The 57,671-nt window shown below is 55.4% G+C and carries 48 protein-coding genes and 1 pseudogene (1 of these 49 running past the window's edge); 18 read left to right on the top strand and 31 right to left on the bottom strand.

Annotated features, from left to right (window positions below):
- Positions 1-255: the 5' portion of a mycothiol transferase gene (locus tag HF984_RS08515; protein WP_168615250.1), read on the bottom strand. Its footprint begins 249 nt before the window's first position; 255 of the gene's 504 nt are visible here — the first part of the coding sequence; it begins with the start codon at positions 253-255; the stop codon falls past the left edge of the window.
- Between the two features lie 209 nt (positions 256-464).
- Here HF984_RS08515 and HF984_RS08510 point away from each other — a divergent pair, with 209 nt between their 5' ends.
- The gene (locus HF984_RS08510) at positions 465-1,085 is read left to right on the top strand and encodes a TetR/AcrR family transcriptional regulator (RefSeq protein WP_168615249.1); all 621 of its coding nucleotides are present in this window, start codon (positions 465-467) and stop codon (positions 1,083-1,085) included.
- A 50-nt stretch (positions 1,086-1,135) separates the two neighbouring features.
- A complete protein-coding gene (locus tag HF984_RS08505) occupies positions 1,136-4,030 on the top strand; it encodes a YhgE/Pip domain-containing protein (RefSeq protein ID WP_168615248.1) in 2,895 nt (964 codons plus the stop codon).
- 144 nt (positions 4,031-4,174) lie between these two features.
- Here HF984_RS08505 and HF984_RS08500 read toward each other — a convergent pair whose 3' ends face one another.
- The 5 genes from HF984_RS08500 to HF984_RS08480 all read right to left on the bottom strand — a co-directional run bounded on the left by HF984_RS08500 (position 4,175) and on the right by HF984_RS08480 (position 8,681).
- Positions 4,175-5,326 (bottom strand): DUF308 domain-containing protein, encoded by a 1,152-nt coding sequence (locus HF984_RS08500; protein WP_168615247.1) that lies wholly within the window; start codon positions 5,324-5,326, stop codon positions 4,175-4,177.
- Positions 5,327-5,500: 174 nt separating this feature from the next.
- A complete protein-coding gene (locus tag HF984_RS08495; RefSeq protein ID WP_343947398.1) occupies positions 5,501-6,901 on the bottom strand; it encodes an MATE family efflux transporter in 1,401 nt (466 codons plus the stop codon).
- A gap of 169 nt (positions 6,902-7,070) precedes the next feature.
- Positions 7,071-7,547, bottom strand: a complete 477-nt coding sequence (locus HF984_RS08490) for a pyridoxamine 5'-phosphate oxidase family protein (protein WP_168615246.1) — start codon at positions 7,545-7,547, stop codon at positions 7,071-7,073.
- 95 nt (positions 7,548-7,642) lie between these two features.
- Positions 7,643-8,176 (bottom strand): GNAT family N-acetyltransferase, encoded by a 534-nt coding sequence (locus HF984_RS08485; protein ID WP_168615245.1) that lies wholly within the window; start codon positions 8,174-8,176, stop codon positions 7,643-7,645.
- A 103-nt stretch (positions 8,177-8,279) separates the two neighbouring features.
- Positions 8,280-8,681: an RNA-binding S4 domain-containing protein gene (locus HF984_RS08480; RefSeq protein WP_168615244.1), complete on the bottom strand. Its 402-nt coding sequence runs from the start codon at positions 8,679-8,681 to the stop codon at positions 8,280-8,282.
- A 181-nt stretch (positions 8,682-8,862) separates the two neighbouring features.
- Between HF984_RS08480 and HF984_RS08475 the strand changes: the two genes are divergently transcribed.
- Complete coding sequence (locus HF984_RS08475; protein WP_168615243.1) at positions 8,863-9,852, top strand: ferredoxin family protein; 990 nt, start codon at positions 8,863-8,865, stop codon at positions 9,850-9,852.
- A gap of 238 nt (positions 9,853-10,090) precedes the next feature.
- Here the strand turns inward: HF984_RS08475 and HF984_RS08470 are convergent, their stop codons facing one another.
- The 3 genes from HF984_RS08470 to HF984_RS08460 form a co-directional block, all read right to left on the bottom strand.
- The gene (locus HF984_RS08470) at positions 10,091-10,297 is read right to left on the bottom strand and encodes a cold-shock protein (RefSeq protein ID WP_168615242.1); all 207 of its coding nucleotides are present in this window, start codon (positions 10,295-10,297) and stop codon (positions 10,091-10,093) included.
- Positions 10,298-10,594: 297 nt separating this feature from the next.
- Positions 10,595-11,029: a nuclear transport factor 2 family protein gene (locus HF984_RS08465; RefSeq protein ID WP_343947399.1), complete on the bottom strand. Its 435-nt coding sequence runs from the start codon at positions 11,027-11,029 to the stop codon at positions 10,595-10,597.
- Between the two features lie 49 nt (positions 11,030-11,078).
- On the bottom strand, positions 11,079-11,399 hold the full coding sequence (locus HF984_RS08460; protein ID WP_210729665.1) for a saccharopine dehydrogenase NADP-binding domain-containing protein: 321 nt from the start codon (positions 11,397-11,399) through the stop codon (positions 11,079-11,081).
- A 221-nt stretch (positions 11,400-11,620) separates the two neighbouring features.
- Between HF984_RS08460 and HF984_RS08455 the strand changes: the two genes are divergently transcribed.
- Entirely contained in the window at positions 11,621-13,792 is a 2,172-nt protein-coding gene (locus HF984_RS08455) for a 5'-nucleotidase C-terminal domain-containing protein (RefSeq protein ID WP_168615240.1), read from the top strand.
- A gap of 83 nt (positions 13,793-13,875) precedes the next feature.
- On the opposite strand, the gene HF984_RS08450 is transcribed toward HF984_RS08455, so the two are convergent.
- A complete protein-coding gene (locus HF984_RS08450) occupies positions 13,876-14,496 on the bottom strand; it encodes a DJ-1/PfpI family protein (RefSeq protein ID WP_168615239.1) in 621 nt (206 codons plus the stop codon).
- A 750-nt stretch (positions 14,497-15,246) separates the two neighbouring features.
- On the opposite strand from HF984_RS08450, the gene HF984_RS08445 reads away from it, so the two are divergent.
- From HF984_RS08445 to HF984_RS11570, 6 genes and pseudogenes are all read left to right on the top strand, one after another.
- Positions 15,247-15,390 carry a hypothetical protein gene (locus HF984_RS08445; RefSeq protein ID WP_168615238.1) on the top strand — a complete coding sequence of 48 codons (144 nt, stop codon included), beginning with the start codon at positions 15,247-15,249 and terminating at the stop codon, positions 15,388-15,390.
- Between the two features lie 82 nt (positions 15,391-15,472).
- A complete protein-coding gene (locus tag HF984_RS08440; protein WP_247596560.1) occupies positions 15,473-16,099 on the top strand; it encodes an arsenic metallochaperone ArsD family protein in 627 nt (208 codons plus the stop codon).
- Between the two features lie 312 nt (positions 16,100-16,411).
- The gene (locus tag HF984_RS08435; protein WP_228008121.1) at positions 16,412-16,759 is read left to right on the top strand and encodes a MarR family winged helix-turn-helix transcriptional regulator; all 348 of its coding nucleotides are present in this window, start codon (positions 16,412-16,414) and stop codon (positions 16,757-16,759) included.
- 113 nt (positions 16,760-16,872) lie between these two features.
- Positions 16,873-17,811 (top strand): annotated as a pseudogene (locus tag HF984_RS08430) (DUF1295 domain-containing protein).
- A 126-nt stretch (positions 17,812-17,937) separates the two neighbouring features.
- Positions 17,938-18,891: an AMP-binding protein gene (locus HF984_RS11575; protein WP_343947397.1), complete on the top strand. Its 954-nt coding sequence runs from the start codon at positions 17,938-17,940 to the stop codon at positions 18,889-18,891.
- Positions 18,892-18,945: 54 nt separating this feature from the next.
- Positions 18,946-19,494 carry an AMP-binding protein gene (locus HF984_RS11570; protein ID WP_247596559.1) on the top strand — a complete coding sequence of 183 codons (549 nt, stop codon included), beginning with the start codon at positions 18,946-18,948 and terminating at the stop codon, positions 19,492-19,494.
- A gap of 170 nt (positions 19,495-19,664) precedes the next feature.
- Here the strand turns inward: HF984_RS11570 and HF984_RS08420 are convergent, their stop codons facing one another.
- The 4 genes from HF984_RS08420 to HF984_RS08405 all read right to left on the bottom strand — a co-directional run bounded on the left by HF984_RS08420 (position 19,665) and on the right by HF984_RS08405 (position 28,737).
- Entirely contained in the window at positions 19,665-20,132 is a 468-nt protein-coding gene (locus HF984_RS08420) for a GyrI-like domain-containing protein (RefSeq protein ID WP_168615236.1), read from the bottom strand.
- 151 nt (positions 20,133-20,283) lie between these two features.
- Positions 20,284-22,203, bottom strand: coding sequence for a penicillin-binding transpeptidase domain-containing protein (locus tag HF984_RS08415; RefSeq protein ID WP_168615235.1), 1,920 nt, complete (start codon positions 22,201-22,203; stop codon positions 20,284-20,286).
- A 177-nt stretch (positions 22,204-22,380) separates the two neighbouring features.
- On the bottom strand, positions 22,381-23,607 hold the full coding sequence (locus HF984_RS08410; RefSeq protein ID WP_168615234.1) for a Fic family protein: 1,227 nt from the start codon (positions 23,605-23,607) through the stop codon (positions 22,381-22,383).
- 225 nt (positions 23,608-23,832) lie between these two features.
- Positions 23,833-28,737, bottom strand: a complete 4,905-nt coding sequence (locus HF984_RS08405; RefSeq protein ID WP_168615233.1) for an NAD-glutamate dehydrogenase — start codon at positions 28,735-28,737, stop codon at positions 23,833-23,835.
- Positions 28,738-28,978: 241 nt separating this feature from the next.
- Between HF984_RS08405 and HF984_RS08400 the strand changes: the two genes are divergently transcribed.
- Together HF984_RS08400 and HF984_RS08395 are read left to right on the top strand one after the other, a co-directional pair.
- On the top strand, positions 28,979-29,881 hold the full coding sequence (locus HF984_RS08400) for a shikimate dehydrogenase (RefSeq protein ID WP_168615232.1): 903 nt from the start codon (positions 28,979-28,981) through the stop codon (positions 29,879-29,881).
- A 109-nt stretch (positions 29,882-29,990) separates the two neighbouring features.
- Positions 29,991-30,374 (top strand): hypothetical protein, encoded by a 384-nt coding sequence (locus HF984_RS08395; RefSeq protein WP_168615231.1) that lies wholly within the window; start codon positions 29,991-29,993, stop codon positions 30,372-30,374.
- A gap of 69 nt (positions 30,375-30,443) precedes the next feature.
- Here the strand turns inward: HF984_RS08395 and HF984_RS08390 are convergent, their stop codons facing one another.
- Both HF984_RS08390 and HF984_RS08385 read right to left on the bottom strand, forming a co-directional pair.
- Positions 30,444-31,748, bottom strand: coding sequence for an MFS transporter (locus HF984_RS08390; RefSeq protein WP_168615230.1), 1,305 nt, complete (start codon positions 31,746-31,748; stop codon positions 30,444-30,446).
- Positions 31,749-31,924: 176 nt separating this feature from the next.
- Positions 31,925-32,926 carry a glycosyltransferase family 2 protein gene (locus tag HF984_RS08385; RefSeq protein ID WP_168615229.1) on the bottom strand — a complete coding sequence of 334 codons (1,002 nt, stop codon included), beginning with the start codon at positions 32,924-32,926 and terminating at the stop codon, positions 31,925-31,927.
- 61 nt (positions 32,927-32,987) lie between these two features.
- On the opposite strand from HF984_RS08385, the gene HF984_RS08380 reads away from it, so the two are divergent.
- Positions 32,988-33,968: a glycosyltransferase gene (locus HF984_RS08380; RefSeq protein WP_168615228.1), complete on the top strand. Its 981-nt coding sequence runs from the start codon at positions 32,988-32,990 to the stop codon at positions 33,966-33,968.
- Between the two features lie 264 nt (positions 33,969-34,232).
- Here HF984_RS08380 and HF984_RS08375 read toward each other — a convergent pair whose 3' ends face one another.
- From HF984_RS08375 to HF984_RS08345, 7 genes are all read right to left on the bottom strand, one after another.
- On the bottom strand, positions 34,233-35,561 hold the full coding sequence (locus HF984_RS08375) for a polysaccharide biosynthesis protein (RefSeq protein WP_168615227.1): 1,329 nt from the start codon (positions 35,559-35,561) through the stop codon (positions 34,233-34,235).
- Between the two features lie 130 nt (positions 35,562-35,691).
- The gene (locus HF984_RS08370; RefSeq protein WP_168615226.1) at positions 35,692-36,567 is read right to left on the bottom strand and encodes a glycosyltransferase family 2 protein; all 876 of its coding nucleotides are present in this window, start codon (positions 36,565-36,567) and stop codon (positions 35,692-35,694) included.
- Between the two features lie 33 nt (positions 36,568-36,600).
- On the bottom strand, positions 36,601-37,005 hold the full coding sequence (locus HF984_RS08365; protein WP_168615225.1) for a DUF2304 domain-containing protein: 405 nt from the start codon (positions 37,003-37,005) through the stop codon (positions 36,601-36,603).
- Positions 37,005-37,742 (bottom strand): glycosyltransferase family 2 protein, encoded by a 738-nt coding sequence (locus HF984_RS08360; RefSeq protein WP_168615262.1) that lies wholly within the window; start codon positions 37,740-37,742, stop codon positions 37,005-37,007. Before HF984_RS08360 ends, HF984_RS08365 begins: the two co-directional genes overlap by 1 nt.
- A gap of 149 nt (positions 37,743-37,891) precedes the next feature.
- Positions 37,892-39,919 carry a DUF6541 family protein gene (locus tag HF984_RS08355; protein WP_168615224.1) on the bottom strand — a complete coding sequence of 676 codons (2,028 nt, stop codon included), beginning with the start codon at positions 39,917-39,919 and terminating at the stop codon, positions 37,892-37,894.
- Positions 39,920-40,091: 172 nt separating this feature from the next.
- The gene (locus HF984_RS08350) at positions 40,092-41,495 is read right to left on the bottom strand and encodes a GntP family permease (RefSeq protein WP_168615223.1); all 1,404 of its coding nucleotides are present in this window, start codon (positions 41,493-41,495) and stop codon (positions 40,092-40,094) included.
- A 217-nt stretch (positions 41,496-41,712) separates the two neighbouring features.
- A complete protein-coding gene (locus HF984_RS08345) occupies positions 41,713-42,258 on the bottom strand; it encodes a gluconokinase (RefSeq protein ID WP_168615222.1) in 546 nt (181 codons plus the stop codon).
- 422 nt (positions 42,259-42,680) lie between these two features.
- Between HF984_RS08345 and HF984_RS08340 the strand changes: the two genes are divergently transcribed.
- From HF984_RS08340 to HF984_RS08330, 3 genes are all read left to right on the top strand, one after another.
- Positions 42,681-43,214 (top strand): flavin reductase family protein, encoded by a 534-nt coding sequence (locus HF984_RS08340; protein WP_168615221.1) that lies wholly within the window; start codon positions 42,681-42,683, stop codon positions 43,212-43,214.
- Between the two features lie 107 nt (positions 43,215-43,321).
- Positions 43,322-44,533, top strand: coding sequence for an acetylornithine deacetylase (gene argE, locus HF984_RS08335; RefSeq protein ID WP_168615220.1), 1,212 nt, complete (start codon positions 43,322-43,324; stop codon positions 44,531-44,533).
- Positions 44,534-45,150: 617 nt separating this feature from the next.
- The gene (locus HF984_RS08330) at positions 45,151-46,632 is read left to right on the top strand and encodes a glycoside hydrolase family 16 protein (protein WP_168615219.1); all 1,482 of its coding nucleotides are present in this window, start codon (positions 45,151-45,153) and stop codon (positions 46,630-46,632) included.
- 285 nt (positions 46,633-46,917) lie between these two features.
- Here HF984_RS08330 and HF984_RS08325 read toward each other — a convergent pair whose 3' ends face one another.
- Complete coding sequence (locus tag HF984_RS08325) at positions 46,918-48,399, bottom strand: amino acid permease (RefSeq protein ID WP_168615218.1); 1,482 nt, start codon at positions 48,397-48,399, stop codon at positions 46,918-46,920.
- A 360-nt stretch (positions 48,400-48,759) separates the two neighbouring features.
- On the opposite strand from HF984_RS08325, the gene HF984_RS08320 reads away from it, so the two are divergent.
- Positions 48,760-49,719 (top strand): MIP/aquaporin family protein, encoded by a 960-nt coding sequence (locus HF984_RS08320; protein ID WP_168615217.1) that lies wholly within the window; start codon positions 48,760-48,762, stop codon positions 49,717-49,719.
- A gap of 267 nt (positions 49,720-49,986) precedes the next feature.
- Positions 49,987-50,586, top strand: a complete 600-nt coding sequence (locus HF984_RS08315; protein ID WP_168615216.1) for a hypothetical protein — start codon at positions 49,987-49,989, stop codon at positions 50,584-50,586.
- A gap of 32 nt (positions 50,587-50,618) precedes the next feature.
- Here HF984_RS08315 and HF984_RS08310 read toward each other — a convergent pair whose 3' ends face one another.
- The 7 genes from HF984_RS08310 to HF984_RS08280 form a co-directional block, all read right to left on the bottom strand.
- Entirely contained in the window at positions 50,619-51,212 is a 594-nt protein-coding gene (locus tag HF984_RS08310) for a VanZ family protein (protein ID WP_168615215.1), read from the bottom strand.
- A gap of 55 nt (positions 51,213-51,267) precedes the next feature.
- A complete protein-coding gene (locus tag HF984_RS08305) occupies positions 51,268-51,999 on the bottom strand; it encodes a VanZ family protein (protein ID WP_168615214.1) in 732 nt (243 codons plus the stop codon).
- Between the two features lie 153 nt (positions 52,000-52,152).
- Positions 52,153-53,832 (bottom strand): acetolactate synthase AlsS, encoded by a 1,680-nt coding sequence (alsS, locus tag HF984_RS08300; protein ID WP_168615213.1) that lies wholly within the window; start codon positions 53,830-53,832, stop codon positions 52,153-52,155.
- A 101-nt stretch (positions 53,833-53,933) separates the two neighbouring features.
- The gene (locus tag HF984_RS08295) at positions 53,934-54,305 is read right to left on the bottom strand and encodes a fluoride efflux transporter FluC (RefSeq protein ID WP_168615212.1); all 372 of its coding nucleotides are present in this window, start codon (positions 54,303-54,305) and stop codon (positions 53,934-53,936) included.
- Entirely contained in the window at positions 54,305-54,751 is a 447-nt protein-coding gene (locus tag HF984_RS08290) for a fluoride efflux transporter FluC (RefSeq protein ID WP_311242684.1), read from the bottom strand. Before HF984_RS08290 ends, HF984_RS08295 begins: the two co-directional genes overlap by 1 nt.
- A gap of 23 nt (positions 54,752-54,774) precedes the next feature.
- Positions 54,775-56,265 carry a sensor histidine kinase gene (locus tag HF984_RS08285; protein WP_168615210.1) on the bottom strand — a complete coding sequence of 497 codons (1,491 nt, stop codon included), beginning with the start codon at positions 56,263-56,265 and terminating at the stop codon, positions 54,775-54,777.
- A 6-nt stretch (positions 56,266-56,271) separates the two neighbouring features.
- Positions 56,272-57,015: a response regulator transcription factor gene (locus tag HF984_RS08280; protein WP_168615209.1), complete on the bottom strand. Its 744-nt coding sequence runs from the start codon at positions 57,013-57,015 to the stop codon at positions 56,272-56,274.
- Positions 57,016-57,671 lie beyond the last annotated feature (656 nt).

Raw genomic sequence — 57,671 nt, 5'->3', positions numbered from 1 at the left:
GCCCACGCCGTCACCGAGTTCACCCAGGTCAAACTGGGTTTTGAAGTCTTGAGCAGTCCAGACTTCGTCCTCACCCGAGAGCATGGAGAGTTGCACGTCAATTTCACGACCGGTGTGCCACAGTAGCCACGCGATTGAGTTGTCGTGATCGCCGGGGTGCGCGTTGAGTAGTTCGGGGGTCAGGCTGGATGCGAGCGCCCTCAACGCCTGTCCGGGGCGTGATGCGAGGTCGAGCAGGATGTCTGTTGAATTCATGGCGTTTTCTTTCTGTCTGTGGTGGTAGCCCGTAGCAACCCCTGGTGTTTCGCTCATGGCAAGTGGTTAAAGACCCAGCGAATGAGCGAAACGCTAGGGGTTGGCAACCTCTTTCAACTTTACAACTTGCACATTTTTCTTACAGGTGTAAATTAGTGATGTTGACTTAACCAGCAGAACCATGATTGACAACCAGAAAGAGTGACGCGATGACAGCCCAAGACCCCCGCACCGCACGCAGCCGCCAAGCGCTGATCGATGCGATGACGCGCATCCTTGACTCTTCAACCTCTCCGGAACTGAACGTCAGCGACATGGTGAAAGAAGCGGGCATCAGCCGCCCCACCTTCTATCAGCACTTTGGCGACATGAAGGCACTCGTGCAGGCGGCAACGCAAGACCGCCTGAACGCCACATTCGACGCGACACAACCTATTACCATCAACACATCATGGGCACAGTTTGCGCGCACTAACTTTCGCCTGATGCTCGCTGAGATGAACAAGAACAGGACATTCTACATCAACGTGCTGCGCGGGGTAGGTGGCTACACCGCAACCAACGATGTGCTGGAAATGATTGCCAACAAAATTCTCAACCGCTCCCCCATGGGCCCGGTGCTACGCACACGCAAAAGCCCGGTATCAGCCCTCGAACAGGCGCACTTTATGAGCGCAGGGGTGGTCTGGTTGCTGGCGCGACGCATCCTCGATGAATCCACCGAGACCAACCCCGAAGAACTGGCTGATCACATGGGTATTTTGCTGTTGCATTCGGCGGGCGTGAGTCAAGAAGACTTCAACACCGCCTACCCCGAGTACGCCAACTAGTTTTTAGTTTTAACAGAGATAAAATTTACAGAAGTAAGAAAAGAGACGAGATGAGACAGAAAATTTCATCGATTAAATCTCGCGGCTTAGCGCAAAAACTTATTGTTCTTTTCGCTATTGCACTGGTGCCGATGATTTATTCAGCCATGCTGATTTCATCGGTTTTTGATCCAACAAACAATCTAGATACCGTGCCCGCTGCTGTAGTCAACAGTGACCGTGCGGTGACTCCACCTAACGGAGGCGACCAGGTAAACCTCGGCCAGACTGTCACCGATGAACTCGTGAACTCCACTTCGGACAACAACCTCGACTGGCAGCAGATGAGCGAGGACGATGCTGAGAAGGCACTCGAAAACGGTGACGTGTACGCGGTTCTGCGTATTCCCGAAAACTTCTCGCAGAACACGACGTCGATCGGCAACGATGACCCGTCGACGGCAACCCCCGCGCAAATTACGGTGACTTCCAACGACGGCTCAAACGTGGTGATGGGTAACATTAGCGCATCCATTGCTAAGTCCCTTGAAAACAACTTGGATTCCAAGGTCTCTAAGGAGTACCTGGGCAACATTTACACCGGTTTCAACGACGTTCACAGTAGCCTATCTGACGCCTCTGACGGCGCGACCAAACTTGCTGATGGCACTCAAAGCGCAGAAGACGGCGCGGTACAACTGAACTCTGGCTTGGGTGAACTTTCATCCGGCGCTACCCAGGTCAACGGCGGCGCACACGACCTTGCTGACGGCGCCGCATCCGCTAACGACGGTGCGCAGCAGTTGGCAACCGGCGCGAATGACGCCGCAACCGGCTCAGCAACACTCGCGGACGGCGCAACGCAAACCAGCCAGGGTGCATCGGATCTCGCAAGCGGCTTGGGCGAACTCAACACCAAGCTTTCTGAAGTTCCGGCGCAGGCGCAGCAGCTGAACGACGGCGCTCAGGCGCTGGCAGACGGTGCGCACACCGTTGACGACGGCACAAAGCAGCTGGCAACCGGCATCAAGAGTGCCGACGATGGCGCTAAGTCATTGGCAACGGGAGCGCATTCAGCAGACGACGGCGCTAAGGCGCTGGCAACCGGTGCGAATGACGTCAATGACGGCGCGCAGGCACTCGATAAGGGTCTGCAGGATATGGACGCCAAGGTCAACGGCACCGAGGGCGAGACCCTTGCCGCTGGCGCACAGGCACTCAGCGACGGCGGAAACGCTCTGAAAGAAGGCGCACAGGGCGTTGACGATGGTGCGCAGAAACTCGCCGCCGGAACCCAAACCGCCTATGACGGCTCGCAAAAGTTGGCAGCCGGCGCAGGCACTTTGGCAACAGGAACAGACACTCTCTCTAAGGGTGCAACCGGTGTCAACGACGGTGCGCAGGCACTACTTACCAACTGGGACGCGATGACCGAGGAGCAGCGCAAAGCCGCAGTTGCAGCCCTTGCCACCGGAACCCAGACCCTCGCAGACGGCGCGAAAGACGTTAACGACGGTGCGCAAGCACTTAACACTGGCGCAACCGACCTCGCCGGATCCGCAGAGCAGGGCACCGGCCTGGCAACACTCAACGGTGGCGCGCAGCAGCTCGCCGGCGGAACAGGTCAGCTCGTAGAAGGCGCCGACAAACTCGCAACCGGCGCGCAGTCGCTCAACGAAGGCATCGGCACCTTGGGCGACGGCGTAGCCTCTGCCCGCGCGGGTGCCGACCAGCTCGCCGGCGGAACCGGCGACCTCGCCTCCGGCGCAGACCAACTCTCCACCGGCACGGGCGACCTCGCCACCGGCGCTGACAAGCTTTCAGCAGGAACCGGTGATCTTCTTACTGGCGCCAACCAGCTCTCCACCGGCACGGGCGACCTCGCCACCGGCGCTGACAACCTCGCCGACGGAGTCAGCCAGCTCTCCGGCGGAATGGGGCAGGTCAGCGACGCTGTGTCCAGTGCCTCTGACGGTGCAAATAAGCTCAAGGACGCCACCTCACAAGTAGCAGGCGGCGCAATCGAACTGAACTCCGGTCTAGGAACTCTCGCCGGAGGCGCTAACAGCCTGGCAACAGGAACCGGCGACCTCGCATCCGGCGCAAACACCCTTGCCGACGGCACACAAAGCCTGAACGACGGCGCATCAGATGCAGAGCAAGGCTCAGCAGATTTGAGTTCCGGCTTGGGCGATCTCAACGGCGGCTCGCACGAACTCGCGGACGGTCTCGCCGAAGGCAAAGACCAGGTACCCACCTACAGCGCCAGCGAATCCGACCATCTGTCGGGCGTCGCATCCGCCCCGGTCAAGGTTGAGTCCACCCGCCTGCACGAGGTACCCACCTACGGTCACGGCTTGGCGCCCTACTTCATGTCAATGTCACTGTGGGTTGGCGCAATCGCCTTCTTCCTCATGTTCCCGGCGCTCAAATCAAGCCATGTACGCCACGACAAACTCGCGCTGTTTGGCGCGCTGCGCTCCTACATGCGCTCGGTGCTCATGGGTTTGGTGCAGGGCCTCGTGATGGTCGGCATCTTGGTCTCGGTTGTTGACCTGAAGGTGCATGATCTCGGTGGTCTCATGCTGTTCGTGCTTCTCACGTCGATCACCTACTATGCCATCAACCAGGCACTCGTTGCCTTGTTAGGCCCTCCCGGTCGCTTCTTGGCGCTGATTCTCACGGCTTTACAGCTCGCATCCGCCGGTGGTACGTACCCTATTGAAACCGCGCCCGGTTTCTTCCAGGCAATGCACCCGTGGCTACCTCTCACCTACGCGCTTGAGGCCTTCCGCTCCTTCATTGCAGGCGGCGATATTGGCGTGGCTCACGGGGTCACCGTTATGGTGGTGTGGTCGCTCATCGGCCTTGCTCTGCTGTGGCTGGCGGCATTTATTCGCCAGCGTAAAGAACGACGCGCGTGGGCAGGTAACGCCAACGCCACTCGCAAGCTGGTGAAGGCTTAGGGCTCCCGCGGGAGCGCCGCACTTTCCGTGGATTTGCGCTGTAACTTCGGCGTTTTTACAGCGCAAATCCACGGAAAGTTATATCTACACAAAAGTGCCCCTCACGCTCATAACGTGAGGGGCACTTTTATATCGTGAAGTTATTTACTTCTTGTTCGTGAAGATAACGCTCTCACGATCGTAATCAGGACTTACTTCCAAAGTAATGTTCTCGGGATCTGCAACCCCAAATACAGCGTCGTAAGAGACCTTGTCGCCGGGCAAAATCTTGCCTTCAGGGCCGCTTGAAATGTTCTGTTCAGAGTCGAACACCTTAGACATTTCTTTGCCACCGGAGTTACCCGAAAGATAAACCGAGGTGGGGTCGTAAGCTTCTTTGGTGCCGTTTTCAATGGTGATCGTGAACTTGCGGTGGTTTTGCACCGAGTCATCGCCGATGCTTGCTGAGGTGTCGCTAGGCGTAAAATCGGCGGGCTCTGAAATAGTAACTTTCAGGCCGTCGTTGTATTCAGCGGTCTTACCAAAAGCAAGGACGCCCTCGGGAACAGTGGGTTCTTCGGTCGCAGCTACGCTGGGTGAAGAGTACGAGGATTCGGATGCGTAAGGCGTTGACTCAACTTCTTCGTAAGAGGATGAGGTCGCGTCCGCTACTGCTCCTGCAACGACAAAGAAGAAAACGATACCCGCGATAATCGAACCGAGAACTGAGAGCGCAATGCCGATAATCGGGGTGACTTTTTCTTTGAATTTCTGGAAGAGACCCACGATGCCGGTGACAAAACCTGCGAACAGCAGAATCCAGCCGAGGAACATGATAGCCGGAACGCATCCGAGAATCAGGCCGAGAGCTGACAGTGCGATAGAGACAATGCCGAGCACGTTCTTCTGCTTCTTTGCAGGAGCCTGAGTGCCGTTGTACTGGTTGTAGGGATCGTTGTTGTACTGGCCGCCGGTGTTCTGCGCGCCATAGGCGGATGCGCCGTACTGGCCGGCGGTTGACTGACCGTTCGGCTGGCTGTTGTAAGAGCTGTAGGGGCTGGTGGATGCCTGGCTGCTGTAGGGGCTCTGGCCGGAGTAAGCGTCCTGCTGCTGGCCGTAAGCACCCTGAGATGATGAAAAACCCTGCTCGCTAGGTGCCGGGTTCTCGGTGGATGATGAGCCGAAGCCCTCTGCTGAATTCTGCGCTGAGTTCGCTGAGTAGCTTCCGCCGGTGGTGTGTTGCGTGTCGGAGTTTAGATCTGACGCGCTGTTATCGGGGGTGTCTGAAGAAAATGGGTTGTTCTGATTCTCGCTCATAGCTCACATTGTAGGGTGAAGCTGAAAGAAAACTGAAAGCTTTTTATAAAGTTTTCGTTCTTTACGGATTAATAAACCTCGCACATTTCACTTTCCGTGGATTTGCGTTGTAATTTCGGCGTTTTTACAGCGCAAATCCACGGAAAGTTACGACGGAGGGACGCGGCGGCGCCCTCATTTAATCCACACGCCCGCACGCGCGCGATACCCCAGGGTGAGCGCACGCATCCCCATGTAGCCAATGGCGTAGCTAATCCACAGCCACACAAAACCCGCCGCCGTCGCATCGCCCGAGAACACCAGGTACACCGCAGCCAGCATGGGCAGGTAAACCACCGCGTTCACTAAGGATGCGAGCGCCAAGTACCGTACGTCCTGTGCGCCGATGAGTACGCCGTCGAGAATGAAGACGTAGGACGCGAGTGGCTGCCCTACGGTGACCACCAGTAGGGCGAGCGCGAAGAGGTATTGCACGGCGGGGTCGGCAGTAAAGAGTGGGGCTGCGAAGAATCCAATGAGTGGGCATAGGAGCGCGGTCACCACGCCGAAGCCGAGTGCCCAGCGCACCAGTCGGTTTTTGAGATGGACTACGGCGTCGCGTTCTTCAAGGAGGGTGAGGTCGCGAGCGCCGAGTTCCTTGCCGAGTAGTGCTTGGGCGGCGATGGCCAGGGAGTCTAGGGCGAAGGCGAGGAAGTTGAAGAAGGTGAGCACGAGCTGGTAGGCGGCGAGGTTTTCTGCGCCCTGTGTGGTGGCGACGAAGACGGTGGCGAGCAGGGCAATGCGCATGGAGAGTGTGCGCAACATGAGCCAGGATCCTACTTTCAGCACGCCGAGCACACCGCTGCCGTGGAGCGCGAAGGGAACGCCGTGCGCGCGCATACCGCGAACCACCATTGCTCCGAGAACCAGAGCCATGAGCCATTGCACCACCGAGGTGCCCAGCGCTGAGCCTGCCACGCCCATGCCTACCGGGTACACGAGTACCCAGTTGAGTGCCGCATTCAGCACAGCACCGGCGGTTGCCACATAAAGCGGGGTTTTGGTGTCTTGCATTCCGCGCAGGACGCCTACAGCAGCGAGCACCGCGAGCATGGCGGGTAAACCGGGCATTGACCAGCGTAAATAGTCCACGCCAAAGCCGTGAACATCGCCTTGCCCGCCCAAAATTGTCACGATTGCAGGAGCGAATATCCACAAAATACCGCCCACGAGAACGCCCAGCAGCAAGGCGGTGAGTAGGCCGTCGCGTCCTGCCGTGTATGCCTGCTTGAGATTGCCCGCGCCGAAGGCACGAGCCACCGCAGGAGTGGTGGAGTAGCTCAAGAAAACGCTGAGGCCGATGACGGTTTGCACCACGGTTGAGCCCAGTGTCAACCCAGCAAGTTGCGGCGTGCCCAGGTGCCCGATAATTGCAGAGTCAGCCATGACAAACAGCGGCTCGGCGATAAGTGCGCCGAAAGCAGGGATTGCTAGGGCGAGAATCTGCCGGTTGAGGGACGCGGGTGTGCGGCTGGACGCGGTGCTACCTTCTTGCGCGGTGGGCTGGCTTTGCGGGGTCTTGGGTTTGATGCTCACGTCTCCACTCTAGTTTCAAGAGAGGCGGGTGTGCATTGTTGCGGTAGCGTTCGTAAGGAGCGTTACTTCTTCGCCCAGACAATCCCACCGAGCGCAAGATGCAAAAGACCCCGCGTCCTGATCTGATAAAGGACGCGGGGTCTTCACTATGTTCCGATGCGGTGTGGCTTTAGAGCTCTACTGTTCCGCTGGTGCCCGAAGGACGCTCGCCGGTGATCTTAGATTTGGCGATGGATGAGAGCATCGCCAGTTTGCCGCCGCGGCTGCCCCAGAACTGTGCGGATTCGCCGTTGAAACGAATCAGTCCGAGGTTGGGGTCACTCTTGCCACCGTCGAACCAGGCTTCAACGCTGTCGCTCCACAGCTCATCGATCTTTGAGCGGTCGTCTACAAACTCAACGGTGCCTGCAACGGACAGCCATGAGCCGGCCTCTGCGAAAGCGAGGTTAGCTGAGGGGTTCTGGCGAAGCTGCTGAGCCTGCTCGCCCTGCAAACCGATAAAGAACCAGACATCGGCGTCGTCGGTTACCTGTTGCGGAACCATGGGGTGCGATTCAAGCTTGCCGCTGGGGGATACCGAGGTCATCATGACAAAGCGCTCACCGCGCATGGTTTCTACAACGTCGTTCTGAGTCAGGTCTGACATGTTCTCTCCTTAGATAAAACGTATGCTTACTGTCCTACTGTACCGCGCGTCACTACATCGCGGCGCAAGACTCACCTTGTCAGAACGCAAAAGATTTAAAGGACGCGGGCGCGCACGTAATCGGTGCAGTCAATACCGGGAGCAAAAGGAAAGATGCGCTCCCCCACAATCTCAAACCCGTTTTTGGCGTAGAAAGCGTTAGCGCGCTCATTGTAAATGTTGGTACCCAAGAAAACGGACGCGAAACCCGCTTGCTGTGCATCGTCAACCACGCGGTCCATGAGCTCGTGGGCGACCCCGGTGCCACGCGCATCCGGGTGCACATAGAACTTGCTGAGGTAGGCAGAGTTCTTATCAACAGTATCAAGCAGCTCGGCAGGATCAGGCTGGGTATCAAGCAGGGTGTAGCCCAGCAGTTTTCCGTCTTCACCCTGCGCAAGGTTAATAATCATGCGCTCGGACTGATCTAAAAATTCCGCAAACACGGTCTCATTCAGCTTGTCATCGTTGAACTTCTCAATGGCATCCGCCGGAATAAAGTGCGGGCAGGCATCCGGAAAAAGTTCGCGCGCCAGCTCGCTCACAGCAAGAGCGTCATCGGGTGTTGCGGAACGGTAGGTAATGTTCATTCAATCATCCTTCGATTCGCCGGGTAACGGGCAAGGCGCACAACACTAACAAAGAATGTGAGGGTATATCTAGTGGCTACCTCACACCGGCTGTCAGCATAATTTATGACTTTTCGTAGCCGCGAAGCTTATCGAGCTCGCGTCGTTCGCTCTTGGTAGGACGTCCGGTGCCGCGGTCGCGTCGCGGAACACCCGCGCTGAAGTACGAAGGACGCGGCTCCGACAGGTCCTCGTAGCAGGTCACCGCAACCGGTGCGCCCACGCGCTTAGAAATCATCTTTTCAACGCGCAGAACCTTCTCCCAGCCCGGGTAGCGCACGCGCACAATATCGCCGATTTTGAGTTTCTGCGAGGGTTTCACGTGCTCATCGTTCACACGCACGTGCCCGGCGTTGCACTCATCTGTTGCCAACCCGCGCGTCTTAAAAACGCGCACGGACCACAGCCACGCATCCACGCGCGCCGGCTTTTGGGGTTCAGTGCTTTGCTTGGTTGTTTCAGCCATACCTCAAGCCTAGTGGATGCGGCACAGTGCGGGCAGGCACATTATTGACCCGGCGCTTTCGGGCGAACCGGCTATAACCAACCGCCGGTTCAAGCGAAAAACGCCGGGTCAACGCTCGCATCAGCACCGCCCGCTGAGGATCAACTTTTCGCCGGTTACTTCGTGGAACTAGACTGAAAACATGACTGACCTACCCGCGCGCAGCATCCGTACACCCCTTCGACCGGCAGATTCTTGCTCTCTGCTCAACGCAGAACCCCTTGCTGGCACGGCGTCCACCGAGAAACTTTGGGTTGCGCTCGAGCACCCCGGCGGCTGGGGCAAAGACGTGCTCGATGGCAGTGTTTTTGGTGATGAACTTTCCGCCGCCCTGTCAGAAAAGATGAAGGATGCAGGCGCACGGTTTCTGCTCATCCGCAAGCCCGGACGCGAGGGGCAAATCGCCACGGATACGCCGCGGAAAGTCTTCATCGCGCAGGCTGAACTGAACCTCCTCTACGAAATGACGGTTGAAAAACCAGAGGACCTCTTGGAGCTTTCATTGAATCAGCCCGATTTCATCCCCGGAATTATCGTCAAAAACAACCCCTTAGCTTTGGTTTGCGCACATTCTAAGCGTGATCGCTGCTGCGCCATTGTCGGACGCCCGATTGCCGGCGAGCTTGCCGCGGAGCATCCTGGCGATGCTTGGGAGTGTTCGCACACCGGCGGTCACCGCTTTGCGCCGGTCTCTATCATGCTCCCCTCGGGGTACACCTACGGCCGCCTAACGGCCGACAACGCGCGGGCCGCATTCGGCGCGATGCGTGAAGGTGAGGCTCCCGCCCTTGACGGGCTGCGCGGGCGCTCTATGTACGCGGCACCCGAGCAGGCTGCCGAGATTGCCGTTCGCGAGTTATTGGCAGAGGGCGGTGAGTTCCCACTGGTTTCACACCTCAATGTTTCACGTGAAACGCAAACCGCAACAGGTAGTTTTTCTGCAAACTTAGGCTCGCAGATCGATCAAAGTACACAGGATGCGACGCTCACCTATTCCCGCGTCACCCACCTCGACGGTCGTCGCTGGCTGGTGAGCACCCGCGTCCAGAAGTTGCCAGAGGTCTACGCATCGTGCGGCAAAGCACCCAAGGCAGGCAAGAGCGTGGAAGTCCTCGAAGTGCGTCCCATATAATCCCGCACCCGCAAGGCCCAGGCACAACGCCCCCGAACACCCGCGTCCACGCCCCGGCCCTAGCGCCCGCCGCATCCCGGCGTCCAAAGTGACCACGAAACCATCATAATCAGCGCATTTAAGGGAGTATTTTGACGTTTACGTGGTCACAGTGATGTTTTTGTGGTCACCTTAAACAAAAAACTCGACCACCCCGGGCGGGATGGTCGAGCATGAGAAATCCTAAAAGCTAAATGCTTTAGCGCAGAACAGTGATATTTGCTGCCTGCATGCCACGATCGCCCTTTTCAGCGTCGTAAGCTACGGAGTCGCCCTCTTCGAGTGAGCGGAAACCGCCTGAGTTAATCGCGGAGAAATGCGCGAACAAATCTTCTGAGCCGTCATCGGGCTGGATAAATCCGTAGCCTTTTTCGGAGTTAAACCATTTTACGGTGCCAGTAGCCATATGTATTTCTTCCTTTTGGAAAAGTGCGCTCAAACCTCAAACGCGAAAGGTGTGCCCTATCTTTTTCCAAGAAGATGAAACGCAAAACAAAAAACAAAAAGCTTCAAAGACTTACTACACCAACCAGTGGGCACACTCTCAGCCTACGCTATTTTTGAGGATTCTTTGCATTAAGAGGGATATGTCTCCTCCACCGTACCCGCGAGGGGTCACTTATCGTTCGAAAACCCGCTGATTTTGAACGATAAGTGACCCCTCTCGCGGAAGTTTTTAGCTCTCTGCCCAGGCAAAATCCGCCTACCAGGTGCGAGCCTGGTTGCGCGCCAGCAACCAGCTTCCGCCCTGTTGCACAAAATCAATGGTGAAAGCAAGATGCCAGTTGTTGCGGGAGCCATAGACGGTAGCATCGGTGATGATGCGACTGCTCAGCTGAGCTGAATTCCCCGATACGGTAAGGGTAGGTTCAGTCTGCTCACGTGCGCCGTGATAAATGAATTGCCCCTGCCCCATCTCTCGAAGCCACTCTTCACCGGGCTGTTCGTACCCGGTAATATGCACCAGCACAAAATCGTCGGTAATAAACTCAGCGATTTTTTCAGTGTCCCCGGTAACCATCGCATCAAGGTATCGCTGGTGACGAAGTCGAGTTCTAACAGTTGTTCTGCGGGGGTAGTTGCTAAAAGAGCGTCTTGTTCCACGCTCAAGGCTGGCATGCGATACCCGGACTGCGATGAAATAACGATGCCGTTACCACCTTCAGCGATAATGCCGCCAAAGATTTCTAGGACGACAGCGGTGCCGTAGAGATCAACACGCAAGATGGTGTTAACCGGCGCCTGAGAAGGGGAGACTCCCGCTGCCTAAATGACGTTTGTGACGGCTCCGAGTGAGCTGGCGAGGTCAACGAGTTCTTGAATGGATGCACCGCAAGGTCTACGGTGGTAGCTTGCGCAACGAAGCCAGCGTTGAGCAGGGTTTCTACCACGCGTTGCGCGTTATCGCGGTTGAGGTCTGCGACGATGACGGTGTGCCCTGTAGCTATGCGGCGGATAATTGCCTCGCCAATAGAACCTGCACCGATAAGAACTGAAACGTTTTTCATGGCAGCTCCTTGAAATATGCTTTTTTCTTATTCAACTCTTATTTTTACGGCAGAGGTGGATGTTACGAATATTTTTGTTGATGGGGTGACTCTGGAAAGACGCTCTAGTCGCGCAGATAAGCTGTGGAGACCCCCTCGCGGAAACAAGAATCTACCGCCCTCACCAGGCATAATAAAAGGGCACACATCTTTCACTTTTGAGGAATCTGAAGGAACCTTTCATGAAGCGCTCTTTTGCTTTCATTCTGGGCCTGAGCCTTGCCACCGGCTCGCTCGCACCCGGTTACGCCGCTGACGGTGACACTCGCATCGGCAATCTCACCGTTCTCGCCACCACGGATGTCCACAGCCACGCCGTTGACTACGACTACTTCACCGGCCAAACTTTCGGCGCGAAAGATTCGGCTAAGGCGCTGGGCATGGACCACCTTTCAACCGCTATCAAACAGTTGCGTACCGAACGCGGCGCCGAGTCAACCCTGCTTCTTGATAACGGCGACGCCAACCAGGGCACTCCCCTGGCGAGCTACTACCAGCAGCACCGCATCGCTGAGACCACCGACCCCATGGCGTCCGTCTTCAACATGCTAGGTTACGACGCGGGTGTGGTCGGCAACCACGAATTCAACTACGGACTCGAGGCATCGGCGCAGTACGTTGACGATCTCAATATGCCATTGCTCGGCGCAAACGTTATCGACGTCAAGAGCGGTCAACCCGCCTACAAGCCCTACGAAATGTTCACCAAAACCGTGAACGGTGAAGAGGTCAAGGTCGGCGTTATTGGCGTTGTCACCCCGGGCGTGAGTACCTGGGACAAGGCAACCGTCAGCGGCAACCTCGAGTTTAAGGACGCCGCAGCCACCGCCGCGCAGTGGGCACCGAAGGTGAAGGCTGAGGGCGCGGACGTCGTCATCGTACTGGCGCACACCGGCTTAGACGCCGACGGTTACGTTTACAACCAGGCGGATCTCACCGAAAACGTTGCAAAATCTGTTGCTGAGCAGTCCACCGACGTTGACGTTGTGGTGGGTGGGCACTCGCACCGTACCGACAAGGTACAGGAGTACTTCACCAATATGAACGGCGAGCGCGTGCTGTTTACGCAACCCGGTTACTGGGCGCGTTTTCTCTCTGATATTCAGATTCCGCTGGTGAAAGAGGCTGACGGCGATATTGAGGTGCTGTGGTCTGATGACGCACAACCCACCGCTACCGCTGTGAACGCCCCTGATTTTGCGCAGGATCCCGCGGTTCTTGCGGCAATTGAACCCTATCACTCACAGACTCAGCAGTGGGTGCAGACTGTGGTGGCACAGTCCACCGAACAGATGTCAGCGGCCACCAGCGCGTGGGAAGACACCGCGATTGTCGACTTTATTAACCGCGTCCAAACCGATGAACTTACCCGCGCGTTGAAGGGCACCCAGTACGAGGGCCTGCCGGTGCTGGCTGAAGCATCTCCGTTCTCACGCACCGCCGTGTTCAATCAGGGCGACGTGACTATTGCCGACATGGCTGGTCTCTACATCTATGACAACACCCTCTACGGTGTTGAGATGACCGGCGCGCAGATTAAGGACTACCTGGAGTACTCCGCCCGCTACTACAAGCAGCAGGAGCCCGGCGCTGAGATTGCGGACTGGTCAACCGTGACCAACGAGATTTATCCCGGCGACACCCGCGGTATTCCCGATTATTCCTACGATATTCTCTCGGGCGTCAACTATCACATCAACATTTCAAAGCCCGTTGGGCAGCGCATTGAAAACCTCACTCTTGCCGACGGTACCGAACTGGCAGACGATGCGCGCGTGGTTCTCGCCGTGAACAACTACCGCTGGTCGGGCGGCTCGGGTTACCCGCACGTGACGAACGCACCCATTGTTTATGAGGAGCAGAAGGCTGTTCGTGACCTCATGATTGACTGGGCGATCGAGCACAAGACCATTGATCCGGCTGACTTCTTTGAGCAGAGCTGGACTGTTGGCACCAGCGCGGCTGTACAGGAACCCGTTCCGAGCGAGCCGGCACCGAGCGAACCTATGCCCGCTCCTAGCGAGGTTGACCCCAGCCAGCCTGCACCCGCTCCGTCTGAGGTAGCACCCGGTGAGGATTCTTCGGTTGTAACGCCTGTTCCAGCATCGGCAGAAAGCGAAGACCCTTCGGTTTCTGTGGGTGACGCGGATTCCGCTGCAGGTCAGCCCCAGCCTGTCACTGTGAACCAGGATGACTCCGCCACTGTGGCACGTGAGGACGCGAGTTCCTCCGCTATCTCGCGTGGCGCGTTGGCGCATACCGGCGCGCACGTGGCTGGCGTCCTTATCGCGTCCGCCCTGTTGCTCCTGACCGGTGGCGCAGCATTGATGGTGAGCCGCCGCAAGAAGGCCTAGCTTTTTCTTCTACACCGCCGAGGGGTCACTTACCCTTCAAAAACCCGCTGTTTTTAAAGGGTGAGTGACCTCTTGCGTGTATTCTAGGCGGCGAACGGGTCGTTCTCTGAATCCCGCGAGACATTGAGCTCGATGCGTCGCGTGATGGCGTCCGCAACGTCCTGCCCTTGTTCATGGGCGATAAAAGCCGCCGTTATATCCATACCCGCGGCAACACCGGAGGACGTCCACCGATTTCTGTCGTGCACCCAGCGAGCGCGAGATTTCCATTCGACGTTTTCCCCAAATGACGATGCCCACGCGAAAGCCCGTTTGTTGCTGGTGGCAGCGTAACCTTCAAGAGCACCGGCAGCTGCTAACAAAGCGGAACCTGTACAGACAGAGAGAACGAGTTGGGCCCTGTCAGCAACACCTTTGAGCCAGGCCAAGAACTCCTGATTTTCCGCGAGAGAACGCGTACCTGCGCCGCCGGGGATGAGGATGATGTCGCAATCCTTGGCAAGGTCTGCGTAGCTTTTCTCGGCAATCACCTGCACGCCTTGAGAACTGGCAACAGCACCGCCTTTGGGGGATGCGAACTCTACGGTGTACGCGGCCACCAGGTTGAGGAGTTCAACTGGGCCGAAGACGTCCAGCAGTTCAAAGCCGTCAAAGAGAATCACTGAGATCCGGCGGGTGCCCGCAGGGCTGGTGGGAGTTGTCATTCTTCTAGTCTATGCCCGACGCCGAGCCTGTACTTTAACCCGGATTTTCGCCCAAAAACAGGGTTAAAGTGCAGTCTCGGCGAGATTTTTAACTTTTTTAAAAAAGTTTTTTGTTTTTGCGTCATGAAATCGGTGAAACCTGCTCTTTAAGGGTGACGGCGTAAAAACCGCCACCGTTGAAACTGAAGTTTTCTTTAGGGAAACGCTGGTAGATAGTTGTCGAGAGTCCTCTTCCTGGGAGCTCTGGGCTAGATAGACCAACGGGGTGTTCTCTTTCGTGCTGAAAAGGGAACATCAGAAATTTTAGTGAGACGGTGTGCTTGCACGGTGCTGGGGAGTTCCGGGCAAGTGATGCGGTGTGGCTGCGCGAAGTTGGGGAACTTCAGCTCAGCCTGGCGTCGTCCGAAACCCGTAGATCCTGGGGAGGGTTTGCTGGTTTCGTTCTCACAACACACTGTGTGAGCCTAAAACTTAATATGGGTGCCGATGCGCTTGGGGAAGTTCATCTGCACCGCACATGTGCCCGCGCCTTGGAGAAGGTGCGGGCACATTTTTGTCGCATCTGCCCCTTGCCACCTACCTTTCAGGACAGGCGATAAACAACCTCTGATGTGGGAAAATACTCTCTCAACATTGAAAAATGCCCGTGACCTGCCTGCCGCGTCTGCCTTAGTATGGTGAACTTCAGAAATGAGCTTTCCCCGTCATTTCTGATGACATCAGTTAATCTCCTTCTATAAGGAGCTCCCCATGACTACTCCCCTCACCGCTACGCCGGTGGATCGTCGTAAATTTTTTGCTGTTGCAACTGCAGCGGGCGCTGTTGATCAGCGACGCGGCAACCGCAATGATGAAGGCGGTTTTGTCGAGGCTCTCAAGCGATGGTTCAACTAAATCTTTACAGTCACCGCAGCAATCGGGAAGTTTTGACAGCCTCTTAGCGTTGTGCGTACTGAACACATGTGAAAGGTAGATGATGGCACGTAAAGATACCGTGGGCACCACCCCGCTCGAAGTTTTCATTTGGGGCGAAGGCGAGAATGAGCAGGACCCTCAAGACGAGTTGCGCACCGAGTTTTTGGAACAAGCGCAGGCATTGTTAGATGAGGGTGCCGATATTGCCGTGTATTCAACGGATTCTTACCCGAGTGCTTTTGAGCAGTGCGTACCGGTTGCCGAGATGATTGAGGTGTCAGGACGCGACTGCCTGCCCCTGATGCTGGTGGATGGTGTGGTGAAGGTTTCGTTCATGTACCCCACCGCTGAGCAGATGCGTCGCTTCTCTCACGCTAACGAAGTTAAGCCGAAGAAGGTTTCTGCCGCGGCGGCTGCGTGCGGTACCGGTGGTGCGGACGAGGTCAGCACCGCACCTGCCCTAGAACCGGCTGGTTTCGCGGCAACCCTGGCAGGTGTTACCGAAAAACCCGCTGGCGGCCCAGAAATTGGCAACCGCATCAATCTGATGGGCGGCGATTTTGGCGACGGCATTCCGACCGAAGGGTCGGTCGCTATCAAGTCAGCAACTTCAATTACTCAGGCAATGATGCAGCCGGTGTCCTCAAACGGCGGAGGTTGCGGATGCGGCAACTGCGGCTGTTCCTAACCCGCTGCAGACCGGTATTTCGTGCAAATGGGCGGCAGATACATTAACAAAACATTAAAAAGGTATCTGCCATTCATCACTTTTGCGTTGAGGCCAGGGAGACTTAACAGTAAACTATAAAAATTCTTAGTGGAAGGTTAGGTAACATCCGTGGTCAATGTGCCCCCACCACCGGGAGAGTCCGATACCTCTGCCCAACCAGGGTATTGGTACGAATCTCTCTCCGACCATCATGTTGAGGTTCTCAATCTCTTGCGAGATTATCGAGAGGCCGAACGCAAGATGAGATCTCATACTCGAGACGATATGCGAATGAATGAGACAGAATTGCTGGCTCTGCGTTATCTTCTCAAACAAACAAATCTGAATACGCCGGTTCTACAGCGTGATATCGCTCGGGAATTAGGGATTACGGGAGCTTCTGCTAGTGCTCTTGCCCAGCGATTAGAGCGAGACGGTTATATCGAGAGAAATCCTCACCCTAAAGATGGTCGAGCAACGGTCTTGGTTCCAACGGTGAAGACTAATGAGGAAGTCCGAAGCACGTTGAACGAGATGCACCAGCAGATGTTCGATGTGGTAAGACAGCTTGATGACCGTGAGGTCTTAGCGGTCAAGAAATTTTTGATTGCGATGATCGAAACGGTGAAAAACCACTAGTCAAGTTCACATAGTTCGAAAAATGAATACTTGCCTTGAAAAATAAATTTTTTCTCTTTTTTATTCTCAAATTGTTAGTTAGGATAACTATCAGTATGAAATGAGGGGAAAGAATGCAGGGCAACCAAAACCATCAGGCAATGAGCGTCAGAGCAGACAGCTCAGAAACGCTCCGCCCTTCAGTACACCCCAAACTAGCTGGAGCGTTGGGAATCGTGCTCATTGTTGCCGCCCTACTGGCAACAGCCGGCAGTTTCAGAGGCGAAGACATCGCGGGTCTTCCTCTCTTTGCAAGCGCCGTGGCACTGACCTTTGGCATTCAATGGATCGCTTACATCCCCGCCTACCTCGCACAAACCGAGAAGTTCTACGACCTTCTCGGCGGCATGGGATTTATCATCGGCACCCTTTTCATCTTCTTCGCAACCGAGCACAAGGACGCGCGCACCTGGGTACTCGCATCCTTAATAACCCTGTGGGCACTACGCCTAGCGGGCTTTCTCTTTTGGCGCGTTCACCGCTTTGGCGGCGATGACCGATTTGACGACATCAAGCCCAACAAGCTGCGCTTTTTGCTCACGTGAACCTTGCAGGCCCTATGGATTTCAGCAACTTCTTCGGCGGCTTGGATTGCCATGTCATCGACGCATCGCCATGAATTTGGTGTTCTCAGTTGGGTAGGGCTAGTTCTTAGGGCACTCGGTATGACCTGTGAAGTCACCGCAGATATCCAAAAGGCTATCTTTAAATCCAACCCCGCCAACCGCGGAAAGTTCATCTCAACGGGGTTGTGGGCGCACTCGCGTCACCCCAACTATTTTGGTGAAATAGCCCTCTGACTAGGTATTTTCTTAATATCAGCGCCGGCGCTTACCGGATGGCAGTGGGCAGGAATCATCTCGCCACTCATGGTGATTCTCCTCCTCACACGCGTCAGCGGCATACCTCTGCTCGAGAAAAAAGCCAACCAAAAATGGGGCAACCCCCCCCCCGACTACCGCGATTACAAAAACAACACACCCGTACTCATCCCCCGACTGCGCGCAAGGTAAAACTGTGCAAGAAATTTCAAGCCCCCTGCTGGTAGACCCCAGCACCACGCACCAGAACACAACAGACATCCTCGAACACAGGCTCCAGCAATCCCCCCCCCCCGCCACATCGCCTTTGAGACCCCTGTGCGCGACGCATCCGGCACCATCACCCGCTGGAAACCCATCACCACCGAAGCCTTTGCCCACGACGTCAAAGCCCTCGCCAAAGGACTCATCGGCAAAAACGTACAACCCGGCGACCGCGTGGCAATCTTTGCCCCCACCCGCTACGAATGGGCAGTAGCAGACCTTGCCATCATGTACGCTGGCGGCGTCGTCGTACCCGTCTACGAAACAAGCTCACCCGCACAAATCACCCCAATCTTGCGGGAGGCCAAAGTGCGCGTAGTCTTCACCGAAACCAATCAACAGCGCCAACACTTTGAAAAAGCCTACGCCCAGCACAACATCAGCAACAAGGTATTCTGCCTCGAAGACGAATGGTGCATCAACACACTGGTGGACGCCGGCGCCCACATCAGCGACGAAACCCTTGAAGAACGACGAACCCGCGCCACCCTCGACGACGTAGCAACAATTGTCTACACCTCCGGCACCACATCGGACCCCAAAGGCGCCAAAATTACCCATCGCAACCTTATAGGACAGGTACTCAACATAGCAGCCGCCTACAGCGAAGTAGTGCACGAACAGGGCTCCACCGTCATCTTCCTACCCCTCGCTCACGTGCTCGCACGCGGCCTGCAATTCGCCTGCCTCGCCGGCGGCATGCGCGTCTCACACCTCTCAGACCCCAAAGAACTCATCGGCCAGCTACCCACCATCCAGCCAAGCTTCCTGGTGCTGGTACCCCGCGTCCTCGAAAAAATTCAAGAAAACATCGCGGCACAAGCCGAAAATAAGAGGCTCGCATCCGCATGGCAAAAAGCGCGTGCCGTCGCCATCCAACGAGGCACATATCTCGAAGACAAAGTTGCACCCGCGCACATTCCCACGCGTCACCGGGCACAACACGCCTTCTTCGACAAGCTGTTCTACTCGCGCGTGCGCAAGCTGCTCGGCGGCAACATGGAATAGACGCTAGCCGGCGGCGCACCACTCAACCGCGACCTCTCACTACTCTTTAGAGGCATGGGCATACCCGTCATTGAAGGTTACGGACTCACCGAAACCACAGCCCCCATCGCGGGCAACCTGCCGCACAGCATCCGCTCAGGAACCGTAGGCGCCCCACTGCCCGGGGCAACCATCCGCGTGGCCGACTCCGGCGAAATCCTAGTACAAGGAATCGGCGTCTTCAGTGGCTACACCAGCGCACCCGCCACCGCAGATGCCTTCGACGGCGACTTCTTCAAAACCGGCGACACCGGATCTATCAACGACGGCTTTCTAACACTCAACGGCAGAGTCAAAGACGACATCCTCACCTCTGGCGGCAAGTCAATCTCGCCCTACACCTGGGAAAACGAAGTCACCCGCAACCCACTAGTAGCACACGCCGTAGTGGTCGGCGAAGGACGCAACTACCTCACCGCGCTCATCGTGCCTAATGAGGAGGAACTCGCATCCTCAACACTCAGTAACAACGAGGTCTACGCAAGCATCGAAAAAAGTGTGCGCGACGCCAACGCCCTCGTGGCACGCAATGAACAGGTCAAAAAATTCGCGGTGGCGCGCTGATCTGTCCGACCCCACGCTGGTAACCCCCACGCAAAAACTCAAGCGCGCGATTTTTACGCAGCGTTGGGCGCGGGAAATAGAGCAACTTTACGTGTAAGAGGTTCTTCCTCTTGCGCCGAGATCCTGATTCATCGATGAATCAGGATCTCGGCGGTCATGGTACGGGAAAACTACGCAGCCTTAACCGGCACCCACACCTGCATCTGATAGTCGTCGGAGGTCGGATCGCCCGGCGCGTACGCCTCAAACACAGGGCCGTTGGGAACAAAACCAGAAGTCGGCAGGTACTGCCCCATCAGCTGGTCAACACCGGCCATGATGCTCATCGGAATCGCACCCTGAACATTAGTCACCGCAAACTCACCGGCAGGAATAACAATCGCGTTCAGCCCGAGTTGCGCGGCGACGTCCTTGTTCTCCACCAGAATGCCCGCCATGTAATCGAACTGGTTATTCTGGTTCATGCCCAAAATTAGACCAAACATGTGCACATTCTCTAGCGGGACGCCGCGCTGCGCCGCGTGCTTGGTCAGCTTGTCCCACAGTGCGCCCATACCAGCGTTCGGGCCCTGCGTAACGAGCTCGCGAAAGCCAGCCAGCACAAACTCATCCTTGTGTTCAACGTGTGCGCCAATCATAGGCGTCCTTTCGGTAGAAAACTTTTTACTGGCTTTAAGTCTAGTGGACGCGGACGCGCCCCTCCCCCTTGCGCCGAGATCCTGATTCATCGACGAGATCCTGTTTTAAATCAGGATCTCGTCGATGAATCAGGATCTCGGCGGGTAAAAACTATGCGGACGCGGCCTTCAGGTATTCCAGCGCGATGGGTGCGCCGGTGATTGAACCGAAGTCACCGTCCTCAACGACGAGCGCCATCGCAATATCCTGGTGCACAGCGATTACCCATGAGTGGGTCTTCGGCGGATTGTCGTTACCGTATTCTGCAGTGCCGGTTTTGCCGTAGGCGACATCCGGGGTCAGCTCCTGCAGTGGCTTCAAACCGCCGTCCTCAACGACGCCGCGCATGAGCTTTTGCAGTTGCTTAGCCTCATCGGCGGTGACGGAATCACCGGCGGGCTTTGCCTCCTCAAGGCCCGCATCCTTGACCAGCACCGGCTTAACGATCTCGCCCTTTGCCGCGGATGCAGCCACCACCGCCATTGCCAGCGGAGATACTAAAACATCGCCCTGCCCAATCAGGGACGCGGCGTGCGTAACCTCAGAATCGGTGGCAGGTACAGTACCCATGAAAGCATCGATGCCCAGGTCAACGCTCATTTCAACACCGAGGGACTTGGCAGCATTTTGCAGATCCTCCTGCGAAACAGTGTCACGCTCATTGATGAAGGCGGTGTTGCAGGACTGCGCCACGGCAACAGATAGGGGCTGCTCGCCGAGGGCGTCCGCCGGGTAGGTGGATGCGTTTTTGAAGGTCTGCCCATCCACCGTCACGGATTCGCTGCAGTTCACGGTTGATTCGGGGGTGAAGTTTTTGCGGAGCAACGCCAGCGAGGTGGGCACCTTGAAGGTGGAACCGGGGGCGTACTGCGCAAGAAGCGCGGTGGAGAACCCCTCGGATGCTTCACCGTTAGCGGCGGTGATGATTTCGCCGGTCGAAACGCGCAGGGCAACGATGGCGCTGGGTGAGGTCTGACCGGCAAGAAGGTCAACCGCTTTTTGCTGAAGGTCAGCGTCCAGGGTGATTGTCATGGGCTTACCGTCGACAGCCTTAACCTCCTGCGGGGTTGAAAGTTTATACCCGGGACTGCCATCGGTTTCAAGGTTCACAATGTTCACCGCGTAACCGTACGTGCCACCCAGCTGATCTTGAAAGCGCCCCTGCAGGCCGCCGCGTCCTACCTGCTGACCGGCAGAAATTGTGCCGTCGGAGTTTTTGACGTCTTCTTCGCTGGCATCGCCCACGCTACCGAGAATGTCGGGAGCGAAACCTGCGGACGGGGCAAGCGGCAGGGAATCTTCAGCGGTATGCACACCGTCAATAGCATCAAGTTTCGCCCGATCAAGTTCTTTAAAGGCTTCTTCGCGCAGCACGATTGCCTCAACGAACTGCTGGTCGCCTGCATTTTTCACGGTATTTTCGTAGGCGTCAGCATCGACGTCTACAAGTTCTGCGAGCGCTCGAGCCGATTTACTCTGTTGCTCTTCATCGCTCAGCTGAGTCTTGTCGAGACCCACGCGTACTACGGGGCGCAGGGCGACGATTTTCGAGTCGTGAGCACCGAGAATTTCGCCGCGCGTCGGCGCATCGGTGACGAGCTGAAGACCGCTGGTATGCGTGAGGTCGCTGTGCACGAGGGTTTGCTCCCAGACAGTTTGCCAGGCGTCCTCGATCTTGTTCAGCGTGGCTGTGGTGTCGTACTCCCACTTTTGTTGCGAGCTGTCGACCGTCCACGCCCAGTGCAGGGGTACGGTGCGCGCGTCCTTGTTATCGCCCTTGGTAACATCACCGGCTGTCACTTCTACGGACGCGCCCGCCATATTCCGCACGATGTTCTGCAAAGATGCTTGCGCGTCGGAAGCCAGGGTATCGACGAATCTCTGTCCGTTCACGTCCAGGTTGGTGAGGGCGGATGCGAGGCCCTGCGCCGCGTCCTTGGCACCGGAGTTGGAGCCGCAGGCTGACAGCGGCAAAAGAGCGGAGATGCCGGCACCCAGCATAAGGGTGCGGCGGGTAAAGACAGGGTTCATGGGGGCTACTTTCGCGATTCAGAACTGTGGAGCAGGGCATGCTCCCGATTACATTTAGGTTACCTTGCCTCAGGGCCAATACGCGTTAAAGCAAACCGCCGAGATCCTGATTAATCGACGAGTTCCTGATTTAAAACAGGATTTCGTCGATTAATCAGGATCTCGGCGGGGAAAGAATTAGGACGCATCAGAGGGAACCCGTTCTAGGGAAAGAAAAGCCACCCCATCCTTGCTCAATGTCAACCGTAAAGGACGCGAAGATGCGCGTTGCAACAACCCAGCGCTCTCAAGCTCATCGATGTACTTTCGCGCTGTATTCTTTGACTTCGCGAGCACTCCTGCCAGAGTATCCCAATCAAGCCCCACAGAACCACCAAACAAAAATGCTTGCCCAAAAACAAAGAGAGAATCTATTGCACCTTTAGACAGATCCTCTGCCTCATCCATAAGAGTATTCACCCGCTGACTGAGAACCTCCATGAGCTCTTTTTTAGCGTTGAAGTCCTGAATCAAATGCAACTGTGCGTCTCTCAACAACTCCAGCATCACCTGAGCAAAAAGCGTCGCATCCCCACGGTTAAGATCATTCTCAACCTCCACGAAAGCCTTATAATATTTATCTTTTTGAGTATTAATGATGTGAGATAGTGTCAACACCGTATAGGAAGAAAAAACTGCTTGTAGCTGCACGCTGAGCAGGAACCTTCCAAAGCGACCGTTACCGTCGTAGAAGGGGTGCGTTGCCTCAAACATAAAATGAGAAACTAACCTTGACACAATGAACGGCACGTCATCAGCCGATAAATGATCAAACATCGCCTTAAGCTGGCCATCGATTTTCTCTTCATCTTTAGCACCAGCGTGAATGTTTTTGCCCGCCCCATCCCGAACCCCCACTGGTCCAGCCCTAAACAGCTTTCCGTCAGGAACATCATCAGGCTCTATCTCATCACCTAGAAGCTGATCATAAATATAACGTACCTGTTGGGCACTCTCAGGAGCCTCTATAGCCCCCTTCGATAGCTCAAGATAAAGCCGGGCAATTTCTCTGAATCGCTTATTTTCGGACGGTTCTGCCTGTAGAGCCTCCACAATTTCTCGGCGAGTGGAGCGAACCCCTTCGATTTCGTTGGTAGCACTAATTTCTTGAGTAATGAGGTCAAAAAGATAGCTACGCTGTGCAGCCACAGGAATATCGAAAGCCAGTAATTCTAGAGCACGCTCGTTTAAAAGCACCTGCTCTTGGATGTTTAACAGTTGCGGCGTCGCTACATAAAACAAGCGGTAGTCCCCCACCGTAAAGCTAGTTTCAAACCCGACCTCTCGACGTCGTCGTTCCTCAGCCTCGGCGACCTGAGCATCAAATTGATGAAAAACTGCTTTAAGGGTCTTATATTTCCTCATATTGCTACCCCTATCTCCCAAAAACCGACTGTTTTGTGGGTTAAGAGCTCATTCTACGCACTCTTTCTCACAAAAATGCCCATTTTTGTGTTTTAACTACACTGCCCACCGAATGGCGATGCACCTTAAAGCAAACCGCCGAGATCCTGATTAATCGACGAGTTCCTGTTTTAAATCAGGATTTCGTCGATTAATCAGGATCTCGGCGGGTAAAAAGCTAAAGCTTTAGCTCGTTACAGCCTCACGCAGTGTACGCACGGTCACCGACAGTACTGCCAGGCGCGGGGGTTGCCCATCGCCGAGGGCCTCCATCTTCTGCACCTGCTCGTACATGGCATCCACGCGGCCGGTGCGTACGGGGTTCTTGGCCACCCAAGCATCCAACAGGTCGCGAGCCTCTTCGGGGGTGTCCATGGACGCGTCCAGCCCCTGCTCGCGAACCACCTTGAGCGCGAGCGCAGCCGCAATCTCGTAGAGGTCGTCGCGCAGCGCCGAACGCGCCAGGGTTTCCCAGCGGTCGGTGCGTGGCAGACGCGAGGTGATGGTGAGTAGCGCGTCGATGCGGAAGCGGTCGTAGACCGCGAAGTAGAGGTGCGCCACCTGGTCGGCGTTGAGTCCGTGCACCTCTGAGATGCGCAGGACGTCCATGAGCGCGAAGGATTCGAAAGAGCGAATCCAGATAACCAGCAGCTCCTCGGGCAGGCCCCACTCTTCTGCACGGTCGCGCAGGGCGCGCACGCGGGTGCGGGTGTCTTCTGAGAGGTACTGCGGCAGGTTGGCACGCAAAGACTTGATGGGCGCAAAGCGCTCAATCATGCCTTCGATGGGTTTACCCACCACGACGGAACGCTCAGAAATAAACCAGCGCACCAGGCGGTCGAGCACACGCTGCCAGTCACGAATAACTGCCTGCCATGCATCCAGCGGGGTAGACGCGGGAAGGTCGCGGTGCAGCTGCGCTTCGAGCGAGATATCGAATGTTTCACGTGAAACAATGAACGCGCGGGCGATGGCATCCACCGACGCCCCGGTTTCTTCAATGACGCGGAAGACATGGGTGATACCGCCCAGGTTCACGATTTCGTTTGCGACCTGAGTGCAGATGATTTCACGGCGCAACGGGTGGGTTTCAAGGGCGTCACCAAAACGCTCAACCAGTGCCGGCGGGAAGTACTCGCGGAGCACTCCGCCGAGCCAGGGGTCATCGGCAAAGGTGGTCTTCTCAAGCTCGTGCGTGAGGTGGATCTTCACGTACGCCGCCAGAACGGACAGCTCGGGGCTGGTGAGCGTGACGCCGGTGGACGCGTAGCGGTCGCGGATTGCCTCGTCGCCGGGAATGAACTCAACGTCGCGGTTGAGGCCAGCGTTTTCTTCGAGGTCGTGGATGAGGCGAATGTAGGCCTCAACACCGGGCACTACACCCAGGCGCTCAGCCTGCAACAGCACGTTCTGCTCAACGTTGGTGCGTAGCACCTGAACACCGACGTCCTCGCGATGCGATTCGATGAAGGACGCGCGTTCGTCGGCAGACAGGCGTCCGGCAGCTACCAGGCGGTCTACGAGGATCTTGATGTTAACTTCACGGTCAGAAGTTTCCACACCTGCGGAATTATCGATAGCGTCGGTGTTAATCAGCACGCCAGCTTCAGCGGCTTCAATGCGGCCCAGCTGAGTGCAGCCGAGGTTGCCACCCTCGCCCACAATCTTGGCGCGGATTTCGCCGCCATTGATGCGCAGGCCATCGTTTGCCTTATCGCCTACCTCAGCGTTGGTTTCTACCGCAGCCTTCACATAGGTACCCACGCCGCCGTTGTAGACAAGGTCAACAGGTGCGCGCAGAATCGCCGAAATCAGCTCGGCTGGAGCCAGACGGGCAACACCCTCATCAATACCGAGTGCCTCACGAGCCTCGCGTGTGATGTCAATGAACTTAGCACCGCGGGAGTAGACGCCACCGCCAGCTGAAATCAGCTCACGGTTGTAGTCCTGCCACGATGAACGCGGGGTCTCATACAGGCGCACGCGCTCGTCGAAGGAGGTAGACGCATCCGGGTTGGGGTCGATGAAAATATCGCGGTGATCAAAGGCGGCAACCAGTCGGGTGGTGCGCGAGCGCATCATGCCGTTACCAAAGACGTCGCCGCTCATATCGCCAATTCCTACTGTGGTGAATTCTTCGCTCTGGCAGTCAATTCCCAACTCGGAGAAATGGCGCTTGACGGACTCCCAGGCGCCACGGGCGGTAATACCCATTGCCTTATGGTCATAGCCCACCGAGCCGCCAGATGCGAAAGCATCGCCCAGCCAGAAGCCATATTCCTCACTAATGGAATTAGCGGTATCAGAGAAGGACGCGGTGCCCTTATCAGCCGCAACCACCAGGTAGTAGTCATCGCCATCGCGGGCAACCACACGCGGGTTATGTACCACGGTTTCAGCACCGTCAGCCTCAATAGAGAGATTGTCGGTGACATCCAGAAGTGATGAGATGAAAATCTTGTAGGACTCGCGGCCTTCAGTCATCCACGCGTCGCGGTCAAGCGCCGGGTTAGGCAGGTGCTTGGGGTAGAAACCACCCTTGGCGCCGGTGGGAATAATGACCGAGTTCTTGACCATCTGAGCCTTGACCAGACCCAGAACTTCGGTGCGGAAGTCCTCGCGGCGGTCAGACCAGCGCAAGCCACCGCGCGCAACAGAACCGAAGCGCAAGTGCACGCCTTCCACACGTGGGGAATAAACGAAAATCTCGAATTTAGGACGCGGCAACGGCGCGAAATCAATAGATTCAGGATCAACTTTGAGCGCCAGTGAGTACTTGCCGAGGTACGCGTTCGTGCGCAGGGTTGCCCAAATAACGGTGCCCATTGAACGCAAGAAACGGTCAGCGTCCAGGGTGGGAACCTCGCTCAGGGTTGCCTCAAAATCAGCCCAGAGGGTCTCGCGCCCTTCTTCTCGTTCAGCATCGCTCAACGATAATTCCGGATTAAAGGAAATTTCGAAGAGTCGAGTCAGAATACCGGTGACCTGCGGGAATGCTAGCAGGGTGTCAGACATAAACTCCGGCGTGAAACCGCGGCCAAGCTGCACCAGGTAGTGGGTGTAAGCGCGCAAAATTGCCACCGACTGCCATGACAGCTGAGCGCTGAGAATCAGACGATCCAGCGAGTCAGACTCGCGAGCTCCCATCAAAAATGCGTTCAGGGAATCCTCATAGATACGCTCAACAGCTTCGGCGTCTACACCCTCGGGTAGCTGCGCACCGAAGTCATAGAGCAAGAAGCTGCGGCCGTCTGCAGGGGTAATCTCGTAGGGCTTCTGGTCGATGACCGTCAGGCCCATGTTCTGCATGACAGGCAGAAGCTCAGTCAGTGTGCGCTGCTGCGAGAGGTAAGTCTTCAGGCGGGTGACGCCGTCTTTTTCAACGATGCGAATCGCGGCGGGCTTGCCGGATTCCTCGCTGAGCGACTCAAAAATTGCAACGTCTTCAACAGCATCTGTTACCTCGTAGTCAGCGCGGTAGGTCATCGGCGCCGCCTCAGCCCAGTTCGATGACAGCGGGCGTCCACCATCGGTGTTCTCCAGCGCGACGCCGGTTGCCTCACCCCACGAGCGCACCGCCTGCTGCAGACGCTTTTCAATCTTGACAGCGTCCATAGGCGGAATAACGTTGGGGTTCGTCAGACGAATACGGAAGAAGAGACGAGCCAGCGACGAGGTCGACAGGCGCACCTCAAAATCAATGTTCTGCAGGTCAATTTCTTCGCGGAACACCCGCTCAAGACGCTGACGCACCTGAGTGTTGTAGCGATCGCGCGGCAAGAAGACGACGGCTGAGACAAAGCGGCCAAAATCGTCCGGACGCAAGAAAAGGCGGGTAGTGCGACGCTCTTCAAGGCCCATGATGCCGCGGAAAATCTCGGTCAGGCTATCAACATCGGAGTGCAACAGTTCAAGGCGCGGGTAGTCCTCAATGATGCCCGCCAGCGTCTTGTCGGAGTGTGAACCGGGGTGGAAGCCCAAGCGGCGGCGCACAATAGCCACGCGCTCACGCACCAGCGGGGTTTCGGACGCAGGTAGCGCGTAAGCCTGCAAGGAGAAAAGGCCGAGGATAACGTACTCACCGACGATATTGCCCTGCTCATCAAAATCACGAATACCGATGTAATCCAGGTAGTCGTGACGGTGAACAGTTGAGCGGGAATTCGCCTTGGTCATGTACATGGGCTTGGGGTCGCGCGCATTATCGCGTGCCAAACCGGTCAGCTCCACACCGTTACTCTCGGCAGAGTCCTCACCCGCACGCAAAATACCCAGGCCAGAACCGGGACGATCCACCAGAAGCATCGAGTCGGTGTTGCGCGTCAAATCGCGAGCCTTCACGCCCATAAAGAGGAAGTTACCGCGCGTCAACCAGCGCAAAAACTCCTGAACGGACGCCACACGCGCCGCGGGATCAACCTCAGAGTTATACACCCCCGAGTAATGCTCAGCGCCACCGAGAGTAATCTCCTGCAAAGAATTCATGTGCTCAGCAAGCTCACTCACGCGCTCAGCCATCTCAACCCGATCCTCGGACGCCACACGCACGTCTTCAAGAATCTCAGTGATCTCGCGCTTGAGCTGTTGCTGCGCATCAGCATCCAAAACAGAGCTCAAACGCACAGCAATCCATGACTCGATGCGCGCAGTACCGTCACCGACGGCATCCACAATCTTCAAACTCGGCAAAGCCACGGTATCGCCCGACGCTACAGGCTGCGCCAAACCGGTCCCCTTCAAACCCGTCAACGCACCGGACGCATCGCGCTGCACAATAAACGTCGGGTGAATCAGCGTTGCAATACCACTGTAATTAGCGGCAATCTGAGCGGTCACAGAACTGACCAAAAAGCTCATATCATCGGTAGCAATTAAAAGAGTAGTGGCACCCGCACTCTCCACAACATCAACAAGAGCCTGCCCCTGTCCGCGAACCTGAGCTAACTCGCGGTGCGCAGTTGCAAGAGCAGTGATGTCCTCCCTCGAAAGATCAGAAATTTCATCTGCCGAGCAGTGCAAAACATACTGGTTAATCCAGTCCTGTTCGCCTGACCACTCAGTGATTACGCCATTGTTATCGTGCAACGTCATGCCTTTCAACTGGTTCTCACGCCTTTGTGAGCTGTAAGTGCGCCGTGCGGGCGCGTTCTGTATAAGTCTAACGCGACTGCCTCGTAAACTACCAACTAAAAAGGCGGCTGATTTTACAGCTCACCAGCAGTCTATAAACAATGCCAGAAAGCGCAAAAAGTCCGCGCTACGAGGTTTGTTCATCAGGGTATAAGCCCTGCACAAGCACCACCGCAGTGGCACTCGTACAATAGATAAAATCATGAGCTTAAAACACGAGTCATTTCTGGTCGGCCTCATTGGCGAAGGCATCACCGCATCCCTCACCCCTCCCATGCACGAGAAAGAAGCTACCCACCACGGTCTGCGCTACCTCTACCGCCCCATCGACCTCACTGCGCTAGAGCTGGACCCCGCGTCCCTGCCCGCTCTTTTAGACTCCGCCGAGCTACTTGGTTTTAACGCTTTCAACATCACTCACCCCTGCAAACAGACCGTCATGGAACACCTCGACAAGGTCTCACCCGAAGCCGCCGCCCTCGGTGCGGTCAATTCCGTAGTGCTGCGGGAAGACGGCACGCGCTTTGGAGATAACACCGACTACTCCGGGTTCTTGACGGGCATGGCGTGGGGACTGCCGCATATCACCGCAAACTCAGGACGCCTCGACACCGTAATTCAGTTGGGAACCGGCGGAGCAGGCTCAGCAACCGCCTACGCACTGCTTAAAGCAGGTACCCGCGTCCTGCACCTAGTTGACCCCGATGTTCACCGGGCACGCGACAAAGCTGCAGACCTTCAAGCTCTCTTTCCCAACGCATCCGTACAAGCCGCCGGCGTTATGGACGTCGCCGGGCTGTTGCCGCAAGCCACCGGGCTGGTCAACGCATCCCCCGTTGGAATGCACATCCACCCCGGTGCACCGCTAGATTTATCTCTCGTGCACGCGGGGCTGTGGGTTGCCGATGTCATCTACCTACCACAAGAAACCCCGCTCATTGCGCACGCCCGAAAAGTCGGATGCGACGTCCTCCCCGGCGGCTACATGGCAGTGGGGCAAGCAGTGGATGCGCTACGACTTTTCGCCGGAATAGAGCCGGACGCGGCGCGCATGCGAGCGCACTTTGAATCCCTGATCGCCAACCGCGACGAAACTGCACTTTAACCCGGTTTTTACCCACAGCAGGTGGGTTAAAGTGCAGTCTCGGCGCGGGTAGTAAACTAAAACAATTCACCTCGCACCCTACGAATTCCCGCACGAAAGGCACCCGCACATGGCTCAAGATACCGGCATCAAAGAAAACGCCTACCTGTTGGCACGCACCTACGGCTGGGAACTGGAGTATAACGGCGGGTTAGAGCTCGACGGCGAGTTTGTGGATGACGCTGACCTCTCACGCACCTACACCGTGCAAGGCGTCCAACGCCGCTACGTGCTGAACCTCAGCTTCGCAGACACCACCGCCTACGGCTTCATGCTCATGGAAGAACCCGATCAGCCTGCCACCAGCACCCCGTCAGCTTTTGGCACGCAGGTGTTCGTGCCCGCATCCAGCGAGGGCGAGATGATTGCAGAACGTCACGGCTTCACATCGCCCGGAAAGATGGTCAGCGCAGCCGAGGATGCGCTGACGGCACTGATGAAGAAGGTTGGCTAACCCCTGGCGATTCGCTCACCGCAAGTACTTAAAGTCCCAGCGGATGAGCGCAACTCTAGGGGTTAGGTGTTACCGGTCAATCTCAGCCAGCGGCAGATGCGCGGTCTCACGCACGCGCGAAGCCACTAAGGCAACTAGCAGACCAACCACTGCCACGAAGGACGCCGGTCCCACCCATCCGGTCAGGTTTTCGCCGGACAGCGCGGTAGCAGCAGCCGGAGCCACGCCACCTGAGACCGCAAAACCAATCTGGGTGCCCAGCGCCAAACCCGTGACGCGCACGCGAGTGGGGAACATTTCGGCGTAGAAAGAGGGCCAAATGCCGTTCGCCATCGAGTAGAAACCACCGTGCATGAGTACGCCGCACAGGAAGATTCCCAGCACGCTACCGGAGTGAATGGACCATAGGTAGGGCACCATCATGAAGGACGCCAGCAGCGCACCGCCGATGAAGACCGGCTTGCGTCCTACCCTGTCTGACAGACGCGCAAACAGCGGAATGGCGAGCAGCCCTAAACCGTTGGATGCGACGGGCACCCACAGCATCATGCCGCGATCAAGCCCGATGCCGTTGGTCGCGTAGGAAAGCGCGAAGGTTGTGAACACCATGTTGACGGTGTTGACCATGGCGCACAGCGCAACGGTGAGAACAGCGGTCTTGTGCGCTGAAAAAACGTCGCGCAGCGGGGTGGTCTTTTTAACCTGAACCTGCTGCATTGCCTGGGTGAAAGCGGGCGGCTCTTCAAGACGTCGACGAATCAACCATGCCGCAACCACCACAACCGCCGAAAGCCAAAAAGGCACACGCCAGCCCCAGCTGAAAAGCTGATCCTCAGGCAGTGCCGCGAAAGGAATAAACACAGCGGTCGCAAGCAAGGAGCCAAACTGCGTGCCCTGCAGCGTCCAGCTGGTGGTGAAAGCGCGGGATTTATCGTTGGCGTGTTCTAGCGACATTGAAATCGCGGACGCCTGCTCCCCCGAGGCTGACAGGCCCTGAAGGACGCGGCACGCCACCAGCAAGATAGGCGCCCAGATTCCGGCGGTGTCGTAGGTGGGCAGGCATCCGATAGCGAAGGTCGCAAAACCCATCATGAACAGCGTCAGCATGAGCACGAACTTACGTCCGAATCTATCGCCGAGAGGCCCCATAATCATTGCACCCAGCGGACGCACCACGTATGCAACGCCCACCGCCACCATGGACTTGAGGGTCGCTGCCGCGGGTGAATCGCCCGGGAAGAAAATGTGGTTGAGAACCACAGCCGCCGCCGTGCCGTACACGGCAAAGTCATAATATTCGAGGGCAGACCCAATCCAGCTCGCCCACGCAGCACGGCGTGGATGTTTAGCGGGGGCTGAAAGCGTCTGAGACATACCCTGTTCCTCTTCTGTTGCACCGCTGTGAAGGGGATGCGGCGGCAAAAGTTATTGAGTCAGTCTAAAAACCCGCGCGGGGCTAGTCAAAATATGAACAAGAAATAGTCATTATGTGACCGATTCGCTGACATAAACGGGTTTTCTTGCCTGAAAAACCGGGTGCAGGGTGAGAACTAGATCCCGTACATCTTTTTGATGTAGGCGCCGTAGAGCTTTTTATAGAGTGCCGGCGAGACTTTGAGGAGGACCGCCGCGGCACCAAAAACAACGGAAGGTGCACGGAAGACGTTGAGGATTTGAGCCCACGATATTTCACGGCGGCACTGCTTAATGACGCGGTTGCCTTCCTCAGTGCCAGCAACCAGTGCCTGCTGCGCCGTGTTCAAGAAAGTGAGCACCCACGAAACGTCGTAGGCTCGTTTACCTTCAGCGGTTTGCACGACCGCCCCGGCAGCGTCCTTCATGTGAGCCATGAGCGCGCGACTTTCAGCAACCGGGGTGATCTTGCCCCAGGTCAGACCGCCAGCATCCACGGTGTAGTTGTACAGGGCGTCCTTGATGAGCTTTACACTGCGCGCCTGCGCGTAGGCACCGGCGACAACTACCTGGTCTTCAGCGCGGTGAATATCCTCGGGAAAACGCAGGTTTTTAAAGAGGGACGCGCGGAAGATCTTGTCCCACACATACGGGGTGAACTTGTCTTTGAGCAGGGTAGTCAGCGCTTCATCGCCGCTATAGACGCCGGGCTCACCGCGGCGACGCTCACGGTTTTTACCACCGGCATCAATCAGGGTGTGCGCGCACGCCACCACGTCAATATTTTCTGCACCGCTGTCAGCACCTGCTGCCGCGTGCATGGTTGCCAGAAAATCCGGGGCAAACGCATCGTCCGAGTCGAGGAAGGCAACCCACTGCCCGCGCATATTATCGAGCCCCTGATTACGCACCGCAGACACCCCCTTATTCACGGGGTTATCAAACACGCGCACACGCTCATCGGGGTGCGCCGCCAGAAAATCAGCGATGCGCGCGGACGAATCATCGGGCGAAGCGTCAATCATCACTAACAGCTCAAAATCGGTGTCAGTCTGCGCCAGCACCGACTCAATCGACGCCACAACGCGGGTGCCTGTGTTGTAAACCGGCATAATAATTGATGTACGCGGGGTGCTCATATAACCTCACTTAGCAGGTAGTATCAAGGCAATCATAACCGTCAGAAGGAATACCGAAACTGTGACTTCGCCACGAACTTCGATCATCATGCCCGTCTATAACACGGCAAACTCTGTAGTTACCGCTATTGAAAGCGTTTTAAAACAAACTGATTTAGACTTTGAACTACTTATTATTAATGATCACTCTCCTGACAATGCAGATGAAGTCATTAAAAAATATCTCGAAATTACCCCTGACAATCGTATTCGCTACATCACGAACCACAAAAACTTAGGATTAGCTGCTACGCGTAATCGCGGTATGAAAATCGCACGGGGTCAATGGCTCGCTTTTATTGACTCTGACGATGCCTACAAACCTAGTTTTTTAGAAACCCTGCATGCATCTGCCACCGATGACATAGATATTGTTGCATGCGGTCTTGAAACCGTCTACGAAGATGGGACGCGCAAGCCTCGCCCGGGAAAACTCAAAGGTTCTTTCACAGGTAGAGAAGCGATGATTGCTCTGATGCGCGATGAACTAACACCCTATGCTTGTAACAAAATTTTCCGGAAAAGTGCAGTAGGCAGCCAAGAATTTCCGCTCATCAATCGTGTAGAAGACGCAGGCTTTTCGATCGCTGTCTATAAAACTGCGCGGTACGTGAAAGAAATCGAGGATCGCCTCTACCTCTACACCGTTAACCCCCTGTCGATTACATGGGGTTCAACTCCACCGATAACTGAGATGAACCGTTTTATGGATTATCTTAAAGACACCACCGGTGCTCACGAAGGTGACGAAGAGGAGCAGAATGCTTTGGCTGTTTCTTGGGTACTCACCTATTTAAATGGAGCACAGAGCGCCTTGCGGCTAAATCCGGAGACTTCAGGCAGTTATCTAGGTGAATGCCGAAAGGCTCTGCGCTTTCCGATTATCCAACGGGCTATTAAATCGGGCTCAATGTACGGCGTAGCCGCGGTACTTTTGAAAGTATCACCATGGATTTACCGCAAGGTCTACGGGCTCTACATCAAGAGAACGTACGGGCTGTAAATAACCCGCACTCAAAGGAGGCTCTTTTCTTCACCGAAGGAGCCTCCTTTTATATGCCTTCTCAGCAATAAGGTTTATTTACAAGCGCCTAGAAGTTCTACCCAAACGCAGCGGGCGGCAAACAATCCTTCTCGCCGGTTAGCTTCGCTCACTAGGTGATTTATGCGTCAGTTCTGAGCCCAAAGATTTACTTCCTCGCATGCTCGGAATCTTTGCACTCAGCCGAGCCAGTTTGCCACCCGCTATATTTGTCTCGAGGCGCTCCTATGGATAAACCTCAACAAGCGCACTATGGCGCGAACGCACAACGGATTTGATGCCTGCAAGGTGCACCATAAAGCCGATGAGAGGCCCGGTATACAAAGAAATCAATGCCCGCGTAATGACGTCAAAGGGCAGGATAAACAAGAGAGCAATAGAAATTACTGCAGCCACTGCCCAGCCCAGAACATATACTCGGTGAGCATTTAGCGCGAGAGAAGCAGTGCCCGTCAAAACAATAAGCGCCAAGATAGCAGACGCAAAAGTCAGCAGCCCCAGCAACCACCCATGCACAATATCCTCATAAACAACCTGTTTGAGTTCAGAGTTAGGCGCATAAATTAGCGTAAACAGCCAAGGACCCACGAGAGCTGCCAATAAACCACCCACAGCACCTACCGCTAAGAACAAAATGGAAGGCTTAACGAGTGCTGCAATCGGACGATGCTGCTGTTTTAAGAAAGCCGCAATCGCAACGCCTTGAAATGCCTGAAGAGGCATCATGATAGGCGAACGACAGATAGAAATCATCAGCACTAGAACCGCGACCAAAATTTTAGAGTACTCTGAGCTCTCGCCACGAGTACTAGATTCCAGAAACAGAGGAAAGCCCACCACCAGAACGGAGTATGCGATGGAAGACCCCATCGCCAAGAGAATATTGCGGCTAAGCTTCTTCGCTCCTACATCCGCACGAGCGCCCAACGCTCGACGCGCGTCCTTGAAAAGTAGTGAGCAAACAACCCACACAAAAATAGGGCTAACAACAGCAACTTCAAGACCGATGAGACTTCCTGAAATCAGGGCAACAGCTGCCATAGCGACCAGACGCCACACAGCCTCACCACCAGAAATACCGGCGAAGAGATACCAAGATTTTTGCGCTGCAGCACTGCCTGTCATTGATGGTTGAACAGCATAAAAAATAACGCTCACAGCAATGAGAAAAACACCGATTACTGGAGCTGTTTTCATCTTGTCAGGTGCCCACACCGGAGAAGAAAGGGCTGTAAGAGCAGCTAACACAATGCCAAAGCTGACCGCCACACTAACTACTCGAGCTCCATTGGAAACCTTCCGCAGCCGCGCGTTACCTACCGCGCGTGTTACCTCTTGCTGAAGGCTACCGATAATGCCGTAGACCAGGAACAGAGCAGACCAGAACATTAGGAACTCATTGAGTTCCTCGCCCCCCAGTACCCTATTCGCAATAAAGGTAGTAATGAAAACAGATGCTGCCGCGATGATTGAGCTCAGCAAGATTGTCATCGACTGCGCTTTTGTGATGGTGGGGGAATCATCAACCACCAGGTTTTTCTGAGTATCAGCCACAGGTTCCTACCATTTCTGCGCCCTTATCGAGCTTTTATATACTGCAGGTGCAATATTCGTCCTACATAAAAGCGGCTGACCGTCTTACCCACGTTGGGCAAGTCGCTCAGCCGCTTCGCTGCATCAAAACTTACTTGACGATGTGGTTTGCGAGGTTCTTCACGCCGTTCCACTTCTTTGCCATTGCTGCCTTGGGAAGGAGGGTTGCTGCGTGCATGCGTGATGAGAAGTGCAGGCGAGCGACCTTAGCTGCCTTGTTCCAGCCGCGTGCTTCCATCTCGCGCGCGATGGTTTCAAAGTAGGTGCGTTCCTCGTCAAAGCGGGTTCCTTCAAGAGCGCGCCATGATGAGTCGGATGCCTTGTGACGGCGGTACATGAAAGCGACGGCTTCGTCGTAGTACAGTGACCCGCCGTGCGCTGCAACGTCCAGCACCAGAGCCATATCCTGAACAACGTTCAGACCCTCGCGGAAGCCCAGACCAACGATGGTCTCTGCTCGCCAGCCCAGTGAGGGGAAGTAGAGCCAGTCACCGCGCAGAATTGAAACAGCAAGGTCTTCGCCGGAAAGCTCGGTGGTGCCGTTGGGGCGGTAGTACGCCTTGGTCTTCTCTACCAGGGTGTTGGAGAGGGCGTTGTTCTCGTCAATGACAACACAGCCGGGCTGGAAAATCTTAGCCTGCGGGTGTGCTTCTGCTGCCTGCACAAACCACTCAACGTAGTTAGGGAGCATGACGTCATCGGCACCCATCACGGTCACAAGCTCGTTCTCAACGAAGGTCAGAGCCTTGGTGTAGTTACCGTTTGCGCCCAAGTTCTTCTCATTGCGCATGTAGGTGATGCGCTCATCGTTCAGGGACTCAAACCAGCCGGGAATGGAGTCATCGGGGTAGCCGTCGTCCACAACAATCAGACGCCAGTCCGGGTTGGTCTGACCCAGCACAGAGTGAACTGCCTGCTTCATGAAGTCAACGTCGCCGTAGTACGGGAAAAGAATATCGACGGTCAAGAGATCTCCTGATATTAGATAAGAACGTTTGTTTTAAAGTTTAGGTGACTGAGGGGTATCAGAGTCAGCTTTGATATTGGCTGATTTCTTCATTTCAGCCGGGGAACCCTGCTCCTGGGACGCGCGTAGAATCGCGATTTCCTCAGCGAGCGTGCGGGTTTCGTCCGAAATTTTTGAGACCTCTAAGGTCAAGTGCATACACACACCGATGAGCATGACGATTGCCAGCAAGAACAGCAGATTCACGGGCATAACAACGCCGGTAAAATCAGCCAGCCCCCACAGAAGCACGGGGAAGACGGCCAAAACAATAATGACGGCAGAGACAATCAGCCACAGCGCGGCGTACTTTTCTTTCATTTTCTGGTTGCGAACCTGCACCAGCACCATCACAAAAATGACGAGTGAAAGAATCAGAAAGAATATATTTGACGGCATTACTGCACCTCATCCGATGTCTTTTTACGGGTCATTGAAATGGCGAAGGCAAAGAAAGAACGCACCAGGTAAATAGCGGATTTAAGCGGACCAGACGACGGCGTACCCGCCTGACGTTCGCGCATCTCAACGGGCACCTGAATGACCTTGCATCCGGAGCGGATAGCCATCACGGTCGAGTCAATGGTGTCACCCAAATACTCCGCCGGAAAGAAGTCGCAATACTGCTGAATACCCTTGCGGTTCACAGCCCTAAAACCACTGGTGACATCCGTAAATTTCTCACCAGAAATCCTAGTGAACAAGAAAGAAAGTAGACCCATCGCCCACTTACGCGGACCTTTCACCTTGTAATTAGTGGACTCCGCAAAACGCGAGCCAATCACAATATCGGCATGATCCAAACCAGCAATCAGAACATCAATATATTCCGGCGGATGCTGACCGTCCGCGTCCATCTGCATCGCAACGTCGTAGCCCATACGACGCGCGTACTTATAACCGGTGCGCATCGCCGCGCCAACACCCATGTTGTACGGCAGGTCAATAACAAACGCCCCGCACTCTCTCGCAACAGCGGAGGTGTTATCTGTAGAACCGTCATTGATAACTACAAGGTCTACCCACGGCGTCTTTGCGCGCAGGTCAGCGATACTGCTAGGCAATGATTCTTCTTCATTCCACGCAGGCATGATGACCAGGACGCGCGGGCGACCCTGGCGAGCAGGCTGTAGCATCGGTGAAGCTCCCAAAATATCTAACACATCTCACGGTGCACCGTGGCACAACGAATCGTTGCTAGTTTAGCAGTTCATACCGAGTAATCGCTGAGTAAAACCTCAGAGAGCCTCTCCAGTAGCGACGAAAGATAAGTTACACTGACGGTTTATTCACAGGCAGTAATTTTGTATAGGGTAGCGCCACCGGAATGATAGACCGGCTCCACAAGATCACTGTCGACAAACTTGTCGAAGCTGGTGTACCACCCCTGGTGATTCATGCCATTAACTTCTTTCCAACCAAACCAGAGGAAGTAATCGATATTGTCCCGCTCAAGAATTTTACAAACCTTGGGGTCAGTTTTTGCCTTATCAAGATTGTGGTACATATACCAATCATCGCTAGTCATAGATGAGAGTGTGTGATAAACAGTAACTTTTCGGTCAGCCATCGCATATGCAAGGGCACCGCCATTGAACGCTGATACTACAATCTCGCTATCTTCAGGCACATATTTGTCTATATTCTCCAAGACGTTGTACTCGTCGGGGGTCAGTAGTGGCGACTCGAGGGTGGGTTCATATAAAGCGCGTGATGCGTGCAAGTAGTTATTGAGCGGTGCAGCAGTTTGCATCACGGTACCGAGAATAATCACTGCCAAGGCACCAAGAACCGTCGCCACCAGGCCGTGCTCACGCAGGCGTCCTTTAAAGCGGGACAAATCTGCGCCTACCAGTTTGTCAGCGAGCAAAGTACTCAGCTGATGCACACCGTAAGCCACAAACGCAAGCGTCACAATGGGCACAAGAGCAGCTAGGCGGAAGGAGTCGTGGTACCACACGCCCACCACCTCGTAGCGTCCGTCTTCCCACGCCAGTGAGCGAACAGCCACATAGTAGTACGCGAGTACGCCCCACATACCCAGCACCCAGTACAGGCGGTTGCGGCATTTAATCAGGAAGAAAATACCAATCAACGACAGGATAGTAACAGCCCACAGCGGCTTAGAGGTGAGGGCTTCGTTAGTGAGCATCCCACCCAGAGCTTCACCCTGAGAAGACTGCGGATGCCACATCTCACCAGCTTCTTTAGCGGGACGAACGATCTCCCACAGGTAGCTAATGAGGTAGAAGATACCGGCAATAACCACGGTCTGTAACGCCACAACCCACCACGGGGTTTCCTTCTTTACAGCGGCAATAATCTGCAGAACGACGCGCGCAATAAAGATGGGCATAATCAGCACGAGCATAGACATCACCGCGTTGGGGTGCGCCAGCGCAATGCCAAGAGCCACAAACAGACCAAGGAACAGCGACTGGGTAGTCGCCAGGTAACGAACCAGACCCACGCGGAAGAGCTGCGCCATCATGCCAATACCTACCGGCAACAGCGCGTACCCCAGCAAGTTGGGGTAGAGAACGCCGAAGTAAATTAGCGAGAACGGGAAGGACGACATGCTCGCCGCAGCGATACCGGTGAGCATAAGCGCAACCGGGTTGGCACGAAAAATACTGCGCACCATGTACATGACAGACAGCGGCCAAACTACACCGGCAACCGCCATAGCGAACGCGTTAGTCGCCACCGGAATAGATGCACCAGAATGCATAAATACTAGTGAAACAAAGTCATGCCACGCCAAGGGATAGAAAGTTGCAGGCCCACCACCCGAGGTCATGTTCGCAACAAACAGCGCTGACCCATTATTATGATCCACGATGTAACGCACCGCGTTCAGGTGAAAATTGTTATCCCAAGTCTGCGAAATCCAGTCAGGCGCCCCGATACCGCGCGCAGTATTTCGCAGCGTCAGCAAGGAGCCAATAGCCACCGAGGCATACAACCACGCCTGCTGCTTGATATTCCACGTCATGGGGGTGCGCACAATGGTGCTACCCAGCTGACGCTTATACGGCGCATCCAGCAACCCCAGCTTATTCAGACCGAAAGTCACCACAAAACCGAGCGCCGCCACAATGACAGCAAACACCAGCGGAACCCACAGCGACCAGCCAACACCCACCATCGGGGCAATAATCGCGCTGACAGCAAGCACAGCAACAGAAACCGGAGGAGCAATAGCAACCGCATCAAAACCGCGCAGGCGCACAGCGGTGGTGACTAAAAGACCGGGCACGAACAGCAACAACAGTCCCATGAGAAAGGGGACGAGAATAGCCAGCCAGCTCATAGCGCTCCTTCGGATGGGTGTAAGCCCATCAGCTTTCCTTGCATAACCTAAAAATTCTATAGCCTAAGCCGGGGTTTTCGCGGTGGAGTTCCTGAGAATCTAGTCATAATTCAACCCCTCTTTTAAACGCCGAGATCCTGGTTTATCGGCGGGGAGATGAGGTGGTTACCCCCTACATCAAGGATGCGACGCCGAACACCGCAGCGGCGAGCGCGAAGCCGCAGATGCCGATGAGGGTTTCGAGGACCGTCCAGGTTTTGAGGGTGGTTTTCTCGTCCAGGTTGAAGAAGCGGCTGATGAGCCAGAAGCCGGAGTCGTTGAAGTGTGAGAGGATGACTGATCCTGCTGCCACTGCTACGACGAGGGCTGCCAGTTGCACGCTGTTGTAACCGGCAGCTTCTACGCCGGGTGCGATAAGGCCTGCGGTGGTGGTGAGTGCGACGGTTGCTGAGCCCTGTGCCACGCGCAGGATTCCTGAGATGAGGAAGCCTGCGAGAATCAGCGGTACACCGATATCGCCGAGCACGTCGGTGAGTGCTGCGCCGATGCCTGAGGTGCGCAGGACGCCGCCGAACATGCCGCCGGCGCCGGTGATCAGGATGACGGAGCAGACGGCGGGTAGTGCACTTTCCATGGTGTGTTGCATGTGGATTTTGTGCAGTCCGCGTTTGGTGCCGAGCACGTACATGGCGACGAGGGTGGTAATCAGTAGTGCGACGGGGGTTTCACCGAGCATACGCAGGGCTTGGAACCAGGTTTGGTCGCGCACGGAGCCGTCGAGCAAGGTTGAGGTTGCCAGGGTATTCAGGCCGGTGTTCATGAAGATGAGGATCATGGGTAGCAGAAGAACCATGAGGACGGTGCCGAATGCGGGCGGGTTCTGGGGGTCGTCTTGCGGTTCTTCTTGGCCGAGGATGGCGGGTACGGGCACGTTGTAGCGCTTGCCGGCAACTTTACTGAAGAGGTAGACGGCAACATACCAGGTGGGGATTGCGATAATCAGGGCAACGAGCAGTAGGACGCCGACGTTGGCGTTGAAGAATGCTGCGGCTGAGACCGGACCGGGGTGCGGCGGTACGAAGACGTGCATGACAGAGAACGCGCCAGCGACGGGCAGTCCGTAGAGCAACATGGAGCCGCCTACCCAGCGTGCCACGGAGAACATGATCGGTAGCATCACCACAAGGCCGGCGTCGAAGAATATGGGAAAGCCGAAGAGCATGGATGCGACGCCGAGGGCGATGGGCGCGCGTTTTTCACCGAAGACGTCGATGAGTTTCATAGCGAGCACATGTGCACCACCGGAGGTTTGAATAAGGATGCCGAGCATCGAGCCTAGGCCCACGAGCAGGGCGACGGATGCGAGTGTGCCGCCAAAACCGTCCAGTAGTACGGGCACTACCTGTAGTACGGGAATGCCGGTGGCGATCGCGGTGATCAGGCTGACGAGAATCAGCGAGGGGAATGCGTGGAGTTTGAGCTTGATAATTAGCAAAAGTAGAAGCGCAATGGCGCCTGCGGCGATGGCGAGCAGGGGGCCTGCGGTCAGTGTTTGTGACCAGCCTTCAATTTCCATAGGGGTGTCTTTCTAGAGTGAATGTGGAATGTCTATTGGTGCATCCAGCAGTTGCTTACTGACCCGCCAGGAACAACTTTCAGCGAGCAGTCCCTCTCGACCGATTCGCTTCGCTCATATGGCGATTCACGCCAGTCCCGATACCAGCTCGCTTTTTGCTGTTCCTGTCGGTGGATACCCGTGAACAAACCTTTTACGGTGTGTAATTACAAAAATTTTAGGACGCGACGCCGGATTCAGCGGTCAGGTAGGTGCGCGCACCGGTCACCGCGTCGGCAATTACTTCGTTTTTAGTGCCGGCAATATCAACCACGAAACCGAGCTCATCATCGGTGAGAGCCTCAAGGGTTTCGTACTGTGAGTCCAGCAAAGAGACGGGCATAAAGTGCCCCTGTCGGTGCTTCATGCGCTCAGCGATAATTTCTTTCTCACCGGCGAGGTGAACAAAAACCACGCGTCCGGCAGCTGACCGCAAAATATCGCGGTACTGCTTTTTCAGTGCGGAACACGAGACCACGGTGTTCTGCCCCTGTTGCGCCTCGGATGTCATCCACTGCGCAATGGTGTGCAACCAGGGTTCGCGGTCGTGATCGTTCAGCGGGATGCCCGCGCTCATCTTGTCGACATTTGCTTGCGGATGCAGATCGTCACCCTCCGCGAATTCCAGATTGAACTCGCGGGCAAGTGCCTGGGCAACCGTGGTTTTTCCGGTGCCGCTGACCCCCATGACAACTAGGTGAGTGTTCTTCGTTGAAGCATTCATAGTTCAACCTTAACCCGGCTCTCACCTCTATCCCGCCAAAAATGCGGGTTCTCTAGGGCAAACAGCGGTGAAAAATTAGCCAGATTTTGAAACACGACAGGAGCGTCATGAAAGCTTAGGCACGTTTTTAGTCCGGGCACTCAAAATAGTTACCGCAAAATCAGCATCTTGTCAGAGAAAAACCGCTCATTTGTTACACCGCTTAGCCAAAAACCGTGCAATGTGTCGCCACCCCAGGCCATAACCACACGTCCGCACGTTTTTATGGCGCGAAATCACCATAATAAGACGAGCAAGACACCCGCGCGCGTCACAAAGTTACACCGTTGACTCATTACTTCATCTCATAGATTTTTTATCTACCGGAGTTTTAGTCTTTTTGAATATAAGCCCGTTGCAGCCGCAGAGAAAGAGTGCTCACCATGACACTGGCTCCCCACGTTTCAGGAATCGAATTGTCCACCAACACCGAGCTTTTCAAGGAAGCCTTTGGCGCTCACCCCGCGGGCGTCGCGATTATTACCGCGGTTGATGCGCAGGGCAACCCCGCCGGTCTTACCGCGTCCTCGGTCAGCTCAATTTCGGCAGATCCTGCAATCATTGGTTTCTCACTCAAGGGCAACACCGGTTCTGCAGCGACTATTCTCGGCGCGCAGACCCTGCTCGTGCACCTGCTGGATGCTGAAAACGTGCAGCTTGCTAAGAACTTTGCGACCAGCGGATGCCCCCGCTTTGAAGACCCCACCACCTGGGAGACCCTCACCACCGGCGAACCCCTGCTTCACGGTGTGCGTCGCGTCCTGCGTGTCACCCCGATTTCTAAGGCAGAAGCTGGCCCGGCAATCGTTATCACCGCGCAGGTTGAGAACTTTGTGCGTCACGACTTGAGCGGCACCCCGCTGGTTTATCACTCACGTAAGTTCCACGCACTGGGTGAGCACAGCGAAGTTCGCTAACCCCGCTTAACGTCATAGAAATTGTGCAATTTTTTGCCTCTCCTCACCCACAGGAGGCGCGAAAAACTGCACAATTTGTTTAAAGCCTATTTTTCTAAGGAGTACTCATGAGCACCCTACCTAAGTCATACCCGTGGATTGAGAAGCTAGTCGGTTTTCAGACCGTCAGCGAGACCCCCAACGCCGACCTTCTGAAGGTATTGGCAGACGAGTTTGAGAAGTACGACCTCACCCCGCACTACACCTACAGCGATGATGAAACCCGCGCCAACATGTTTGTCACCATTCCGGCAGCGGACGGAACAACAACCGGTGGCATCGTCATTTCTGGTCACACAGACGTTGTGCCGGTTGAAGGTCAGGACTGGGACACCGACCCGTTCACCCCCGTTGTTAAGGGCGATAAGTTGTACGGACGCGGCGTGGCAGACATGAAGTCCTACATCGCTACCGCCATGCAGCTACTCCCCGAGATGGTGAAAGCTAATCTCACTAAACCTATTCACTTTGCGTTTTCATACGACGAGGAAATCGGTTGCGTGGGCGCACCGCGCATGATCGATGACCTTGTAGCCCGCGGGGTCAAGCCTGAGTATTGCATCGTGGGTGAGCCGTCCATGATGCAGGTAATTTCAGCGCACAAGGGTGCCCACCGCGGACGCGTCACTATTCGCGGTGTTGCCAAGCACGCGTCCTTAGCCCCTCACTGTGTGAACGCCGTGGCAGTGGGCGGCAAGTTCATTACCTTTATTGATGATCTCGCCAGCGATTGGATTGCCGATGGACCGTTCGATTCGGATTTTGTTGCACCGTTCTCTACTGCTGCTGCGAACGTGGCGCGCGGCGGCGTTCAGTACAACATTGTGGCGCAGGACTGCGTGGTTGAGTATGACTTCCGTTCTCTGCCTTCGATTGATGCGGATGCGGTGCTGCAGCGCATTGAACGCAAGGTGGAGGAACTGGGCAAGGAACTCGTTGAACGTGCACGCGTTGCAGAAGAGCTTGCCGAAGCAGAAGAGGGAAGCCTGCAGTCGCAGGTCAGCATTGAGCACGAGTTGCTGGCACGTGTACCGGCTTTGGGCACCCCCGATGGTCACGATGTCATTGAACTGGGCAAGAGCTTTGGCGGTGTGGGTGACGGCGCGAAGGTTACCTACGGCACTGAAGGTGGCCAGTTTCAGGAGGCTGGAGTGGCAACTATTGTGTGCGGCCCCGGCGATATTGCTCAGGCGCATACGCCCAATGAGTGGATCGAGCTTAACCAAATTGAACAATGCGAACAGTTCATGGAAAACCTGTTATGCTGGGCGCGAAGCTGAGCGAAAGAACCACTTTCTGAACCTCTGTGAGTGAATTTTCTTGTCCCCCTACGAGATTTTTTATGGGTTCTTGGGGGGACAGAAAATTTACCCACTACCAGCATTTTGCATGGTAAATTTTTGAGTGACGAATCAAGAACCACATTCCTCACGCTTAAAAATAATAATTTAATTAAGGTCATTTAAATTATTTAGTAGCCTACCGAAACACCTTTAAACGCTGCAATGACGCGGATTTAGGAACCACAACAACCTGTCAGTAACTAAATTTTTATAGGCTGCTAAGCATAATTATTATATTTAGAACCACGAACAGGTCACACAACTATGCCTTAAATAAAAATGTATGCCAAATCACTAAAATTTTGTCCCCAAAAGTGTTTGCCCTAGATAACCTATTGTTTCCTCGAAAACTATCAGCCCAATTATCTTTTTTTCGCACCGATCCCAATCCTGCACACTTGGCGGTCTGATTTTTTGTTGGTAGGTTTTTACTCATCGCTTTTTCGGCGGACAAAATCCCCTAGCTGAATAACCCCCAATCATTCAGCCATTGTCGTCGAAAAGACGAATCCCCCCCATCCCCCAAGTCCCCCACCATGGAGAATCACATCATCATGCGCTCATTTTCACGACGCACCGTACTGACCTCATCAATCGCCGGCCTTGCAACCTTCGCGCTCACCCCCGTAGCGCAGGCAGCACCCGTTGCCCTCAACAACGAAACCCTGCCCGGTGGCAACCTGCGATTCACTCCCCTGAACGAAGTAAAGTACGTTAACCCCTACGCGCAGGCATTCACTGCAACCCCCGCAACCGGTGCCCGCTTTATCCCCGCCCCCGAAAAGTCCCCCTCAGACGCGCTGGTATCTGCGCAGTTCACCACCGTTGCCCCCGCACGCGGCAGCGTAGTACCCCGCGTCATTCTTCGCCGCACCGCCGACGGCAAGAACTTCTACGCAGCATCACTCACCGTGCGCGCCTACCAGAAGTACACTCTTGCTATCGAACGCATTATGAACGGCAAGACCGAGGTCATCAAGAAACAGGACCTCACCATCCCCCGCCCCCTTGTTAACGAGAACATCACTTTCGACCTGGCAATCAGTGCGCGTCTTCGCCACATCGAAGCTCAGTTTGTTCTCACCGGACGTGAAGCAATGCGCATTAGTATCGACGACACCACTGTTCCTCTATCTGCAACCCCCGCAGGCACCGGTACCGGCTTCAGCGGATACGTCAGCAAGGACGCCCCCGCGGCAACCCCGCTGGATGCGAACAACGCAACCGCAGGTGCATGGGGTCAGTTCCGCGGCGCCTTGACCCAGCCTGCTAACTCCCAGTGGGGCAAGATGATCTTCGAAGACGACTTCGATGCACCCGCCATCAACGGCGCAAAGTGGCGCGTCCGCAATAACACCTATGTTGGTTTCGACCAGGGAGTTATTCTTTCAGATGCTGTGACTGTTCAAGATTCAGTTGCAAAAATCTGGCTCAAGAAGCTACCCAAGGGCCAAGAGCGCACTTTCAATGATGGCAAGGTGCGCGATTGGGCAACCGGTTATATCGACACTATCGGCAAGTTCTCAGCAGAAAACTTCCGCGTAGAGTACCGAGCTAAGCAACCGGCTTCTACTCCCGAGCACATCGGTGCATGGGGCGGTCTCTGGATGCGCCCTGACGACTCAAAGCTTAAGGGCGAAATCGATATCGCGGAATCATACGGTTACACCTCAGGAAAAACCAAGACTGACCCCAGCAACCGCTCAGAGGGAACTGTCCATTATGAACAGAAGCCCGGAAACCGTATCAAAACCAACAAATTTATTCCGGTTCTGGGCCAGGTTCTAGCAGATGAGTTCCATACCTGGACTGTAGAGAAGACCCCCGAAGGTGTTCGATTCTTCTTTGACGATTTGGAATACCTCTTTGTTCCTGCAGACACCCCCGAATACATAGAGGCTCTTCCTGCTGGCGCTAAGTTCCACCTACGTATCTGCATGCAGGCAGGTAACCAGTGGTGGGGTGGCTTCGCTGATTCCAGCCGTGACTGCGCGGTTGAGGTCGACTACGTGCGCGTTTGGGAATACAAGGGTTAAAAACTTATAGACCCCGTATATAAAGAGGTTTATTTATAAGGGCTTAAGTACCCTACGCAAGTACAGCGGCGGCAAACAATCCTTCTCGCGCGGGTTCACTTCGCTCACACGGCGATTTATGCATTGGTTCTGAGCCCAAAGATTTACTTCCTCGCTCACTCGGAATCTTTAGACTCAGCCCAGCTAGTTTGCCGCCGGTACACTTGCCTCCGGGTGAACCCAAAAACCAAAAGGGCCGCATTTCTACTATTTACAGTAGAAACGCGGCCCTTGTTTTAAGGATGCTTACGGCAGAGTAATGGAGGAGTGCGTGCCCTCTTCTTCTCGCTGTTCAGCAAGTTCGTGCACGCGATGACGCACGAAGAACCAGCCAACCACCAGCAGAGGAATGACCACGCCCATGGACGCCATCGTGTAGGTGCCCACCGGGTAATCAAAGAGGATCAGCACCATCACACCCGCCAAGAAGATCATGGTGATCCAGTTGGTAAAGGGCGCTAACGGTGAGCGGTAATCCGGGCGGGTGTACTTGCCCTTGCGAGCCAGCGCCACAAACTTCATGTGCGGCATAGTAATCGCAGCCCAGCCGATAACAATCGCAATCGCTGAAATGTTCAGAACGATCTCGAACGCATCCTCGGGTACCCACCAGTTCAGCGCGACGCCGAGCATCGCCACAAAACCGGTCATCAAAATACCACCGTAAGGCACACCCTTAGCGGAGAGCTTGCCAGCAAACTCGGGGGCTGAGCCGTTACGTGACATGGAGTTCATGATGCGACCGGTCGAGTACAAACCAGCGTTGAGTGATGATGCCGCCGCGGTAATAACCACCAACTGCATAATCGGTGCAGCATACCAAACACCAATAGATTCAAAGAAGGTCACAAACGGTGACTCATCGGCGGAGTACGCGGTGTAGGGCAGCAGCATGGTCAGCAGCAAAATCGAGCCAACGTAGAAAATCGCAATACGCCACACCACAGTGTTGACCGCACGCGGAATGGTTTTACGCGCGTCCTTGGTTTCGCCGGATGCGGTGCCCACCAGCTCAATACCTGAATAAGCGAAGATAACGCCCTGAGAGACAACGAGCGCAGGCATCAGACCGTTCGGCAGAAGACCACCGTGGTCTGTAATGAGCGAGATACCGGTTTCACTACCGTTGGGGGTTCCAAAGATGATGAAGAAAATACCCACCAGCATGAAAATCACCAGCGAACCGACTTTAACGAGCGCGAACCAGAATTCGAGTTCTCCAAAGAGTTTGACCGACACCAGGTTCATGCCAACCACGACGACCACAACAACGAGGGCAACAACCCACTGCGGAATGTCGTTAATGAACTGCACGTACTGACCAAACCAGCGGAAGTAAATAGCAATAGCCGTAGCATCCACGATCGCGGTGGTAGCCCATGACAGCCAGTACATCCACCCCACAAAGTAGGCGGACTTTTCACCGTAGAACTCGCGAGTGTATGAGACAAAGGAGCCAGACGAAGGACGGTAAGCAACCAGCTCACCCAGCTGACGCAAGATGAGGTAGCCAAAGAAACCGGCGACCGCGTACAGGATAAAGAGTGAAGGACCAGCATCTGCCAGTCGCCCACCGGCACCCAAAAACAGGCCGGTACCAATGGAACCGCCCATGGCAATCATCTGAATTTGGCGGGGTTTAAGACCCTGCTCAAAGCCTTCTTGCTCGTGCGCGTACGCGTCAGCAGGGTTATTGCTCTGCTGAGTCGACGACTTTACAGCGGACATAGGCGTTCCTTCTTAACCAACACATGCTCGAGGCACCTCAAAATGAATAAGATTCACCCTACCTTATATTTATGCATTCGGTCTAACCGGCGCCGCAAAAATTTGAACCCTAAAGAATCTCAGAATGCACAGGGAAACTTGAACCGAACTGTGCAACTAAAGGACGCCGGGCACTCAAAGTCTAACCACAACCCGCGGTGCATAAACAACCGTAATATTCAACACATAAAGCCACACAAACCCACGCAAAACCGCTTAAGTACTTAAAGCACCTTTACACCTAACCGTTGCACCACCCCACAAAAGAGCGTTTGATAAAACCAAGAAAACCAAAACCACGCATCCTCTACAGGAGCTCCTATGCACACCATCAGCCCCTACCTGGCGGAATTTCTAGGCACCATGATCATGGTGACCCTCGGCTGCGGCGTCATCGCAACCGTCGAACTTCGCCGCTCTAAAGGCCACGGCGACAACTTCTTCACCATCGCCTTCGGCTGGGGCTTTGCGGTGGCATTCGGCGTCTACGCATCGCACCACTACTCCGGCGCCCACCTCAACCCGGCGGTATCCATCGGTCTTGCAGCATACGGCGAATTTCCGTGGTCAAAGGTTCCCGGCTACATCATCGCGCAAGTTCTCGGTGCTATGGCAGGTGCTGGAATGGTCTACCTCAACTACCTCCCCCACTGGAAAGCAACCGGCGACAAGAAAATTAAACTCGGTGTTTTCGCTACCGTACCCGCTATTCACAACTACTTCACCAACGCGCTCTCAGAAATGATCGGCACCTTCCTGCTGGTGTTCTCCGCACTCTACGTGGGCGTCAACTTCACCCCGGCACTGACCGGCTCTGAACTGACCCTGAACCTCAATGACGTACTCAAGCCCATCGCTTTCGGCTTCATGGTCACCGTGCTCGTCATTGGCCTGGGCGGCCAAACAGGCTTTGCCCTCAACCCAGCCCGCGACTTCGGCCCGCGCCTCATGCACGCTATCCTGCCGATTCACGGCAAAGGACGCTCGCGCTGGTTCTACGCCTGGGTTCCCGTCTGCGCACCGATTGCCGGTGGCTTTATGGGCGGCTCATTCTTCACGCTCTACTACGAAGGACGCGCGTCCATCTACCTCTTTATTTCTATTGCGGTTGCGCTGGCAGTGCTCGCATTTGGTCTATGGGCAAATAAGCATATGTATCGTTCCAAGTCAGCAGAGATTATTCCAACTTACGAAGATACGCAGGCCACCGCAGCAAGCGCCGCAGCTACCTACGCTCCCACCGGCGAGATCCCGGTGATTAAGCGGAGCTTCTTCGAGTAGGCGCTCGTAGCGCGCTGTACCGCACTGCCGCATCCTTGTCTCCTCGCCCGCGTCCGCCGCGTCGTAAAGTGACCACAAAAACTTCACAGTGACCACGAAAGCGTCAAAATACACTGTTTTTCCCGGGTATTTTGACGCTTTTATGGACACTTAGTGGTGAGTTAGAAACAAAAGCCAGCCCACCTCATCAGTCGTGTTATAGTAATCACATAGCCCACAGTGCTCAGCTTACTGTCTTTCCCCTAGACCCTCCAGATAGAAGTATTCATGCCAGAACAATCCACCAACAGACGAACCCTTGTTAAAGGACTCGCTTGGGCTACCCCCGTCGTCCTCGCAACCTCTGCCGTGCCCGCGTACGCGGCTTCACGAGAAACCGCTAAAAGTTTGCAGGGTAAATTGCTGGCTGGAAAATCATGTACAACTGCGGGTGCTGGCACTTCTACGCTCTACATTGACGGCACCAAAGAAACCTACCCTACCGGCGGTCTATGGGTGGGTGGCGTCTCACGCACCGATAGGGTAACCAACGCAAGCATGACCATCTACTTTCCTACTTCTCTAGGTACTCTGACATGGGTAAACACTCGATTGGCAGCGGATCCTACCTATGTTCCGGTGTGGACAACACCAACGCTTGATTCCACAGCGCCGGTAAGAAGTGGATACAACGCCTACACCATTCGATACAGCGGCGGCTGGGCCTACAACGCCACCGATAGAACTTATATCGCTGATGTGCCACCGAAATTTGCCTCAAAAATCTCGTACGCGACCTGTTCTGCAGGCATCAATATTTATTCCACTCGACGAGTCAGCGTGAACGGCACCCCCTACACCTTTACTCGCGGACCGGTACTTTTGTAACCTCGATACTTTCCTGAGCATCAGAGGGCTTGTTACAGGTTAGGTAGACCCTTGATTCCGCGGACGCGGCGGCGCGTCCATTCCACGGCAATCCAGCCGAGCACAGCGCCACAGGTGTTGCCGAGCAAGTCTTCGGCGTCGAAGGTTCGATAGGCGCAGTCGTAGTAGCCCCAGAGCCCGGTGAGCTGCGTCAGTTCGATGCCCAAAGTGCAGGCAAAACCGATCAGGAGCGCGGCCCTGAAGTTGAGGCGAAACAGCCAGTTTAAAAATGCGCCAAGAGGAATAAACAGGGCGATGTTCAGTAGAACCTGAGCCGTGTATTTAGAGAGGAAAGCCCCCACCAACGACGTATTGTGTTGCAGGGCGAAGTGGACGCTCCACCCCACAAAAAATCTGGGGTAGAAGTACGGGCTACCGCAGGTAAACGTGGTTTTGTCGGGCAAGGGCAGTAAGGTCACGGCTATAACAAATACGGCATACACCGCAAGAATTGGTAGTGCGGTCAGCCGAAGAGCCGAGGGATGCCACCCCCACCGGAGGCGTGCAACCACCACAACGAGAGCGCAGATGATAAAAGCCCCGATGAGCAAGGTCAGCGCGTGGTGAAGAAGCAGAGAAAAATCCACGAACTACCTTTCAATCAATCAACGCATCCGGAGCTTTTGAACAAGCCTTACTATTTTACCTACCTGAAAGCACCAGCTCTTGATCTCGCGTTGCCTTGTCGCGCACATCATCGCAGCCTTCGGTCAGGCGGGCGAACACTTCATCAACCGAAGTGGTAGAGGGTACTTCGTCCCGCTGTGTAGATGCCCACGGCGGAATAAATGGGGCTTCAGGACGCTTGCGGGCGGCAATCCACACCACGGCGCATATCGCGCCAATGAGGCCGCCGAACGTATTGGTCATCAGGTCGTCGACATCAAAGATGCGGTAGGCGCAGTCGTACAAGCCCCATAGGCCGGTAAGTTGTGAGCACTCGATGAAGGCGGATGCCGCAAAGGCGCATCCTGTCGACGGCACTACCCCGCGCTTGAATACTGCGCGGGCTATAAAGCCTAGTGGAACCATTAATACCACGTTCAAAACAATTTGCCAGAAGTCTTGCGACCGCACCGTTCGCAACACCCCGTAGCGATCCGCCGCCTGTGCCACGGTGGCAAATGAATGGAAGGGAACCAGTCGCACAGGGTTGCTACTGCAGACCACCTGTGCATACTGCGGGAGCGGTAAGAGCGTCAGCGCGAACACGCCGCAGCTGTAGATAATCAGAGCACCCGTCACCATCAGCCAGTAGGCGCGCAACCGCGTCCTGAGCTTCCACTGAGCAACCGCCAACACGGGGAGCGCCACCCCACACAGCACCAGACCCCAGGTCAAACCCGAGTACCCCATATACACCCAGTTACTCACGCGCATCCTCTCATCTATCTGCCTTCGTTCAACGATGACAAACGTACGTATATGCCCACTCAGTACAAGCTGTGTACCAGCTGAGCGTTAGGTTAAACGAAGGGGCTACACGGTAATAACCGTGTAGCCCCGCTGGCGCGCTGTCTGGAGTTTTTAGGAAAGCGCGCTTTCGTCCAGGTGAGCGGCGAGATCTACGTTGTCGGTGTAGTCAACGGTCACGTCAATCACCGAGACGCCGTCCTCTTGCAGAGCCTGCGCGAAGGCTTTTCTGAAGCCCTCAAGCGTGTGGACGCGGTGTCCTTTAGCGCCGAAGGATTCAGCGAACTTCACGGAGTCGTAGTCGCCGAGCTCCACGCCTGAGTCGCGTCCGTATTTCATCTGCTGCTGGAAGGCGACCATATCGTAGGTATTATCGCGCATGATCACGTGCACGAGATTGAGGCCCAGTCGGGTTGCGGTTTCAAGCTCGACGCCCGAGAACAAGAAGCCGCCGTCACCTGACACCGAGACCGCTACCTGCTCTGGGTTTGCCAGTGCCGCTGCCATCGCCCAGGGAAGTGCCACGCCTAGGGTCTGCTGACCGTTGGAGAACAGCAAGTGTCGAGGTTGGTAGGAACGGAAGTAACGTGCGAGGTAGATGGAGTGCGACCCAATATCGGCTGCAACGACGGTCTGATCATCAATAAATTCGCGCATCTCTAAGGTCAATCGCGCGGGGTTTACACCCTTTGCGGTGTCCTGCTGCGCCAGAGCCTGCTCGTCCATTACGGCAAGTGCACGACGCTGTTCACCCACCATCTCGCGCGCCTTATCGGAGAGCGTGTAACCGCGAAGTTTCTCTTCGAGAATGTCCAGGCTGGTGGAGATTTTGCCGCGCAATTCGAGGGTAGGTTCGTAGTGGTTATCGAGCAGAGCGGGCAGGGTATCTAGGCTGATGATGTCGCGTTCGTGCTTGTCATTCCAGATAAAGGGGTCATATTCAACGGTGTCGTAACCCACGGTGAGTACCAGGTCAGCCTTGTTGAGCATGATGTCGCCGGGCTGGTTGCGGAAGAGCCCCACGCGTCCTAAGAAGCGGTCTTCAAGGTCGCGTGACACTGCACCGGCCGCCTGGAAAGTTTCAACTACGGGCAGCTCGGTGCTTTCCAGCAGACGACGCACGGCGGCGGTGCTTTCAACATTTGCGCCGCGCAGGCCCAGCAGAATAACCGGGCATTCAGCGTCCTTGATCATCTGCGCAGCCTGCTCGATGGCTTCCATGTCTGCGTGGCCAAGCTTGGGCACGAGTAGCTTTTTCATGGCGGGTCGCACGCTCTGCGTTGACTGTACGGATGCGGGTAGCATCACTGCGGCAGCACCCTTGGGTTCGGTCATTGAGGTGCGGAAGGCGTTAGCAACCGCCTCGGTGACATCGCTGGCAGCCGTTGATTCAACGGAGCTCTTAGTGACGGGCGCCAAGAAGTTAACGGCGTTCATGGACTGGTGAGTGCGCTTGAGGCGGTCGGGCAGACCAACCGTGCCGGCGATAGCGACCACGGGATCCTGCTCGGTGTTTGCGGTGAGCAGGCCGGTTGCGATGTTGGTGGTGCCGGGGCCTGAGGTGACAAGGACGACGCCGGGCTCGCCGGTGACGCGTGCCCAGCCCTGCGCGAGGAAGACAGCGTTCTGTTCGTGGCGGCAGACCACCAGCTCAATGTCATCAGCATCAACCAGGGCATCGTAGACGCCGTCAATTTTCGCGCCGGGAATACCGAAAACATATTTCACGCCCTGGTTGCGAAGGGTATCGACAACGCGCTGGGCACTACGGATGGGTTCTACTGATTTAGACATTGGGGTTCTTCCGTTTGAGGGCTTGTCTTTTCAGCCTATACCCGAGTGGGCGTGGGAGTGCGGGAGATTTTCTTGAGATACCCCGCACCCGGTGGGGTGAGCTAGAAGACAGCCGTGCCGAGAGTGAGCCCGGCGAACGCAAGAATTAGCGCACCGATTATTTGCCCAAGAGCCAGCCAGAAGGATGCGAGTGCCTGCCCACTGCGCGCGGCATTGACTGCCTCGACCATGGCGGTTGAGAAGGTGGTGAAACCGCCCAAGAAGCCAACGCCGATAACGGTGGTGAGAATCTGGTGTTCGGGGTGGGTAAGGGCGTAGCCGGTGAGTAATCCGAGGGCGAAAGATCCCAGAAAGTTGATGGTCACCGTGCCAATAGGGACGGGATGCGTCCAGCGTTTTTTGAGGGCTGAATCTAGAGAGAAACGGCACCATGCCCCGGCGCCACCGGCAAGAAAAATCAGACACCAGAGCATTAGCGCACCCCTCTAATTTTTATGCCGTTTTGACTATTTTTACTGGTGAAACCTAATTTTTCGCCGATGATCTGCCCTAAAAAGCAGGCAAGAAAACCCAAGATAATGCTTGCGGAGACATACATGAACGCGGCGGCAACAGATCCCGATGTTGCGATCGAAACAGCGCCAACAGCAAATGAAGAGTAGGTGGTAAAGCCGCCCATGACGCCGGTGCCCACGCCGAGGCGGGTCGCTTTGCGCCAGCCCGCATCCTGCCCACTCACAGCTAAGAAGCGCAGCAAGCAACCGAGCAGAAACGCACCAAGCACGTTGATGCACAGCACTGCCACCGGCAGGTGAAGAAAGGTCTGCGGAAAGATTTCAGTCAGTACAGCACGCATGAAAGCGCCAGCGCCACCGCCAGCAAAGACCCATAGCCCATCCGGAATTTTTTGTAATTTCACGTTTTTACTCTACGCAATAATTCCTAATCCCGCGGTAGCATCACCGTGAACTTCGTGGCACCGGGATGCGAGTCCACCGAAATCTGCCCGCGGTGCGCCTCCACAATCGCCTTCACAATGGGCAGGCCCAAGCCGGATGTTCCATCAGACCCGGAACGCGCTTTGTCGGCACGCGAGAAACGGTCAAAAATCTTGGGCTGGAACTCGGGGTCAATACCCTGGCCGTTGTCCTCAATGCTGATGAGGGCATATTTTCCGTCGTCACTCAGGCTCAAGGACGCGGTCACCACAGTCCCAGCGTCCGTGTGCTTACGTGCGTTGGAGAGCAGGTTAAGAACCACCTGCTGTAACTGGTTTTGGTCGCCGCGCACCTCAATGGGTTCGTCGGGAACGTTAATATGCCACTCATGGTCGGGTGCAGCAACCTGCAGATCGAGCACGTTCTCTACCAAAAGTTCGGTGAGGTCAGCGTCAGAAAGTTTGAGTTCGCGTCCTTCATCAAGGCGGGCAAGTAGCAGCAGATCTTCGACCAAGTGAGACATGCGGGAGGTCTGCGAGTCAATGCGACTTAGGGATTTTTCGCCCTCGCTACTGAGGTTTTCCGTCCAGCGCATCAAATCGGAATAGCCTTTGATAGCCGCTAGCGGGGTGCGCAGTTCGTGGGATGCGTCCGCCACGAAGACGCGCATCTGGTCTTCGGTGCGTTGGCGGGCGACGAGAGCCGAGTCTACGTTATTGATCAACTGGTTCAGCGCGTGCCCCACCGAGCCGATCTCTGTTGCAGGGTTGGTGTCGCGTCGTTCAACGCGCAGGTTCTCGGGGACGCGGGTGGTCGCCAAATCGAGTTCAGCGATGTCGATTGCCACCGATGAGACGCGTTCTAGCGGTTGCATGGTGCGGCGAATAATGGATGAGCCAAACCAGCCGGCAAAGACCATGGCAGCCAGCGATCCGGCGCCAATAACGCTCACCAAAACGGCAAGAGTTTTACGGGTGTCATCCAGCGGAACGCCGGTGACGATAATGCTGTTTGCCCCCGTTGAGTGCGAGTTCACCAGGTAGTGGCCGGCATCCAACTCAACTTTTACGGAGTTGCCGTCATCGGGTAGGCTTAGCAGTTTCTGCTTGTCAGCCTCTGATAATTGATCTTGACCACCCGAGGTGTTGAGAACACCGTCTGCAGTGACCTTGCCATCTGCCGCGCACAAGCTGAGGGTTCCGGATGCTTGACCGGGCGCATCCAGCAGGCCTTTGCCATTGAGCTGGCTACATTCAGCGGGCTCTCGATTTCCGCTCTGCAACGGAAAGTCGTTCTCAAACGGCGGATTGATAGCTCGGTGAGAAGCCTCATCGAGCCTGCCCTGCACCTGGTTATAGAGAGACTGTTTGAGGGTGACGTAGCTTGAGACACCAATAATGAGACAAACGATGCCCAGCATGACCACCAAAATCGCGGTTAATCTGGTGCGCAGGCGCAATACGGGCGCGTAAGACGTAGGCTGCAACGGTTTCACGAAACGCTACTGAACCGGCTTAATGACGTAGCCTGCACCGCGCACGGTGTGAATCATGGGCTCGCGTCCTGCATCAATTTTCTTGCGCAGGTATGAGATGTAGAGCTCCACAATGTTTGCCTGGCCGCCGAAGTCGTAGTTCCAGACGTTATCGAGAATCTGGGATTTTGAGACTACGCGCTTTGCGTTTTCCATGAGGTAGCGCAGCAAATCAAACTGGGTGGCGGTGAGCTGAATGTCTTCGCCGCCGCGGCTGACCTCGCGGGTGTCGGTGTTGAGAATGAGGTCACCCACCACAAGCTCGGCGTCGGTCGCCGCGGTAACACCGGAGCGTTGCACCAGGCGGTGCAAGCGAATCATGACTTCTTCCATAGAGAAGGGCTTGGTCACGTAATCGTCAGCGCCCGCAGCAAGGCCAACGATGCGGTCATCCACTGAATCCTTAGCAGTCAGGAAAAGGCAGGGAACGTCGGGGTATAGTTTGCGCACGCGAGAAAGCAGCTCAACGCCGTCAAAACCGGGCATCATGATATCCAGCACCAGTACGTCTGGACGCCAGTCACGGGCGATCGCCAAACCGGCAGGGCCACTGCCTGCAGACTTTACGTCCCATCCCGTCATGCGAAGACCAACGCTAATGAGCTCTTCGAGCATTGCTTCATCATCCACCACGAGGGCGCGAATGGGACTGCCGTCGAGGTGTTCGAGTTTGGGAAGGTTTTTGGCGATGTCTGTTGCTTTACTGCTCATAGGTATAAGCGTAACTGTGGAGCGTCATGTTAGCGGTGATTGCGCGGACATTTTGAAGAATGCATAGCTGAGGCTACAGCAGCACACAGCGGATTCATAGGTTGAGGTGTAAGAGTAAGATTGGCGCTCTTTAGGGTCCCCCCACAGGACGCCCTTCCCCGTCCGGTTGGGGAGCTGATTTTCACGGCCTTAAAATTGCTCAGCACACTGCGTGTTGAATAAATTACCAGGCGGTGAATATTCACGCGGAACGATAAGAATACGAATAATGGCAACATTTCAGTGTTTACCCTTTAATGTGATTAGTTTATCTTTTTAACCGCGTTGAGGCACTGTTTTTACCTCAGTCACACCGCCAGAACCCTTATTTCATACGGGTTTTACTCTAATACCGCATCTCACTAGGCGTTTTGCATACCAGCCGGTAACATTAACCGAATTGCATCATACGCCTACTTAGCGTTATATTAAGCCGTCGTTAACCACCCACCCCGAAACGGGTTAAAAATTTTTCAAAAAATGCAGCTTTTGAGGCTTATTCAAAAGTAGGAACACACCCACACCCCACCAACTAGACAACGGCCCCACCAGCGGCAAAAATAAGAGGATTAAATCACTACAAATAACCTCAAGCCATACCGGAAGAACCGTTGCTC

This window comes from Rothia terrae (assembly GCF_012396615.1).
In the GTDB taxonomy this organism is placed as follows: domain Bacteria; phylum Actinomycetota; class Actinomycetes; order Actinomycetales; family Micrococcaceae; genus Rothia; species Rothia terrae.
The sequence above is the reverse complement of the archived record's forward strand: the minus strand, read 5'-3'. Positions and strand labels throughout refer to the sequence as shown.

Coding starts and splice junctions, on each gene's coding strand:
- HF984_RS08510 (WP_168615249.1), top strand. CDS start 465: ATGACAGCCCAAGACCCCCGCACCGCACGCAGCCGCCAAGCGCTGATC.
- HF984_RS08505 (WP_168615248.1), top strand. CDS start 1,136: ATGAGACAGAAAATTTCATCGATTAAATCTCGCGGCTTAGCGCAAAAA.
- HF984_RS08500 (WP_168615247.1), bottom strand. CDS start 5,326: ATGAGCGAGAATCAGAACAACCCATTTTCTTCAGACACCCCCGATAAC.
- HF984_RS08490 (WP_168615246.1), bottom strand. CDS start 7,547: ATGTCAGACCTGACTCAGAACGACGTTGTAGAAACCATGCGCGGTGAG.
- HF984_RS08485 (WP_168615245.1), bottom strand. CDS start 8,176: ATGAACATTACCTACCGTTCCGCAACACCCGATGACGCTCTTGCTGTG.
- HF984_RS08480 (WP_168615244.1), bottom strand. CDS start 8,681: ATGGCTGAAACAACCAAGCAAAGCACTGAACCCCAAAAGCCGGCGCGC.
- HF984_RS08475 (WP_168615243.1), top strand. CDS start 8,863: ATGACTGACCTACCCGCGCGCAGCATCCGTACACCCCTTCGACCGGCA.
- HF984_RS08470 (WP_168615242.1), bottom strand. CDS start 10,297: ATGGCTACTGGCACCGTAAAATGGTTTAACTCCGAAAAAGGCTACGGA.
- HF984_RS08460 (WP_210729665.1), bottom strand. CDS start 11,399: ATGAAAAACGTTTCAGTTCTTATCGGTGCAGGTTCTATTGGCGAGGCA.
- HF984_RS08455 (WP_168615240.1), top strand. CDS start 11,621: ATGAAGCGCTCTTTTGCTTTCATTCTGGGCCTGAGCCTTGCCACCGGC.
- HF984_RS08450 (WP_168615239.1), bottom strand. CDS start 14,496: ATGACAACTCCCACCAGCCCTGCGGGCACCCGCCGGATCTCAGTGATT.
- HF984_RS08445 (WP_168615238.1), top strand. CDS start 15,247: ATGACTACTCCCCTCACCGCTACGCCGGTGGATCGTCGTAAATTTTTT.
- HF984_RS08440 (WP_247596560.1), top strand. CDS start 15,473: ATGGCACGTAAAGATACCGTGGGCACCACCCCGCTCGAAGTTTTCATT.
- HF984_RS08435 (WP_228008121.1), top strand. CDS start 16,412: ATGAATGAGACAGAATTGCTGGCTCTGCGTTATCTTCTCAAACAAACA.
- HF984_RS11570 (WP_247596559.1), top strand. CDS start 18,946: ATGGGCATACCCGTCATTGAAGGTTACGGACTCACCGAAACCACAGCC.
- HF984_RS08420 (WP_168615236.1), bottom strand. CDS start 20,132: ATGATTGGCGCACACGTTGAACACAAGGATGAGTTTGTGCTGGCTGGC.
- HF984_RS08415 (WP_168615235.1), bottom strand. CDS start 22,203: ATGAACCCTGTCTTTACCCGCCGCACCCTTATGCTGGGTGCCGGCATC.
- HF984_RS08410 (WP_168615234.1), bottom strand. CDS start 23,607: ATGAGGAAATATAAGACCCTTAAAGCAGTTTTTCATCAATTTGATGCT.
- HF984_RS08405 (WP_168615233.1), bottom strand. CDS start 28,737: ATGACGTTGCACGATAACAATGGCGTAATCACTGAGTGGTCAGGCGAA.
- HF984_RS08400 (WP_168615232.1), top strand. CDS start 28,979: ATGAGCTTAAAACACGAGTCATTTCTGGTCGGCCTCATTGGCGAAGGC.
- HF984_RS08395 (WP_168615231.1), top strand. CDS start 29,991: ATGGCTCAAGATACCGGCATCAAAGAAAACGCCTACCTGTTGGCACGC.
- HF984_RS08390 (WP_168615230.1), bottom strand. CDS start 31,748: ATGTCTCAGACGCTTTCAGCCCCCGCTAAACATCCACGCCGTGCTGCG.
- HF984_RS08385 (WP_168615229.1), bottom strand. CDS start 32,926: ATGAGCACCCCGCGTACATCAATTATTATGCCGGTTTACAACACAGGC.
- HF984_RS08365 (WP_168615225.1), bottom strand. CDS start 37,005: ATGCCGTCAAATATATTCTTTCTGATTCTTTCACTCGTCATTTTTGTG.
- HF984_RS08360 (WP_168615262.1), bottom strand. CDS start 37,742: ATGCTACAGCCTGCTCGCCAGGGTCGCCCGCGCGTCCTGGTCATCATG.
- HF984_RS08355 (WP_168615224.1), bottom strand. CDS start 39,919: ATGAGCTGGCTGGCTATTCTCGTCCCCTTTCTCATGGGACTGTTGTTG.
- HF984_RS08350 (WP_168615223.1), bottom strand. CDS start 41,495: ATGGAAATTGAAGGCTGGTCACAAACACTGACCGCAGGCCCCCTGCTC.
- HF984_RS08345 (WP_168615222.1), bottom strand. CDS start 42,258: ATGAATGCTTCAACGAAGAACACTCACCTAGTTGTCATGGGGGTCAGC.
- HF984_RS08340 (WP_168615221.1), top strand. CDS start 42,681: ATGACACTGGCTCCCCACGTTTCAGGAATCGAATTGTCCACCAACACC.
- argE (WP_168615220.1), top strand. CDS start 43,322: ATGAGCACCCTACCTAAGTCATACCCGTGGATTGAGAAGCTAGTCGGT.
- HF984_RS08330 (WP_168615219.1), top strand. CDS start 45,151: ATGCGCTCATTTTCACGACGCACCGTACTGACCTCATCAATCGCCGGC.
- HF984_RS08325 (WP_168615218.1), bottom strand. CDS start 48,399: ATGTCCGCTGTAAAGTCGTCGACTCAGCAGAGCAATAACCCTGCTGAC.
- HF984_RS08320 (WP_168615217.1), top strand. CDS start 48,760: ATGCACACCATCAGCCCCTACCTGGCGGAATTTCTAGGCACCATGATC.
- HF984_RS08315 (WP_168615216.1), top strand. CDS start 49,987: ATGCCAGAACAATCCACCAACAGACGAACCCTTGTTAAAGGACTCGCT.
- alsS (WP_168615213.1), bottom strand. CDS start 53,832: ATGTCTAAATCAGTAGAACCCATCCGTAGTGCCCAGCGCGTTGTCGAT.
- HF984_RS08295 (WP_168615212.1), bottom strand. CDS start 54,305: ATGCTCTGGTGTCTGATTTTTCTTGCCGGTGGCGCCGGGGCATGGTGC.
- HF984_RS08280 (WP_168615209.1), bottom strand. CDS start 57,015: ATGAGCAGTAAAGCAACAGACATCGCCAAAAACCTTCCCAAACTCGAA.